20 protein-coding genes and 2 pseudogenes are annotated in these 42,584 nt (G+C 40.6%); 5 read left to right on the top strand and 17 right to left on the bottom strand.

Going from position 1 to position 42,584, the window contains the following annotated elements; all coding sequences use genetic code 11:
• Positions 1-461: 461 nt before the first annotated feature.
• The 10 genes from RMX98_RS29160 to RMX98_RS29205 all read right to left on the bottom strand — a co-directional run bounded on the left by RMX98_RS29160 (position 462) and on the right by RMX98_RS29205 (position 31,657).
• Positions 462-2,489: an ABC transporter ATP-binding protein/permease gene (locus RMX98_RS29160; RefSeq protein WP_322679553.1), complete on the bottom strand. Its 2,028-nt coding sequence runs from the start codon at positions 2,487-2,489 to the stop codon at positions 462-464.
• A 128-nt stretch (positions 2,490-2,617) separates the two neighbouring features.
• On the bottom strand, positions 2,618-3,796 hold the full coding sequence (gene hphA / locus RMX98_RS29165; protein WP_322679552.1) for a 2-benzylmalate synthase HphA: 1,179 nt from the start codon (positions 3,794-3,796) through the stop codon (positions 2,618-2,620).
• Positions 3,797-3,880: 84 nt separating this feature from the next.
• Positions 3,881-8,119: an amino acid adenylation domain-containing protein gene (locus tag RMX98_RS29170; protein ID WP_322679551.1), complete on the bottom strand. Its 4,239-nt coding sequence runs from the start codon at positions 8,117-8,119 to the stop codon at positions 3,881-3,883.
• The gene (locus RMX98_RS29175; protein ID WP_322679550.1) at positions 8,116-15,828 is read right to left on the bottom strand and encodes a non-ribosomal peptide synthetase; all 7,713 of its coding nucleotides are present in this window, start codon (positions 15,826-15,828) and stop codon (positions 8,116-8,118) included. The genes RMX98_RS29170 and RMX98_RS29175 overlap by 4 nt, the downstream gene beginning before the upstream one ends.
• A gap of 158 nt (positions 15,829-15,986) precedes the next feature.
• Complete coding sequence (locus tag RMX98_RS29180; protein WP_322679549.1) at positions 15,987-19,253, bottom strand: amino acid adenylation domain-containing protein; 3,267 nt, start codon at positions 19,251-19,253, stop codon at positions 15,987-15,989.
• Between the two features lie 13 nt (positions 19,254-19,266).
• A complete protein-coding gene (locus RMX98_RS29185; protein ID WP_322679548.1) occupies positions 19,267-25,839 on the bottom strand; it encodes a non-ribosomal peptide synthetase in 6,573 nt (2,190 codons plus the stop codon).
• A 263-nt stretch (positions 25,840-26,102) separates the two neighbouring features.
• The gene (locus RMX98_RS29190) at positions 26,103-26,498 is read right to left on the bottom strand and encodes a hypothetical protein (protein ID WP_322679547.1); all 396 of its coding nucleotides are present in this window, start codon (positions 26,496-26,498) and stop codon (positions 26,103-26,105) included.
• Between the two features lie 196 nt (positions 26,499-26,694).
• Complete coding sequence (locus RMX98_RS29195) at positions 26,695-28,404, bottom strand: aconitase/3-isopropylmalate dehydratase large subunit family protein (protein ID WP_322679546.1); 1,710 nt, start codon at positions 28,402-28,404, stop codon at positions 26,695-26,697.
• Positions 28,401-29,483 carry a 3-isopropylmalate dehydrogenase gene (locus tag RMX98_RS29200; RefSeq protein ID WP_322679545.1) on the bottom strand — a complete coding sequence of 361 codons (1,083 nt, stop codon included), beginning with the start codon at positions 29,481-29,483 and terminating at the stop codon, positions 28,401-28,403. The genes RMX98_RS29195 and RMX98_RS29200 overlap by 4 nt, the downstream gene beginning before the upstream one ends.
• Positions 29,484-29,521: 38 nt before the next feature.
• The gene (locus tag RMX98_RS29205) at positions 29,522-31,657 is read right to left on the bottom strand and encodes a patatin-like phospholipase family protein (RefSeq protein ID WP_322679544.1); all 2,136 of its coding nucleotides are present in this window, start codon (positions 31,655-31,657) and stop codon (positions 29,522-29,524) included.
• A gap of 1,190 nt (positions 31,658-32,847) precedes the next feature.
• On the opposite strand from RMX98_RS29205, the gene RMX98_RS29210 reads away from it, so the two are divergent.
• A complete protein-coding gene (locus RMX98_RS29210; protein ID WP_322679543.1) occupies positions 32,848-32,994 on the top strand; it encodes a hypothetical protein in 147 nt (48 codons plus the stop codon).
• A 52-nt stretch (positions 32,995-33,046) separates the two neighbouring features.
• Entirely contained in the window at positions 33,047-33,202 is a 156-nt protein-coding gene (locus RMX98_RS29215; protein ID WP_409881028.1) for a hypothetical protein, read from the top strand.
• Between the two features lie 96 nt (positions 33,203-33,298).
• On the opposite strand, the pseudogene RMX98_RS29220 reads toward RMX98_RS29215, so the two are convergent.
• The 3 genes and pseudogenes from RMX98_RS29220 to RMX98_RS29230 all read right to left on the bottom strand — a co-directional run.
• Positions 33,299-34,165, bottom strand: a pseudogene (locus RMX98_RS29220) (alpha-hydroxy acid oxidase); the annotation flags it as partial.
• 24 nt (positions 34,166-34,189) lie between these two features.
• Positions 34,190-34,444 (bottom strand): annotated as a pseudogene (locus RMX98_RS29225) (IS1 family transposase); the annotation flags it as partial.
• Between the two features lie 242 nt (positions 34,445-34,686).
• Positions 34,687-36,198: a hypothetical protein gene (locus tag RMX98_RS29230; protein ID WP_322679542.1), complete on the bottom strand. Its 1,512-nt coding sequence runs from the start codon at positions 36,196-36,198 to the stop codon at positions 34,687-34,689.
• 916 nt (positions 36,199-37,114) lie between these two features.
• Here RMX98_RS29230 and RMX98_RS29235 point away from each other — a divergent pair.
• On the top strand, positions 37,115-37,825 hold the full coding sequence (locus tag RMX98_RS29235; protein ID WP_322679541.1) for a cadmium resistance transporter: 711 nt from the start codon (positions 37,115-37,117) through the stop codon (positions 37,823-37,825).
• A gap of 69 nt (positions 37,826-37,894) precedes the next feature.
• On the opposite strand, the gene cysK is transcribed toward RMX98_RS29235, so the two are convergent.
• Positions 37,895-38,857, bottom strand: a complete 963-nt coding sequence (cysK, locus tag RMX98_RS29240) for a cysteine synthase A (protein ID WP_322679540.1) — start codon at positions 38,855-38,857, stop codon at positions 37,895-37,897.
• 18 nt (positions 38,858-38,875) lie between these two features.
• On the bottom strand, positions 38,876-39,343 hold the full coding sequence (locus RMX98_RS29245) for an RrF2 family transcriptional regulator (RefSeq protein ID WP_179063874.1): 468 nt from the start codon (positions 39,341-39,343) through the stop codon (positions 38,876-38,878).
• Positions 39,344-39,571: 228 nt separating this feature from the next.
• On the opposite strand from RMX98_RS29245, the gene cysE reads away from it, so the two are divergent.
• Positions 39,572-40,297, top strand: a complete 726-nt coding sequence (cysE, locus tag RMX98_RS29250; RefSeq protein WP_322679539.1) for a serine O-acetyltransferase — start codon at positions 39,572-39,574, stop codon at positions 40,295-40,297.
• 288 nt (positions 40,298-40,585) lie between these two features.
• A complete protein-coding gene (locus tag RMX98_RS29255) occupies positions 40,586-41,176 on the top strand; it encodes a Crp/Fnr family transcriptional regulator (RefSeq protein ID WP_322679538.1) in 591 nt (196 codons plus the stop codon).
• A 255-nt stretch (positions 41,177-41,431) separates the two neighbouring features.
• Here RMX98_RS29255 and RMX98_RS29260 read toward each other — a convergent pair whose 3' ends face one another.
• Together RMX98_RS29260 and RMX98_RS29265 are read right to left on the bottom strand one after the other, a co-directional pair.
• Positions 41,432-41,770 carry an NIL domain-containing protein gene (locus RMX98_RS29260; protein ID WP_322679537.1) on the bottom strand — a complete coding sequence of 113 codons (339 nt, stop codon included), beginning with the start codon at positions 41,768-41,770 and terminating at the stop codon, positions 41,432-41,434.
• An 18-nt stretch (positions 41,771-41,788) separates the two neighbouring features.
• Positions 41,789-42,418, bottom strand: coding sequence for an NIL domain-containing protein (locus tag RMX98_RS29265; RefSeq protein WP_322679536.1), 630 nt, complete (start codon positions 42,416-42,418; stop codon positions 41,789-41,791).
• Positions 42,419-42,584 lie beyond the last annotated feature (166 nt).

Here is a 42,584-nt window from a genome sequence, read left to right on the forward strand (position 1 = left end):
GACCAACGCGGAAATCGAGCGACTTGCACTGAGCGGCGTCGAAGTGAGTCGAGATTCAGTGACCGGGGGCAGGGGGAGAAAGGGTTTTCAGGTTTTTGCACAGATGCGGAAATTATCACTAATCAGCCGGACATGATATTACTTAATACAGCAGATTTCAAGGAAAGTGAGGTACACAAACTCGCGTCTGTTACCCAGGTAAAAAGCGTGTATTAACGTGAGTTCGATGAACCTCTCCCGGACAACCTCCCACTCCCACGGGGAAAGGGAGCAACGAGAAATTAGAGTTTTGGTTCGCCTCTGTGTGTCCAAGAAGGGTTGGGGGAGAGGTCAAAAAAGGACTTGTCGAACTCACGTTGTATTACTACTGAATTCTGAATTCTGAATTCTGCTGTATTTATCTTCAATCCGGCTTGAACTCCATTTTTTTTTACTCTGAATTGACAAAGTATGAGCGATCGCTAAACTCTTACCCATTTCAATACCTTCGGGTCTTTGTCATAGCGGTAGGTAAAGCCATCATTGGTAGTAATAGACTTTCCAAGGCTAGCCTTGCTTCTAATGGTGTTAATGCTAGAGTCTGTTAATGTCTGCATTTCCTTATGAGAAAGACCTACAATTGTGCCAATCTCTGGCGATATTTCTACTTGACTTTGGGATTGATTATTGGGTAAAACATCTATTGTCATTCCAGGATTTTCAGAGGGATTAATCACAATCTCTTTTGCTTTTTGTCGCCGATAATCTTGCACACTAATCAATTGCCAACTTGAATCATGTGATAGTTCTAAAACCCATTGATGATAATTAGACAAACTTTCTCTATGTCCTACACTGATAAATGTTGTTTTTGTCTCTTGTAACTGTTGATATAAATTTCCTTCATTATTCAAATCTAAAGCACTAGTTGCTTCATCTAAGATAGTGAATCTAGGATGAGTAATTAATAGTCGTGCAAAAGCAAGGCGTTGTTGTTCTCCTAGCGATAATATGTTCTCCCAAGGAACTTCAGTATCAAAGCCATCCACTCGACTCACCAAGTTTTGCAAGTTGACTTGTTGTAAAACTTTTTTGAGTTCTGCGTCGCTCATTTGACGAGTTGTATTAGGGTAGAGTAACTGTTCGCGCAAAGTTCCTAAGATTATATAAGGGCGTTGGGGCAAAAACAACACTTCTTCTAAGGGAGGTCGCACCAGACGACCAGTTCCCGCATTCCACAAGCCTGCGATCGCTCTCAACAGAGAACTTTTACCTCGACCACTGGGGCCAACAATCAATAAACCTTCTCCTGCTTTGACAGAAAGGGACAAATTTTCAACAATCACCTGCTCATAGTTTGGCGTTTGTAAGGTGACATTTTCAAAAGCAAGATAGTTTTCTTCTCTTGTTTTAATAGTACTTACTTTCTCTGGTTCTTTGGTAACAAACTCTAACGCATTAGACAACTCAGATAAACGCTCGACATAACTAGAAAATCGTCCTGATGTTGCAAATTCTCTAATTAATTCTGCCATAGCAGTAGCAAACAAATTACATGCCAAACTAGCTTGGCTAATTTGTCCAAAATCAATTTCACCTTTAATCTGTAAAGGCCCAAATACTATGAATGGAAATATTTGGATAATCGCTTGATATCCTCTGTTAAAAATATCTTGGCTTATCTCCCAATTAATCTTGCGGTTAGCACTTTTAATAATATTATTAAATCTTCGCTGAATTATATTTGATTCTTGCTTCTCTCCCTGAAAAAAAGCTATTGATTCAGCATGATTACGAACATGGGTCAAACTGTAAGTATAGTCCGCTTCAAATTCGAGTTCTTCTTGTTTAATATTATTCAATTGTTGAGCTAAGTAAATTGCAATTAAATTCCCTAGTATGGTATAAACAACCAATGAAACTGCAATCAATTTAGAAAGAAACCAGAGAATTATTAAAAAAACGCTCATTTCCAGTACTTTTTCTAAGAAAGTAGCTGAAAAACTGAGAGCATTTCTGGGAATCGGTTCAATTTCTTGAGATAGACGTTGGTCTGGGTTATCAATATTAGATTTAAAATTTATTTTATAATAAGCCCGCCTACTTAAATATTTTTCTATAACTTGTTTATTTAGCCATTGATACCAATCAAGAGCGATTTTTTTTCTGACAAATTTAGAAACCCCTACCAAAAATGTTACTAATAGGAGAGCTCCACCATAAAGCCATAAAGTATCATAAAACTTAGAAAGATCGTTTTCCTTAGTGATGATATCGAGTAAATCGCGAGTAACGAAGCTATTAAAAACAGTTACGCCCACGAGGGCGATGATTAATAAGATTAAGAGAATCAGCATTCCCCATGTGCGAATCACATCTGAAAATGCTCTTCCTTCTGACTCTGTGGGATACCAGTAAGGGCCAGCGATCGCTTTGACATCTTCCCAAAATTGAGTAAAACCTGAAGTAGTATTCTTGATGGTTTGATTAGGTACAGTTTGAGATTGCATGTTGTAAAAATCAGTTGACGCTCTTGAGGCTGACTGAATAACTTTGGTATCTTACTATATTGAGCAGACAAAACAAAACAAATATTTAATTCCTCTTTTTGGGAATTTGTAATATCCAAAAAGAGCGATTATTTAAAGGTTCCATTCCGCCATAATTCCAATACCTCCTTGGCTGAAAAATAGCGTTCTTGCTCAACAGCAAGAGATTTAATCACTGAGCACATTTTTTCATATTGCTTCCTTGGTTGAGGATTTTGCAGTTGTTTTTCAAATAGATATTGAAAATTACTAACTCCACTCCATTTGCCGAAGAGAATCTCTATGGTATTGTAAGGGAAAGCAGCATAGCTTTGAGGGTCGCTAAATAAAGAATTGACATGAATACCTGATTCGTGCCGTTGAGCAGTTTGAGAGTAAGGTGCAGCTGGACGAACTCCTAATTGCTCAATGTAATCAGTCACGGCAGTAAGCGCATCATAATTAATCCCCTTAACTTCAATTCCAAAACGGACTCGCAACCCGTTTAACACCTGCTCAATGGCAACATTTCCGGCTCGTTCCCCAATCCCGCAAAACGTACCCGATACTAAAGTTGCTCCAGCGATGACGGACTGGAGAGTATTTTCGAGAGCCAAGCCCATATCATTGTGGTAATGTACCCCGAAAGCAACCCCAGTTGTACGCTGGAGCAAGTCGTTAATCCAGACGTAACTCTTTTCTGGACTGAGGACTCCGACTGTATCACAAAGCATAAAATGATCGAGATAAGGGCTAAAAGAGCGGATACATTGCACTAAAAAGTCAAAATCGGCTCTTGAGGCATCCTCGGCGGCAAAGTCTACGGTGAGTCCAGCAACTGTAGTGGCATAGTGTAAATTTTCGACAATCAAATCAATGGCGTTTTGGCGAATTCTCTCGATTACTTTTTTTGGGATATCGTCATCAATGGTTTTTCCTTTAAACTCGTTCAACAAACGGATCTGAGGATCTCGCAGAAATAGCAGGCGATCGGAAAGGCCGTAGAAAAGGATGATGCGCTTAACTCCGTACAGTTTGGCTTGATCAATGTACTGCTTTCCCGTCATGGTAGCAGCAGCGATCAGGCTATCAAATCCCTCCGATATTAATGATTTGACTAGCTCTTCTTCTTGCTCATGAACACGGGGCATCATAGATAATCTATGTACTCCAGTTTGGGCAATTAAATGGGCTAGTTTTCGTTTAGTTGGATAGGAGAAGAAAATGCCTGCTTGTTGTTCTCCATCCCGGAGAGTTTCATCACAAATTATGATAGGAAGAGTTTCCATTATTTTAGACCAATTCAAAATTTAAAATTAAGAAAACCAAACTAATTTAAAAAAGTCAATGATTGTAAAATCCGCTTTTTTTGTTCATTTATGCTCTGCTTCCTCTAGCATCAACCTCTGGAATTGTATCGCTAATAGTTTGACGTTAGGTTCATAAAGCATTTGACCGTGGTTTCCAGGTACAGAAATCACCTTTACAGGCTTTTGAGTATAGTTTTGCCATCCCCAATCTGGTAGATCGTAATCAGAAAAAGCTTGGAGTTCTTGCAAAACAATCTCCTTAACTTCTTGAGCGCAAAATAAAGCAATGGGGGCAGCAATTGAATGAGTAGGACGATAATTTGCGTAATTGAGCGTTAGAACTTTCATCACTTTCATATTGGTTTTGAGTAAAGAAAGGGTGGAGTGTTCCGGTAAAACATTATTTCGGTACAAATACTCTGCCGCCAGTTCCCACCTGGCTTGGTCATTGGGTTGAGCAGCTAAATTGTCGTATTGCAGTCCTAAAGAAACTCCCTTTAAGGCTTCAATCCGTCGAATCAACTGCCAAATCCAATCAAGCTCTGTTCTATCAGTAAAATACTCAGGCTTAGAAACTAGTCCAGCGTCCAAGATAGCTAGTAAACTCACCGTTTCACCTTGCTGTTCTAGCTGAGAAACCATTTCAAAAGCAACGGAACAACCTGAAGAGTATCCTGCTAGTATGTATGGGCCTTGAGCTTGCTGTTGACGTAATACATCAATCAGTTGACTCGCATGGGCTGCTACTGAGTTAGGGAGTGGCTTAAGTCCGTCTCTTCCTGGAGTTTCCAGTCCATATACTGGATGTTCAGTTCCTAAATTGATTGCTAAATCTCGAAAATAGAACCCGTATCCGTTTGCGCCAGGAAGAAAAAATAGAGGGGTTGCATCTCCTTGAGGTTGGAGTGAAAGTAAATCGGAATTTGAGTGTTGAACCTCACTATTACAAAGTTGTTTTGCTAGTTGAGCAATAGTAGGATTTTGAAATAAACTACTTAAAGAAAGTTGTTGCTCAAAGACTTGTTGAATATTATTGAGCAGTTTGATTGCTAATAAAGAATGACCGCCCAAATCGAAAAAATTATCATGAATCCCAATGTCTTGATGTTCGAGGATAGCAGACCAAATTTGCGCCAATTCCTGTTCGACTTCGTTGCGTGGGGGTTCATATAAGCCCTCAATTACAGCATTTGGAGCAGGTAAAGATTTGCGGTCAACTTTGCCATTGGGAGTTAAAGGGAACTCATTTAATACGATGATCTGAGCAGGGATCATATAATCGGGCAGACGGGATTTAAGATGATTTTTCAATTGGGTAGACAAATCAGTTGTGATTCCGGTTACATAAGCAATTAAACTCTGGTTGTTCTCAGTTTTATATAAGATGACAATTGCTTCTTTAACTGACGGATGTTGCAACAAAATCGATTCAATTTCACCAAGTTCAACTCTAAAACCCCGTAGTTTAATCTGCTCGTCTATGCGACCCAGATATTCAAGGTTTCCATCAGATCCCCATTTTGCTAAATCACCGGTTTTATAAATTCGCTCAATTTTACCGAATAACTCAATTTTGATAAATTTCTCGGCGGTTAAATCAGGACGGTTGAGATAGCCTCTTGCCAAACCCACACCAGCAATGCATAATTCTCCAGGTATTCCTGGGGGTAAGGGCTGATTTTGAGCATCTAATATATAGATACGGATATTGAATAATGGTTGACCAATAGGTGGTTTTTTTCGATTAGGATGACAGAGTGCTAACACAGCAGTAACCGTAGATTCCGTGGGGCCGTAGCAATTAAAGAAACACCGTCCCATTCCCCACTGAGTAACTAATTCGCCTGGACAAGCCTCACCACCAACTGCTATGGTTTTTAAATCGGGTAAGCTCGCTTGAGGTAAGATAGATAAGGCCGAAGGAGGTAAAAAGCTATGGGAAATTTTGTGATGAGTTAAGAAGTCAACTAAGATTTGACTGGGTAACAAGGTTTCTTTTTTAGCAAGATACAAGCAAGCACCAGTGACGAAGGTAGTTGCAATTTCACCAATAGATAGATCAAAACTAAAAGAACCAAACTGAAGTAAACGGCTGTGGTGTTGAACTTGAAAAGCTTTACCCCAGGACAAGCCTAGATTAACAATTGCTTGATGCTCAATCATCACCCCTTTGGGCCGTCCCGTCGAACCAGAAGTATAGATTACATAAGCCAAATCATGAGGCGTACTTTGAGGTCTGGGATTTTCTTTTAATGCTTCGGGAAAAGTTTCTTCATCCAAACAAATTACCTGACAGGATTTTTCAAGATTTGCTAGGGGTAATTGTTCTAATAAAAAACTTTGGGTCAGCAATACCGATGTTCCAGAATCTTCTAACATGAACCCAATCCGTTCTTGAGGATAATTGGGATCAATTGGCACATAAGCCGCACCTGCTTTCAGGATACCGAGTACACCAATAATCATTTCCAAAGACCGTTCGACGCAGATACCGATTAAAGTGTCTGGCTTAATTTGGTGATTTTGAATTAAATAATGAGCAATTTGATTAGCTTTTTGATTAAGTTGTTCATAAGTTAACTGTTGAGATTCAAATACTAAAGCGATATTATGAGGATTTTTATCAACTTGTTTTTCAAATAAGTCAACTAAAGTTTTATCGTGGGGATAATCAGTTTGAGTTTGATTCCAGCGTTGTAATTGTAGAAGTTCGGGCGCTGTCATCAAAGGCAGAGTATTGATAGGTTGCTGAGGGCAATCAACAATTCCTTTGAGCAAAACTTCAAACTGTTCCGCCATCCTTTGTATAGTATTCTTCTCAAAGAGATCGGTGGCGTATTCCCAATTGAGATTTAACTGGTTATCAGATTCTATGACTAGAAGTGCTAGGTCAAATTTAGCAAACGGATAGGTTAATGGGAGCCATTCAATATCTAGTCCTGGTAAACTCAGGTCGGGACTTTCATTATTTTCCAGTGCTAACATGACCTGGAATAAAGGGTTATGACTCATACTGCGTTCTGGTTGCAACTGTTCTACCAGATACTCAAAGGGAATGTCTTGATGAGAGTATGCATCTAAACAAGTTTGGCGAGTTTGTTGCAGGAAATCGATAAAGCTTTGTTCTGGCTTAATTTGGTTACGCAGGATCAAGGTATTGACAAAAAAGCCGATTAACCCTTCTGTTTGGCGGTGGGTGCGGTTAGCGATTGGAGAACCAATACATAAGTCTTCTTGGCGACTGTAACGAGAAAGCAGAATACTGAAAGCTGCCAACAAAGTCATAAACAAACTTGCCCCTTGCTGTTGGCTGAAAGTTTTGATGGCAAGAGTTAAGTCAGGCGATAGAGAGTAGCGATCGCGATCGCCTCGGTAGCTTTGCAATGCTGGGCGCGGATAATCGGTAGGCAACTCTAGTAATGGGGGAGCATTGCTGAGTTGATTTTTCCAGTAGTTGATCTGGGTTTCTAATACTTGCCCTTGTAACCAATTTCGTTGCCAGTTTGCGTAATCACTATATTGAATAGGTAATGGTGCAAGGTTTGGGGTTTCTCCTTGGGCAAAGGCGGTATAAACTTGTCTTAACTCACGCACAAACACCCCCATTGACCAGCCGTCGCTAATAATGTGGTGCATATTGATCAGTAGCACGTATTTCTGATCCTTGAGTTGCAGCAGTTTTGCTTTAAACAAAGGGCCAGTATTTAAGTCAAACGGTTCTTGAATATAACCATCGATAAAACGCTGGAGGTTTGGGGAGTGGGGAGATGAAGGAAATATTGATACTATTTCTTCTCCCCCTGCCTCCTGTTCTTGCCAGTTTTGTACAGTTAAAACTTCGATGTCGTCTAAATTACAGAGTGCAACCTGGGGTTGTCCCGCCACTGTGGGAAAATACATTCTCAGACTGTCATGCCGATTAAGCAGATAAGCCAAACTAGAATGCAAAGCATCAATATTGAGGTTTCCATCCAGTTGTAAAGCGATCGGCATATTATAACTAGCTGATGGCCCTTGAAGTTGCGCTAACAGCCAGAGGCGTTGTTGAGCAAAGGAAAGCGGTTTGGGGACATCATCTGGTAAAGTTGGAATTTCCTCTGCCATCACAGATCCGGCTTTGGCAGAATTTAAGAACGCCAATATATCTGCTTTGTTGGCTTGAATTTCTTGCTTGAGTTCAGAAGTTAAGGCGTTTTTACTAGTACGAAGCCGTAACTTATCATCTTCAGCCCAAATTTTGCAGCCTATGTTCTGCAAACGAAGCATTAAAGAAACTATTTGCTGATTTTGTGTCATAGTCATAGTTCAATTTCCTCTTCGTCTGAGTTTAAAGGTTGTATATCTGCTGTAGAGAAATTAATCCAAATGCAGCTATCTATATAATTTGCCAATTCGCTGAGGATAGGAGACTCAAATACTTGACGCAGTGGCAGTTCTACTTTAAAAGTGTCGCGGATGCTGTAGCACATTTGGGTGGCTAATAGAGAATGTCCTCCCAACTTGAAGAAGTTATCATGACGAGCAATCGCTTCAAATTTAAGCAGCTTCGCCCACAATTCGGCAAGCAATTTTTCGGTCGCTGTTACAGGCAATTCAATCTCTGTTGATGAAACGGTTGAATTTGGTGCAGGTAAAGCTTTACGGTATACTTTTCCATTTGGTGTTAGTGGTAGTTTTTCTAAAACAATAAAATGGCTAGGAATCATATAATCTGGAAGAGTTTTTTCCAGACTATCTCGCCATTCTTCTAATAACGCTGGATCAACTTGATTGGTGCGATATTGTAACGGTTGGTTGGCATAATGCTGCCAAGGTTTCAACCGCAAATTTTCCCCTTGATTAAATCGTGGTAGTGTTACCTGTCCAGGAATATTCCGTTGAAAAACAACATCGTAATCAGAAAATTCTGTGGGGTTATATTGGATAAAAGGCGTATAGGGCAAATCTCGTACTACATTTCGGAATTCTTCGGGTTCTATCCCTGATCTGACTTCGGCAACTGCGGCTTTTAAGTCTGAAATAGTACCATCCAATTGACTAATTTTTTCTAACAATAGCATTTCTGAAGTTAGACGTGCATTCGGAATATTCTTAATACCTAGAAAATCGGGTTGCTGAGTAGTTAAAATTCTCTCGATTGTTTTTAAATTGAGTTCCTCAGTTTGCCAATCTAACCATTCAGGTTCCTCGACGGGAGTATCTGTTTGATCCAAATGTAAAACAACGTCATAACGAAAACGGTTCATTTCCGTCTGACCATAGCCTCGTTTTAATTGAATTTGTACATGACTAATCCGAGGAAATCGTTGTTTTAAAGCGATAAATAAATTAGGATCAATCAGTAATTCTCCTTCGGTGCGGATACTTTTTTGAATCTGTTGACGCAAGTCTTTAATTAATAATTCATTAGGGGCGCTATAAAACTCTACTGCGGTGTGGAAAGCTTCTAAGAAATGGAGATTTCGCACATCCCCAATGAATATTTTTCCTTGATTACTCACAGCACTAACAGCACCACCGATAACTTCTAACAAGTAATCTAAAGAAGGAAAATATTGAATAACAGAATTGAGCATTACTAGGTCATAATTATTTCTCTCAATGCTGTTAAATTGGTTAGCTGCACTTTGTTTTAAAGTAACTTTTTCTTTGAGAGATTGCTGTTGAAGATGTTGTTCAATATAATGCAAGCCTGCTGCTGCAATATCTGTACCCAGGTACTTTTGACAATGGGGAGCAATTTTCAACAATAACATCCCTGCTCCACAACCGATTTCCCAGACGCGTTTTGGTGCAAGTTCTAAAATTTGGTCAACAGTTTTATCTCGCCATTCTTGCATCACAAGTTTGGCATAAGGTTTTCCTGTATAGCTATCATTCCAACTAGCCAAATTCAGGGTTGGGTCATCTTCTGGATCTTGTGATTGATGGTAAGCATCATTGAAAACTTGTTGCCATAATTCCACCTGTTCACCTTGAAGGTCTTTATCTTCTGTTCCTGTTGGGACAATGTATGCTACTAGACGTTGATCGAAATCACTGTCCTCTCGGATAATGACAACTGCTTCTTGAATTTTTGGGTGTTTGAGTAATGATGCTTCAATCTCACCTAATTCAATGCGGAAACCACGAAGTTTGACCTGGCGATCGATGCGACCTAAATATTGCAAATTGCCGTCAGGTAGCCAACGAGCTAAATCGCCAGTTTTATAAATCCGCTCAGTTTGGTTGAAGAGATTGAGGTCAATGAATTTTTCAGCACTCAAATCGGGACGATTCAAATAACCCTGTGCTAAACCCGCACCTGCAATGCAGAGTTCCCCAGGAATACCAGGAGGAAGGGGTTGGTTATAACTGTCTAGAATATAAATCCGGGTGTTAGCAATGGGCTTCCCGATAGATACCACAGCACCTTGAAAATAGTTTTTTCTCTCAAAATTATTTATCTGATAAATATCTGACCAAATAGTGGTTTCTGTCGGGCCATAAAGATTCCATAGTTCAGCACTTCTTTCTAGTAGTTGATTAGCAAGTTCCCAGGTTAAAGCCTCACCGCCGCAGAGGATTTTTAGTTGTGTTGAACCTTTCCATCCGGCGGCTAATAATATGCGCCAAGTCGCTGGAGTCGCTTGCAGGAAAGTGATACCATTAAGCAATTGTTCTGATAACTGTATACTGTCAGAAGCAATTTCACGACTGACTAGAACAATTTTGGCTCCTACTATTAGAGGTAAATAAATTTCTAGTGCAGCAATATCAAAGGATATAGTGGTGATAGCCAGAAGAGTATCGGATGCAGCTATTCCAGGCTTTTCCTTCATTGAATATAAGAAATTCGTTAGTGAAGAGTGACAAACTGCTACACCTTTTGGCCTTCCTGTAGAACCAGAAGTATAAATTACATAAGCTAAATCATCAGGGCTACTTTGTAAGTTGAGATTATTTGTTGGCTGATTAGCCCATGTTTCTTTCTCTAGAAATACTACTTGACAGGGGTTTTTTAGTTTTTCTAGCGGAAGTTGCTTTTTGATGGGGTTTGTTGTTAGTAATACACAAGCATTACTATCTTCGAGCATTAAATGAATGCGTTCTTGAGGATAACTCGGATCAATCGGCACATAAGCACCACCCGCTTTGAGAATAGCAAAAATACCAATGAGCATTGATTGCGATCGCTCCACGCAAATCGCAATTAAGGGATTATCTGGTAATTGTTGCTCTTTTTTGAGTTCCAATAAATAATGCGCTAGCTGATTGGCTTTTTGGTTGAGTTCTTGATAACTCAGGCTTTGATCTTCAAATACCACCGCAATGTTATCGGGTGTTTTTGCTACCTGTTCTTCAAACAGACTCACCAAAGTCTGGTTTTTGGGATAATTAATATCGGTTTGATTCCAAACTTGCAGTTGTTGAATTTCTGCGGTTGTGATTAAAGGTAGTTTACCGATCGCCTGTTGGGGATTTTGAGCGATCGCTTCCAGCAAGACTTCCAAATGTCCCGCCATCCGTTGAATTGTTTCTGCTGCAAATAAATCTGTGGCATACTCCCACATACAATGGAGTTGGTCGCCCCTTTCGCAAAAATCCAGTGTTAGGTCAAACTTGGAAAATGGTAAACTTTGATCTAAATATTGAATATCAAGACCTGGTAAACTAACCTTTTTCCCCGCTTCTTGAGTATTTTGCAACACCATCATCACTTGAAATAAGGGATTATGGCTCAGACTGCGTTCTGGTTGTAACTGTTCTACCAAATACTCAAAGGGAATATCTTGATGGGCGTAGGCATCTAAGCAAGTTTGGCGGGTTTGTGGGAGTAACTCACTAAAACTTTTCTCTGGTTTGATTTTGCTCCGCAATACTAAGGTATTGACAAAAAAGCCGATTAATGGTTCTGTGTTGCTATGGGTACGGTTTGCGATCGCAGAACCAATACATAAATCCTCTTGACGGCTGTAACGCGATAGCAAAATACTAAAAGCTGTCAACAGCGTCATAAACAAACTAACGCCGTGTTTTTGACTCAAGATTTTAAGTTTCTGAGTTAGTTCCAGGCTCAAACAACATTCTTCACGCCCACCTTGATAACTTTGTTGCGCTGGACGGGGATAATCGGTAGGCAAATCTAGCAATCGGGGAGCATCGCCTAGTTGTTGTTTCCAGTAATTTTCCTGAGTTTCTAAAATCTCCCCTTGTAACCAACTGCGCTGCCAAGCTGCATAATCGCTATACTGAATCGGCAACGGTGACAAGTTCGGAGTATACCCCGCAGCAAAAGCAGAATAAGCCTGTTCCCATTCGCGTTTAAATACTCCCATTGACCAGCCATCACTAATAATGTGGTGCATATTAATCAGCAACACATTTTTTTGTTCGCTAAGTTGCAGCAGTTTTACTTTGAATAGTGGGCCAGTATTTAAGTCAAAGGGTTCTTGGGCATGGGTATCTGATAACCGTTGTACGGTTTCTGCTTGGATTTGAGGATCGAGTGACTGTAAATCTGCAATTGTCAGTACTTCTATATCCTCTGGGTTTTGGATAACTACTTGCGCTTCTCCTTCGAGTGCGGGGAAATAAGTACGTAGAATGGTATGGCGATCGAGGAGATAATTAAAACTTGCACGCAACGCTTCTAGATTCAACTTGCCTTCAAGTTGTAGTGCCGTTGACATATTGTAAGTACCGGAAGTTCCAGTGCCTTCAAGTTCGGCTAAAAACCAGAGTCTTGATTGAGCAAAGGACAAAGTTTTAGGAGCATTTTCAGCTTGTGGTGTGATGGCAGGTAAAGCAACACTTGCAGATGCTTTGTCAATTTCTGTTGCCAACTCCGACAAAATGCTCTGCTCAAATATTTTGCGGACAGGTATTTCTACGCCAAAAGTATCACGAATACGGGCAACTAATTGGGTTGCTAATAATGAATGTCCGCCCAATTCAAAGAAGTTATCAAGACGACCAACAGACTTTACTTTCAGGAGGGTTTGCCATAAGGTAGTCAACAATTCTTCAGTTGGTGTTACTGGCATTTCCAAGTTACTAGAAGTGGCTGTATTTGGTGCTGGTAATGCTCTACGATCTAGTTTACCGTTAGGGGTAAGGGGCAACCGATCTAATACCATAATTTGGCTAGGAAGCATATAATTCGGCAAGCGAATTTTCAGGTAATCTTTGAGTTTACCACCTAAGTTTACAGATTTTTCTGCTGCCGTGAGATATGCTACTAACCTGGAATTATTATCAGTTTCATCTAAAATAAGAACCGCTTCTTTAACTAAAGGGTGTTGTAATAATAGCGATTCAATTTCACCAAGTTCAATCCGAAAGCCCCGTAATTTAACTTGAGCATCAATGCGGTTTAGATACTCAAGGTTGCCATCATCTTTCCATCTTGCCAGGTCGCCAGTTTTGTAAATTCGCTCAGTTTTGCCAAATAATTCAACTTCAATGAATCTTTCGGCAGTAGTTTCAGGACGATTCAAATAGCCTCGTGCCAAACCGACTCCCGCAATGCACAATTCTCCAGGAATGCCAGGGGGTAACGGTTGATTGTGACTATCTAATATGTAAATGCGGATATTAGATAACGGTTGACCAATAGAGGGTTTTTTCCCATTGGGTTCACAACTAGAGATACTGGCGATAACCGTCGATTCCGTCGGGCCATAGCAGTTGAAAAAACGTCGTTTTGTTCCCCACTGTGCCACCAACTCGGCTGCACAAGCTTCACCACCAACGATTACGGCTTGCAAATCAGGTAATGAGGCTGGAGGTAATACAGATAAGGCGGAAGGAGGTAGCGTCAAATGGGAAATTTTGCGATCGCACAATAAGTCAACTAAAGTTTGACTAGGTAATAAAGTTTCTTTCTTGGCTAAATACAAACAAGCACCTGCGGATAAAGCAGTGGCAATTTCACCAATAGACAAATCGAAACTAAAAGACCCAAACTGAAGCCAACGACTGTAGTGTTTAACTTGGAAAGTTTCAGCCCAGGCTAAACTCAAGTTGACAATTGCGCGATGCTCAATCATCACCCCTTTAGGTTGTCCTGTTGAACCAGAAGTATAAATTATATAAGCTAAATTATCAGGGTTACTTTGAAGATTGGGATTATCTGTTAATGCCGAAGCAAAAGTTTCTCCATCTAAACAAATGAGCTGAGGTTTGAGTTGAGCTAAAGGTAATTGCTCTAATAAAAAACTTTGGGTCAGCAATATCGATGTCCCAGAATCTTCTAGCATGAACTCAATCCGTTCTTTGGGATAATTGGGATCAATCGGCACATAAGCTCCACCAGCTTTGAGGATACCGAGTACACCAATAATCATTTCTAAAGACCGTTCAACGCAGATCCCAATTAAGGTATCTGGCTGAATTTGGTAATTTTGAATTAAATAATGAGCGAGTTGGTTAGCTTTTTGATTAAGTTGTTGATAAGTTAGGGTTTGGGATTCAAACACCAAAGCAAGATTATTAGGGTTTTTGGCTACTTGAGTTTCAAACAGTTCAACCAAAGTTTGATTGAGGGGATAATCAGTTTGAGTTTGATTCCAAATTTGCAATTGCTGACGTTCGTTTTCTGCAATCAATGGCAAATTATTAATGTTTTGTTGAGGATGATCAACAATTCCTTTAAGTAAAACTGCAAAATGCCCCGCCATCTTTTGGATAGTTTTCGCTGCAAACAAATCGCTTGCATATTCCCATTCTCCTGTTAGTCCTTGGGACGTTTCTCGAAAAATCAGCGACAAATCAAACAGAGTTGTAGTATTTTCCCATGTGAAACGGGTAAAGGTTAATCCATTGGTTTCTAGTTGCTGCTGGGTTTCATTTTGTAACCCAAACGCCACTTGAAATAGGGGATGATGAGAAAGCGATCGCTCTAAGCCGAGTTCCTCAACCAGTTTCTCAAAGGGTAAATCTTGATGATCATAGGCATCTAGAGTTACTTGCTTGACTCGTTCAAGTAATTCTAAGAAAGTTGGATTCCCTTGCAGATTGGTACGTAAAGCTAAGGTATTGACAAAAAAACCAATTAATGGTTCTGTTTCCCGACGATTGCGATTAGCGATCGCAGAACCAACAACAATATCCTCTTGACCACTGTAGCGCGAAAGTAACAGCGTAAATGCTGCAAGTAAAGTCATAAACAGAGTAGTTCCTGACTCCTGACTCAAACGCTTTAACTTCTGTGTTAAATCCTGATTGAGTTCCAAAAACTCGCTACGCCCTCTGAAACTTTGAATTGATGGGCGGGTTTTATCTGTGGGCAATTCTAACAGAGGCGGGGCTGCGGCTAATTGTTTTTGCCAGTAATTGAGTTGGGTTTCGAGTACCTTTCCTTGTAGCCATTGTCTTTGCCAATGGGCGAAATCGGCATACTGTAGCGGTAATTCAGTTAAGGGAGAAGATTTTCCGGCGCAAAATGCGGTATAAAGGCTGAACAATTCACGGCGAAATATGTCCATTGACCAGCCATCACAAACGATATGATGAATGACGAGCAACAGTAAATAAGATTGGTCACTCAATTGCAACAACTTTACTCGCAGTAGAGGTGCTTTTGATAAATCAAAGGGCTGTTGCAATTCTGCTGTCGCTAACTGCGTGGCTTTACTTAACTGATTTTCTTCAGTCAATTGTCGCCAATCTAACACTTCCATTGTCAGTTGAAAATGAGCATGAATTACTTGTATCGGTGACTCATCGACAACAGAGAAAGTGGTACGTAGCACTTCATGACGTTGGACAACTTCTTTAATAGCTTGTTCTAAAGCAGTTAGATTAATAAATCCATTAATCTGCCAGAAAAACGGGACATTATAAACACAATTTTCGCCTTCTAGTTTGTCGATAAACCAGAGTCTTTTTTGAGCAAACGACAGAGGAAGAGGTTGCTCCCTTGATACGGGTTTTATAAGTGGAGATTGCTGTTGCTTTTTCAGTTTCTGGAGGACTAATTCTCGCTTTTCTGGGGCAAGGGCTTCTAGACGTTTTAGTATATCGCTCATAATAATTATTTTTGAAAATTAGTTTTTATCGAACCACAGAGACACAGAGAACACAGAGAGAGAAAAAAATAAAACATTCCATTAATTTATAAGTAATTTTCTCTAAAAACACTCTGCGTAACTTTGCGTTTACTCCGCGTTCCTTTGCGTTTCAAAACTTATAAAAGTAATTGCTGCCTCAACTCTTCCTCTCCTAACAGATCCACTTCCCCTAAAATCTGTTCTATGGCATCATTATCTGCTTGTTCAATCTGTTGAGTAATCACTTTTTCAGCAAGTTCAGCAATAGTCGGATTCTCAAACAAATAACGCAGAGAAAAATCTAAACAAAAAGCTTCTCTTAACCGAGAAATCACTTGTGTAGCCAATAAAGAATGTCCCCCCAAATCGAAAAAATTATCGTGAATTCCAACCTGTTTGACTTTGAGAACTTCAACCCAAATCGTGACTAATTCTTGTTCCGTGGGCGTGCGAGGAGCAACGAAATCAACCTCTAGATTTCTTTGCTCAACATTTGGAGTGGGCAAAGCACGGCGATTGATTTTACCATTAGGCGTGAGGGGGAATACCTCTAGAAACACGAAAGCAGCAGGAATCATGTAGTCAGGTAACTTTGTTTTGAGGAAATTTCGCAAACTGCTAGGATTTGGTGGATTATCTTTGGCAACGAGATAGGCAACTAAATACTTGTTTCCAGTTTCATTTTCTCGTGCCATAACTACAACTTGTTTGATCTCAGGGTGTTGAATTAGAACTACCTCAATTTCTCCTAATTCAATGCGGAAACCGCGAATTTTCACCTGTGTATCAATTCGACCAATAAATTCCAGATTTCCATCAGGAAGACGGCGGATTAAATCTCCGGTTTTGTAAAGCGTATCTCCCTCAACAAAAGGGTTAGGAATAAATTTTTCACTGGTTAATGTAGGTTGATTTAAGTAACCTCTAGCAACACTTGCCCCACCCACATAAAGTTCTCCAGGAACGCCAAGTGGAACTCTATGTAAATCTTTATCTAGTAGGTAAACTTGTCTATCACCGATGGGTTTTCCAATAGGAATTGAATGGTGTTCTTGTTGAGGAATTGGGTAACAACAGGTAAAAACTGTACATTCTGAAGGGCCATAGCCATTAATTAATTGCGTTCTCGGTAGTAGTTTTAAAGCGCGATGAACATGAGGTACAGAAACAGATTCTCCCCCAAACAGCAGTTGTTTCACCCCTGACAACCCTTGTGGCATTGTATCAATCATGAGATTGAATAGGGCTGTAGTCAGAAATAGGGTGTTAACTCCTTGTTCTTGGATAATGTGGTTTAATTTTTCAGGTGTGGGAATTTTGTCTGGGTAAAGCACACAACGCCCACCATAAAGCAAGGGTGTCCAAAGTTCTAGGGTTAGTGCATCCCAAGAAATAGATGAATGTTGTAGCCAAATTTGTTTTGCATCAAGGTGAATATAATCAACCCCAAACATAAAACCAATAATGCTACGATGGGTAACTTCTGTTCCCTTTGGTATTCCCGTTGAGCCAGAGGTATAAATGATATAAGCTAAGTTTTCTGGATTAACTTTACTGAGCAAATTTTCTTTTTTGTGTTGAGCAATTATTTCCCAATCTGAGTCAAGATTCACTACAGTTTGATTATGGATTGGGATGCGATCGCACAAATGAGTTTGCGTTAGTAAAATCGATGTCTGTACATCTTCTAGCATAAACGCCAGCCGATCTGTTGGATAAGCTGGATCTAGCGGAATGTATGCCCCACCCGCTTTGAGGATAGCCAGCATTCCTATTACCATTAAAAGCGATCGCTCTACACAAATTCCCACGCGTACTTCGGGTTTAACTCCCAAAGCTTGTAAATAATGGGCTAATTGATTGGCCCGGTTATTCAACTCCCGATAAGTTAAATGTTGTTTTTCATATACAAGTGCTACTGCATCAGGAGTTTTTTCTACCTGTTCTTCAAATAAACTATGAATACATTTGTAATGAATATAATTTATATTTTGACTATTTTCTTGAAGAATTAATTCTTCCTGTTCGGCGGCACTGAGCAGAGATAATTGGGAAATATATTGTTGTAAATTAGTTGCCATTCCTGTCAGCAATGTTTGGAAATGTCCAATCATTCGGACAATTGTCTCTTGATCAAAACGATTGGTATCATAGACAATCCTTCCAGACAATTGGGATGCAGGATTAACCACCACCGTTAGCGGATAATTCGTGCGTTCAAAACAACGAAGATGACTAATTTCTAAAGTTTTTTGGCTTTTCTGTTCGGCAGAATCTAGCGGATAATTTTCAAACACTAAAAGACTCTCGAACAAAGGCATTCCTGGGGGAATATCACTCAATTGCTGAATTTCTGCTAGAGAATAATAAGCATACTGTTCCTGTTCAAATGCTTGCTTTTGTAATTGCTTGAGCCAGGGTAATAATTCCGCTTTTCCACTAACTTGTACCCGTATGGGAAGCGTATTTATTAGTAATCCCACCATCGAATCCACTCCCGCAAGCGTTGGTGGACGACCGGATACGGTTGCACCAAAGACCACATCACTTTCCCCACTGTTTATAGTGAGCGAAGTCGAACTATAGCGGTAAAGCAGCAGCGCATAAGCTCCTTGCACCAAATTATTCAGAGTTAAATGATGCTGTCGAGCTACATATTGCAATTTCTCAGTTACCGTTTGAGATAATTGAAAAGTTTGTTCATGATATATTCCTTGTTCTTGTTCCCTGTTCCCGATTAAAGATGTAGGATTTTCAAATCCCTGGAGGGTTTGTTGCCAAAAGTTTTTTGCTTGAGTAAGCTCCTGTTGCTGTAACCAATTAATATATTCAGAGTAAGGACGAGAAGGTATCAGGCGTAAATGTTCGCCTCGCTGATGTGCTTCATAAAAAGCTAAAACTTCTTTGAGGATAATCTGCATTGACCAACCATCAAAGAGAATATGATGATGGCTCCAAATAAATTGGTAAATATAATCCTCTAGGCGGATGACGGTGAAGCGCATCAGAGGAGCTTGAGATAGATCAAATGGTTTTTGGCGATCGCATTTCAAAAAATCCTCTAGATGCTGTTGTTGTTCATCCGGTGTGAAATTCCGCCAGTCCAATTCCTCCCACGGCAGATCCACTTGCTTACTCACCATTTGTAAGGGCTTTTCTATCTCTTCCCAATAAAAAGAACTGCGTAAAACTGGGTGTCGTGCCACAACTTGCTGCCAAGCTTGCTCAAAGGCAGAAAAATTTAATTCTCCTTGGAGAATGCAAAGCAACTGCTCAAAATAAACTTCCGATTCTGGTGTATAAAGGGTATGAAAAAGCATCCCCTGCTGCATGGGCGAAAGTTCATAAAGATCATCAATATTGTTCATAACAATGGGATTAGGAATTGGGGATTGGGCATTCACAAATGACAAATGACTATTTATTTTTTTTGATTTTGCTTAGGAATTTGTCAAGCTGTTTTTGGCTGAGTCTGGCTGCTGAGAAGTCTGAAGGTGTATAAGCGATCGCATCAGGGGATTGACAGTGAGCAATCAAGGTTCTTAATGCTTCCATGAACCCAAAGGCCAAATGCTCAATGGTGTCTCGTTTATGAATTTTCTCGCTGTAAATCCAAGTCATTTCCAGCTTTCCTGCACGAATAAATCCGCTTACTCCTAATAGATGGCTGCGCCTATTCAGTAAACTCTGTTCAGCTTTGAATTCTTCAGCCAAACCCAATACGGCAGATGCCTGAAGCACCTGATCGAACTGGCCAAGATAGTTAAAACTTACTTGTGCTTGGGGCAAATCCTGAAATTTCGCGCGAATTGTGTCATCTTTGTGCAAATATCGCAAAATGCCATAGCCGATGCCTCGGTTGGGAATGCGCCGCAGTTGTTCTTTAACTAACTTTAAAACCTCTCCTGGATGGTCAACTTCTTCTACCTGTAAATGAATGGGGAATAAGGTGGTAAACCAGCCCACAGTCCGCGACAAATCCACATCCTCAAATAAGTTTTCTCGTCCGTGTCCCTCTAAATCAACCAGTAGAGAACGCTGTCCCGTCCATTGGGCAAAGCTTTGCATTAGGGCAGTCAACAGCACATCATTAATTTGAGTGTTGTATGCAGAGGGTACATCTTGCAATAGGGCGCGGGTGTGTTCTTCAGTTAAAGAAAGCGATACAGAATTACTTGAGGCTAAGGTGTTATTTTCTTGATCTGAAGGCTTGTACTGAGCATCGAAGTGATAGTCTACTGGCAAGGCGGTAACTTTCAAACTAGATTCACTAAGCCAGTAATTCAACTCATCTGATATCGCCTTTGATTGTGCATATTCTGTTAGGCGATCGCTCCAATATTGCCAAGAAGTTGTCTTCGATGGTAGTTTAATAGCTTCGCCACGACTGATTTGCTGATAAGCAGTAGCCAAGTCTTCGAGCAAAATCCGCCACGAAATGCCATCTACTACTAAGTGATGAATAACGATCAGTAACCGACCAGGTTGAGCATTGCCCAACTTAAACAGCACCACTCGCACTATCTCCCCAGTAGATAAATTCAAACTAGCTTGGAGTTCAGCATCCGCCGCTTTCATTGCTGTTTGTTGTTCTTCTGCTGACAGCTGCGACAAATTGATAACGCTAAATAATTCGTAATTCGTAATTCCTAATTCGTAATTAAACTGCTGCCAGTTTTCGCCTTCCTGGACAAATCGCAGACGCAAAGCATCGTGATGCAGTAACAATTTTTCCACAACTTGCTGTAATTGCTCTGGTTGCAAATCTGGCGGCACTTCCAGCAGGACTGATTGGTTAAAGTAATCAGGTTCTGACAATTTCTGCTCGAAAAACCAATGTTGAATGGGTGTCAGCGCCACTGAGCCAATTACTAAACCTTGTTCAGCTTTGACGGAGCGAGTAATTCCGGCTACGGCGGCTAACTCAGCAATGGTTTGGTACTGAAATAGCTGTTTAGGGGCAATTTGGATACCTGCTTGATTGGCTCTTGAAATTACCTGAATGCTGAGGATGGAATCTCCGCCCAATTCAAAGAAGTTATCGTGAATGCCGACTTGTTTTAATCTTAAGATTTCCGACCAAATCGCCGCTAATTTCTCTTCTGTAGGAGTTTGGGGCGTAACAAAGTTATCTACACTACGGGAGAGGTCGGGGGCTGGTAAGGCACGGTAATCTATTTTCTGGTTTGGAGTCATCGGCAGCGCCTCTAACAGCATGAACGCCGAGGGAACCATATAATTAGGCAACTTTGCTTTTAGGAAATGGCGTAGTTCATCGGTAGTCGGTTGCAACTCTTTAGGCACAAAATAAGCCACGAGTCGCTTTTGTCCAGGAATATCTTCACGAGCAACGACGACAGCTTGAAACACCTGTGGGTGTTGTCTCAGCACCGTCTCGATTTCTCCCAACTCGATGCGGAAGCCGCGAATCTTCACCTGATTGTCAACTCGACCGAGATATTCCAAGTTGCCATCTGCGCGAAATCGTGCCAAGTCCCCTGTTTTGTAGAGGCGATCAGATTCGGAATTCTTAATAAATTTTTCCGCCGTAAGTTCAGGACGTTGCCAATATCCTCTAGCTAATCCGGCTCCGCCAATGTGCAGTTCTCCGGGAACTCCTATAGGAACAGGTTGCAGATATTGATCCAGAATATAAACCTGAGCATTGCTGATGGGTCGTCCAATGCTAACAAATTTAGCTGCTGGGGTTAACCGATTTAAGGTGGTTATAACCGTTGCTTCCGTTGGCCCGTAACTATTAACTAATTGGGGTGGATGGGAGAGGTGAGCAATACTACTATGCCAGCGCTTCACTTTTTCGAGTTGAGCTTCTTCCCCACCAATAATCACCATTCTCAGACTTTCGGAAATTCGGGAATCTTCAGAGGAAAGTTCTGCTACTAACTGATGCCAGTAAGCTGTGGGAAGATCCAAAACAGTTAACTGCCATTCTCGGCAACACCGCCAAAATTCCTCGCTGGAGTGCAACATTTGCTCGGTTCGCAACACTAATGTCGCACCAACTGCAAGACAAGGTAAGATTTCTTCAACAGATGTATCAAAACAGATAGATGCAAATTGCAGAATCTTATCGCTTGCATTAATTCCATATTCATGCGTTGCAGTCATGACAAAATTTGTCAATGACTGATGCTCAATCATCACGCCTTTGGGTTTGCCTGTGGAACCAGAGGTGTAAATAATGTAGGCGAGGTTATGAAGTTGAACCTCACTAATAGGATTAGCTGTACTATTTTGAGCAATTATTTCCCAGTCTGCATCTAAACAGATCGTTTTCCCGGCATAATCTGGTAATTTGGCTTGTAATTTTGCTTGCGTCAGCAGAATGCCCAGTTGTGTATCTTCGAGAATATCAGCTAGTCGCTCTTTTGGATAAGCTGGATCGAGAGGAATGTATGCACCCCCCGCTTTGAGAATAGCGAGTAAGCCGACAATCTTATATAAGGAACACTCAACACAGATACCAACTAGAGTTTCTGGTTTGACTCCCAAACTTTGTAGATAGTGGGCTAATTGATTGGCGCGATCGCTCAATTCGCGATAAGTTAACTGTTGACCTTCTTGCTCAATAGCTACAGCATCGGGTGTTAACTCCACCTGAGCCGCAAATAAATCATGAATACACCCTTTAGCGGCATACTCCCTGTGAGTCTGATTCCAGGACTTTAGTAATTGCTGTTGCGTTGCTGTAATTAGCGGTAATTGGGAAACTCGTTGCTCTGGATTGGCGACAATTCCCTCTAGTAAAGTTTGATATTGCTCTGCCATTTGCTGGATTGTGGCAGCATCGAATAAGTCGGTGTTGTATTCCCAAATAACAGTAATTCCCTTCTCCCCACCACGTTGCGGGATCAGAACGACATCAAGATCAAACTTTGTTGATTTGTTGCTGAGGGCTACATTTGTTTTGATGTTCAAGTCTGGGAGAGTTAAGTCTGGCTGGGGAGAATCATGGAAGCTGAACATCACTTGAAACAGGGGATTATAACTTAGGTTCCGTATTGGCTTGAGAACCTCTACGACCTTATCGAAGGGTAAATCCTCATTAGCAAAGGCTTCCAGACTGACTTGGCGAACTCGACCCAGTAACTCCCGAAATGTGGGATTTCCAGACAAATCGGTGCGTAAAACCAAATTATTAACAATCATGCCAATTAATTTTTCTGTTTCGCGCATCCGCCGATTGGCAACAGCTGTCCCCACACAGAGATCGTCCTGTCCGGTGTAGCGGCGCAACATTACTAAAAAAGTTGCCAGCGTCGCCATGAATAAGGTGATTCCTTCTTGACGGCTGAGGACTCTCAAAGATTCGCATAAGCTAATGGGCAACTCTACCCTGACTTGAGCGCCGTTGTAAGTTTGTTCTACTGGGCGCGGGCGGTCATAGGGTAATTCCAGTAGAGGTGAACTGCCGGATAACTTTTGCTGCCAATAGGCTAATTGAGCTTCGGCTTCCTGGCTTTTTACCCACTCTCGCTGCCAATGGGCATAATCTGCAAACTGGAATGTTAATTCCGGTAGTGGTGAATGATTACCCAAACAAAAGGCTTGATAAAGTTCCACGAACTCATTCAAGAACACATTATTGAAAGACCAGCCATCATGAACCATGTGATGTTCAATGTGGATCAAAAGATGGTCTTGGTCGCTCAACTTCAACAATAACCATCTGACTAATGGCAGTTGATCTAAGTAGAAGGGCTTTTGCACCTCTGCGTCAAATAGGCGCTGACTTTCTGCTTCTTGCTCAGACTCAGGAAATGTCTGGAGGTCTACTACTGTTAACTTAAGTGGTGAAGCTGGGTGGATTACTTGAAATAACCGTCCATCTCTTGCCGGAAAAGTCGTGCGGAAGATTTCATGCCGTCGAACAATCTCACTGAGGCACTGTTCTAATGCTGCCACATCTAGTTTACCGGTGAATCGCAGAGTTACCTGAGCTTGATAGGCAGTACTTTCAGGAGCTACTTCTTGAATGAAATATACTCGCTCTTGAGCAAAGGAAGCAGGCAAGTATCCTTCTCGTGAAATTGGTTGCATAGCAGGACGTTGCAACTGGTGTTTGAGCTGGCTGTGCTGTTCAATCAGCCCAGCTAGACCCGCTATGGTAGGATTGGCAAAAATGTGGTGAAAAAATAATTCGACTTGGAAACTCTCGCGGATGCGGGAAAGCATTTGAGCTGCTATTAAAGAATGACCGCCCAAATTGAAAAAATTGTCATCGATTCCGATTTGCTCAAGTCCGAGTAAGTTAGTCCAGATGCTAAAGAGTGTTTCTTCAGTAAAGTTACGAGGTGCGACAAAGGTTTCTTCAAGATCCGGGCGTGTGCGATCGCAAGCTGGAAGATTTTGACGATCGACTTTACCATTGGGAGTCAGAGGTAAGGAGTCTAGGATTACAAAAACTGCTGGAACCATGTAGTTAGGCAGTTTTTCTTGGAGAAAGCGTTTGAGAATAGTGACGCTCACATCAAGTTTTTGGTTAGGGACAATATAGGCAACAAGACGCTTATCACCAGGGATGTCTTCACGGGCAATTACTACTGCTTGCTGTACATCCGGGTGTTGACTCAAAAGTGCCTCAATTTCTCCCAGTTCAATACGGAAGCCGCGAATCTTCACCTGATGATCGACTCGCCCCAAAAATTCAATGTTGCCATCTGGTAAGAAGCGGGCTAAATCCCCAGTCTTGTAGAGACGTTCCAAATTTGAGGATTGGTCTTTTTTCTCTCCCCTGCTCCCCTGCTCCCCTGCTCCTCTGCTTCTTTGGAAGCGATTAGCGATGAATCTCTCCTTAGTTAACTCTGGGCGGTTCAAATAACCTCTAGCCAAGCCATCGCCACCAATATACAATTCGCCAGGAGTACCAATAGGAACTGGTTGCTGATCTTGATCGAGAATATATATCTGAGTGTTGGCGATCGCTTTACCAATCGTCAGTTGAGTGTTGCCAGTATATTCTGCTACTGTGGCACAGACTGTTGATTCCGTTGGCCCGTAAGCATTAAAAAAGCGCCGTCCTTTTGACCATTCAGCTATCAGCTTCGGATTACAGGCTTCTCCGGCGACGATCAGGGTTTGCAAATTGGGCAATTCCGCTATTGGTAACGCTGCTAGCGCTGTGGGTGGTAGTGTTACCTGAGTTATTGATTGCTCGCGCAAAAATTGCATTAAATCTGTTCCTGGGCGCAAGGAGTCTTGAGTTCCAATGTAAAGGCTAGCTCCTGAACACAGAGCCAAGAAAATTTCCCAAACTGAAGCATCAAAGCTGAAAGAAGCAAACTGAAGAATACGGCTATTTTGCTGTACATTAAACAGCTTTATTTGTGCTTGGATTAAATTACACACACCTTGATGCTGAATCAGCACGCCTTTGGGTGTTCCTGTTGACCCTGATGTATAAATTACATAAGCTAAATTTGCTGGCGCAACTCCACTACTAGGATTCTCGTTGCTCTGCGAATGACAAGATTTCTGATCGTCCAGACAAACCAACTTCGCCCCGCTTGCAGTCAAATCTTCAACGAATTTTTCTTGAGTTAACACCACCTGCACTTGCGAATCTGAGAGCATAAAGCTTAGACGCTCTTTGGGATACGTTGGATCTAGTGGCACATAAGCTCCACCCGCCTTAAGGATGCCCAACATTCCTACAATCATTTCTAGCGATCGCTCAACGCAAATTCCTACCAATACTTCTGGTTTTACACCCAAACTTTGTAGATAATGTGCAATTTTGTTGGCTTGGTAGTTCAATTCTTGATAAGTTAATTGTTGCTCTTTGAAGACAACAGCGATACTGTCTGGGGTTTTTTCTACTTGCGCTTCAAATAGCTGATGTATACATAGATGCTGGGGATAATCTACCTTTGTATCATTCCATTCAAATAATATTTTATACCGCTCTTGTTCGGTGAAAGCAGAAGAATTATCAATAGATTGAGTAGAGTTAATTACAATTTCTTTCATGAATCAAATTAGTACCAATGTAATTCGTAATTAAATAATTCAGATTGAGCTATATTTTTAGAATTTAATCGTTTGCGGAGGTTTAAATTGACTTTCAAACATAGGCTATCATTTCTATGAACTTTAATGATGGCCTTTGAGTATTTATTCCGATAACATCGGACTCAGAGGCCATTTATATTTTTTGAGATAAATTAATTAAGTGCGAGCGCACTTAATTTAGTATTATTTTGCCAGAAATTTCAACGAATCTAATAGTGAAATTATTCCTCGACAATTTCAATCGTTTTTGGAATCTGAACATCTTCCGGATCAATAATAACCTCTGGTGGACTAAGTTCATTTTTCAGTTTGAGTTTTAGCTCTTCTGAAATCGGTAAATCTTTAATTTCTTTGAGGAGGAATCTCACGGATTCGGTCTTACTACGTTCATTATAGATAGCCTTGAGAACAGCTTCAATTCCATATCCCGCTACAGTATCGCCTACAACCGTTATCAGACCAAGCAATCCTATACCTCCAACAATGCCAAGGGGGCCTCCCAAGGCTGTGAGGGTAGCAACAATAGCAGCATTACTACCGGCTGATGTGACTGTTAAAATCACGAGAATTATACCGGGAAGACCCAGACCAGCAAGTTTTTTAACGATTTCGTCCATTGGAATTACCTAAAATCCTTTGTTGGTTCAAACATTAGTAAGAGTACGATAATGGAGTCTTTCTAAATAAAGAAACCGCTCTTAAAACCAGACTAAACTAAATAAGAGTCATTCGCGCTCAGATTAGATTAATATTTTTTATTTCCCCTAATCTGATAGTTCAATTTGCTTGGGATAGCAATCACTATTCTCCAATTCAATCGAGGCGATCGCTAATTTTTCCATTTACAGCAGAAATAGCTACTGTTCTTGGTGAGGCCAAATAATTTTTGCCCGTTGGATCGCCACTGCGTCCTTTAAAATTGCGATTGGTTGCATAAATCCCTGTTTCTTCTTTTGCCAAAACCCCAAGTCCAGAATTAATACAAGCCCCACAACCTGTCTTGAGAATCTGTGCCCCGGCTTGTTCAAAAATGTCGAGATAACCCAAGAATTGGGCTTGTTCTCTAATTTCAATGGTTGCAGGTACAATAAATAAGTTTACACCGTCTGCCAGTTGGCGACCTTTCAAAACTTCGGCTGCTTGAGCTAAATCGTAGAGTTTACCCCCAGTACAAGAGCCAATAAAAGCTTTGGTAATCGGAATTTCTTCTAGCTGACTAACGGCAATTACTTGATCTGGTTTCGGAGGACGTGCAACTTGTGGTTCCAAATCACTGAGGTCAAATTGATAAATCCTTTCGTACTCAGCATCAGCATCACCGATAATCTCTTCAAATTCTTGTAAGCTCCGGTTTTTTACATACTCACGAGTCATCTCATCAGCAACAATCAAACCACAGATTGCACCACACTCCACAGCCATATTGGCTAGAGTCAACCGTTCATCAAAAGGCAGTTGTGCCAGGATTGATCCTCTAAACTCCATTACCTTGCTGGTAGCACCAGCACAGCCGATTTTTCCTAGGATAAATAGGATAATATCTTTGGCACTGATTTTAGGTGGCAAGGTTCCAGACAACTCAAATACTATAGTTGGAGGAACACGAATCCACATATCTCCAGTGGCATAAATATTAGCCATATCGGTGGTTCCTACCCCCGTAGAAAAAGCTCCCAATGCCCCATAAGTGCAGGTGTGAGAATCAGTACCAGCAATTACCATTCCGGGCCGGACAAACCCTTTTTCGGGGAGTAAAACATGACAGATGCCTGCTGCTTCACCTGGGGAAACCATATCAAATAAGTGGCATCCTTGGACTTTGGCAAATTCAACCATCTGTTCGTACATGACATTAGCTTTGTCATCAGCACGGATGTCATTGACTTGGATAAAGTGATCGGCTACCAAAACCACCTTTTGGGAGTCCCACAACTTTGCTCCTTCTCCATAGTGTTTATAAAATGTCTTGGCCACAGGCCCGGCCACAGCATCATGGGATAATGCTAAATCGACCTGGGCAAAAACCACTTCTCCCGGCTGGACGTAGGAATTTCCAGAGGCTTTGGCCAGAAGTTTTTCTACTAAAGTCATGGATCGGGTCGAGGTTAGGCTGCGAGGAATGGTGATTTGACCTTGACGACGCAGCTGATTAAAAGACATTAACCCACCGGCTGCTGCGATCGCATCAACTACAGGATTCTCCTGTTTCTCTCCCAGAATTTCTAGAGATAGTCCAATATTGATGCTATTACGATAAAAAATTTCCGCAAATGATCGCGCCCGAATTTTTTTAATTCCGGCAGCTTGCAGGGCAATGGGGGCAACTTCTCGACTCGAACCACAACCGAAATTTTCTCCTGCTTCAATCACATCATATTTTAGTAGTTCCCCTGCTCCAATCACATGTTCTAAAGCATAGTGTTTTAAGCGATCGGGATGATCATTGGTCGCTCGATTTGCAGGAATAATATCATCGGTATTGATATCATCTCCCAGGTGCAAAACGTTATTTGCCTTACTCATGGATGAAGCACTCCTAATTGAGAATGTTGTACCACTGAAAGTTCTTCAAGCAAAAGATCAATTAAGGTTGCAGTATTGACTAAAATTTCTTCTCCTTGAGTAAACAAATCAGTTGTTCGGTATCCCTTAGCTAAAATTCGGTCTTGCGCTGCAATAATCCGTTGGGCAGCCTGCACTTCTCCCCATTGCTGAAGCATTAAAATACAAGCTCCAAGAGTGCCAAGAGGATTAGCAATTCCCTTGCCTGCAATGTCTGGGGCTGTACCATGAATCGCTTCATACAAACCAAATCCATTAGCGTTAAGACTTGCCGATCCTAACAAGCCAATTGAGCCAACTAATGCACCACCAATATCGCTGAGAATATCTCCAAACAAATTCCCCGCCAAAATTACATCAAATTGCTGTGGATTGAGAACCATTTGCATAGCTAAGTTATCTACTAGCATCGGCTCGACAACAACGCCAGGAAACTGTGTAGCTTCTTCTTGAACTAGACGAGTCCAAGGCAAATGAGGCAAAGCGTTTTCCTTGTGGGCTACGGTAAGCAATCCTCGGCGGTATTGGGCTTGCTCTAAGGCTTTGCGAGCGATCCGACGAATTTCTTCATCGTAGTAGCGCATCGTATGATAGCCATAATCTCCTCGCTCGTCTGAGCCTCTTCCAGATGGGCCAAAATAGATTCCACTTACCAGTTCTCGAACGATGAGAATATCAAGTCCTTGAATTTTCTCTGGTCGAAGGCTAGATTTATCCAGAAGACTTTTAACGCTACGGATTGGGCGAAGATTGCAAAAAAAATCGAAGTGCTTTCGGAGTTCTAAAAGTCCCCCTTGAGTAACTGCACCAAATACAATTCCATCGGCTCCATCGCATAGTTCGGCGGTGGCTTGAGGGAAGTAACTACCCAGTTGTTCAAAGGCAGTTGTACCAAGCCAGCCATAGTCTACCTGCAAGGTAAACCCTTCAATTTTAGCGATGTGTTGCAGAATTTTTAAGCAAGCTTCCACAACTTCTGGCCCAATCCCTTCCCCAGGAATGGCGACAATCCGATAAGATGGCTTACTTAAAGACCCCATTTTGCTATGACTCCAATATCTTGTTGGCTTACCCAGATTTAGGTTGTTAAAATACTACACAACTCATCGATTTCTTTACTTTTCTCTTGAATTAGTGTATTAGCTAAAATTTGTAACTGTCGCAGATTTTCTGGTTTGGCATTATCTATTGATTCGAGTTCAGTTTTTAAGAATGTTTGGAATCGATAATAAGGATTTTTCTTGCCTTTACTATTAGCCTCAAACAACCTTTCTAATTCTCCAGCTACTACTTCACTCCCACCATCAAGCACAATATTTAAGAGCGGTTTTGCCCATTGCAATAATCCCCATTTTTTAACTTCGTCATAAGAGTAAGTACTCGTCAAAGAACCAGTACCTAAGGATACTAACAAAATATCCTCTGTATTTAATACTTGTTGGTTTTCTTGTCTACTAATTTGCGCTTCTAAAATAGCTAAATTAGCGGGATTATTAGCGACTACTCCGCCATCGACTAAAGTATAGAAGCCGTTACTATTATGAGAACTTGCAACGCGATAGGGAGCAAAATAAGTTGGAGTTGCACTAGTTGCCAATGCCGCATCTGTAAGCGTAAAACCTCCGCATAACTTGCGAAACTTTTTAGATTCTGTCTGTTGTCTTTCTAGTTTGTTTGTAAAGAATATCGGGATTCGCTGCTCGATATCGTAGCTAGTTACAAAAACTTCTTTGAGATTATTTTCTAAAGGAGTATCACCAAAATATTGTCTGATAATTTCCTCTCTGCCTTCAGAAGAATATTTTGGTTGGACGAATATATCCTCTAGTTGACCGAGTACTTGTTCCCAAAATGGCTCGTAAAATATCTCTGCTCCATATTCAAGATATATTTGGACGAGATCCTCAGCACTATATTGGGCGGCTGGTAAGCTATCAACGATCTCTAAATCTAATCGGGGTTTAGTTAATCCCAGTGCTAAAATTCCGCCACTGGAAGTGCCAGAAATTAAATCGAATAAATTAAAAATCTGCTTTTGTGTCCGCTTTTCAATTTCTGCTAGTAGCAGGGCTGGGATAATGCCCCGAATACCACCGCCATCAATAGCAAGTATTTTATATTTGGGATTGGCTTTTGCATTCATAGTTTTTTGCGATCGCTCCTGAGTTGATGTTTGCGGTTGTTCTTGCTGTTGGATATCGACTGCGACTGTTTCGGATTTTTCGGCTTTTGGCTCAGTAGTTTGAATTTTTGCAGATTTTTCACTCTGTCTCTTTGTCCCTTTTTTAGCTTTTGGATTTACAGTTGTCGGTTCGATTGGGATGCCAGTTTCTACGATTGAGACAACCTCAACAGCATCTTGCTGCAATTCGGTTTCACTGGCTGCAATTACTTCGGCTGCGAGAACACCTGCAATCAAGCTCTCTTCTTGCAGCACCACAGTTTCCGTAAGGTTTCCTTCCTCAGAACTACTCGCTAGCTGATCTTGTCTCTCACTTTCGTCCGATGATTGTGTAATTCCAAATGGAATTTGTGCTAAATCCCAATTAGGTTTGCCACGTAAGTTTCCATTATGGCCATTTACAGTCTGGTCTTTTACAGTCGTTCCTTGCCCTTCGTTTAATGCCCAATAAGCGACTAATCCTTGTTCATTTCCAACTAGAGGCTGAGAGCGATGCCTCTCGATTTCCACTGGGGGACAAGGATAATTCCAAACACTAATGTTAGCTAATTGACCTGTGAAAAATACGTTGTTGTGTAAAGTCGCGCCCAGGGTAACAGAACTAGTTGCTTTGTTTAAAGAGTCACCTGTAAAATAGCCAAAATATTCATGATCATCAAGATATATACTTAACTGACCTTTGTTAAAAACAATGGCTAAGAAGTGCCATTGTCCGACAGTTAATTCTCCATTGCCAAAACTTTTAATTTTCTTCTCATTAGTCTCATCAATGAATACATCTAAATTTCCTGATTCACTGATGCCGAACTCAAAATTATCACTATATCGATCTGAAGAACGAGCGAAAAAAACATTGCGCGTTCCATAAGTAGTTGCTTTATCTGTTAGCTGATGAGGATTCACCCATCCAGAAATCGTAAAGGCTGAACTTCCTTGAGCAAAAACACCACCAAAATCGTTTTTGCCAAAATCTATGTAATCATCTTGACCATCAAATGTTATAACTGATTGGCTATATACCTGGTTTGTCACAATATTTTAATCTCCAAAATAAGATAATTCGTAATGACGTTCTTTATGAGATGCTCTTGCTAGCTTGCTTCTATATAAGAGTAAGCGGACTCGCTCTTTGTGGAACTAACGTAATTCGTAATTATTCAAGAGGCAGTCTGGCTTGAGTAACCCACGCGCAACATATTATTTTTAAACTGGGTATACCCATAACTAAAGTTTTCATTCCATTCATACTTCTTTGTTTTTGCAATAACTGTCCTCTGCCTCCTGCCTTCTTTTATAAATGCAATAAATAGATAAGTTATTTGTAAATCCTAGAAACTATAGCAAATTTTAGTAAATTTTAGTAAATTAGAATGTATTGATAACCAAATGATTTAATTTTTTCATTAATTAAACTAGCTTTTTTAAAACCAACGTGCATCAATACTTTTTCTTTAAGGGGAAAGAAAAATCTTTAACCTTTACTCTTTAACCTTGAAGACGAATCCAATTCTGATCTGAAAATGCACAAACACAGTAGTATTGCAACGTACTTAATCTAGACTCTCAAATAATCTCAGCTTTATCAAGAAAATGCAATAGCACTTAAGAGAATTTGAGTGGACAGTTAAGACGGTCTAACTGGACAGTTAAGACAGTTAAGACAATTTGAGTGGACAGTTAAGACAGTTAAGACAGTTAAGACAGCTAAAATTAAAATATTTTTAAATTTAAAGTTTAAAGAAAAAAGAATTATCAAATATAATTGACTTAAGTTTTTTATAATGTACTATTGACAGAGTACCAGAGTTAGCTTGTATTGTATTATGAGCTAACATGGGTATTTGGTGCTTATTAATAAGCAAGAATTCAAATCAGTCGAAAAGTTATAAGATCTGATTCGTAAAGAACATCTTAAGAGTACTTAACTTATTACTAGGTTTGAGTTTCAGCAAATCAATACTTTATTGCCTTAAATTCCTAAGACCCTTACTAAACAAGTACTTTACTTGAGTTTGCAAATCAGCCCTAACTATCCTTTATCCAGAAGATAGTAAATGTATATTGAGTTTTTTAAACAGACTATTGATTTATACGATGAATACTTTACTGCTATATTTTTAAATCTAGAAATATTCAATTTTTTACATAAAATATTATTTTCTATTTTTGGATTTGAATAAATCTATAGAAGCTGAATTTAAGCATAATTAAGGAGCGAAACTATGGAAATACCTGCAAATACAACTTTACCGACCCATAAAATATTAAAACAAGAAATTATTGAAAAAAATAAAGGTTATGTCTCACAGAATGCACAATTAGCAGTTGAATTAAAATCTAAGGCTTGGTCATGCGATTCCAGAGATTAAAACATTTCAAGAATTAAATATACTTGTAGATAAAGACCAGACTGGATACCTCATGCAAGCCTTCACTAAACCAATACAGAGTCGTCCAACTTTCTTTTTGGAGATTATTGAAAGAAAGGGAGCAGAAAGCTTTGGTAGTGGTAATATCAAAGCTCTTTTTGAAGCAGTTGAATCCGAACAAAGACGACGCGGAAACTTGAAAATTTAAGTGTTTTCAAAATTCAAACATTCTGTCGCCGGAGGCTGAAGGCTTCCGGCTGGGTTCGTAAATTATTTCTTGTTAAACGCTATCAGATAACAAAGCTTAAATTTGCTTTATTAAACTTGCGTCTATCTCTTGTATCGTTCTACAGCCACTTAATGCCATTGCAATACTTAACTCATCGCGTAATATTTCTAGGACTTGCCTAACACCAGTTTCTCCAGCAACAGATAATCCCCACAATACAGGACGGCCAACCAAGACAGCTTTTGCACCTAATGCTAGAGCTTTCAAAACATCAGTACCCCGCCGAAAATCACTATCTACTAGCACATCTACACGATCGCCAACCGCAGCCACAACATCACTTAAAGCGTCGATTGTGGCGATCGCACCATCTAGTTGCCGACCTCCATGATTAGATACAATCACTCCTTGGACTCCATATTCTACAGCCCGCACTGCATCATCTGGGCGTAAAATGCCTTTAACCACCAGAGGTAGATTAGTTTGCGATCGCAGCCAATCAATATCTTTCCAAGTTAATGCTGGATCGAATTGTTGAGCAACATAGGCAAATACCCCTGATTCTCCAACTGTTTCGGGAATTTTGCGTCCAGATAAATTTGCTAATTCCAACCCAGATGGCAAAGTAAAGTTATTTTGCCGATCCCTTTCTCTGCGTCCCAGCACAGGTACGTCTACTGTCAGGCATAAGGCATTGAAACCAGCAGCTTCCGCTCTTTGAATCAAATCGCGCGTTAAAGAGCGATCGCGATGAATATATAGTTGAAACCACAAATGTTGAAAATTTTCACTTTTAACTGTAATAGCCACCTCCTCTAAACTTTTGGTTGACATGGTGCTAAGAACCATACCTGCACCGAATGCAGATGCAGCCCTAACAGTTGCTAGTTCCCCTTCCGCATCTGCTAAACACTGAAATGCCATAGGTGCAATCAATATTGGGGCGTTGCATAAATGCGGGATGAATCAGTTAAATACAGGTATTTCTCTATACCTTAAATAGTGAAGTAATAATCGAATTGAGTATTTAAGCATATCTACTGACTTGGAGTAACATAATGTTTTTCGATGTAGTCGTGCTAAATAATGCCTTAACCTTGTATTTTCACCCTCTAGCCTAGTCATATAGGTTTTACTGACAATATGGTCTCCTGACTCTATAAAACAGGGATAAACTTTCCACCCATCTGTAACATAGAAGTAACATTGCCAACAGGAAACAATGTCCTGGTTAATGCCGCAATCAAACAAAAAAGCCATATTCTTGGTCGTGTGCCAGCCCACGTTAAGTTCGAGGTCGTTGAAACTTTTGATGATGGTTCTTATAAGTCATGGATCGCCAAAGAAAGCTATGCTTTGTCTCCCCTCCCTGCAAGCGGGGAGGGGTTGGGGGTGGGGTGCAATGACTGTGGGAATCATAACTATTTATCCAGACATCCTCTTATTAACTGATAACAATTTTTCTACAAAATCATATACCAAATACCGTTATTGTTTTGATGTACAATACGGTATCTTTCTTCCACAAATTCTAACATTTTTGGAAAACTTTCTTTGATGATAGGCTGCTGAATATAATCAATAAAGATATAAGGAGGCTTTGATGAATCTAACTGCTCTAGAAGTTTTGTCCATTGCTCAGGTAGAAAATATTCAAGTGCCCATCCACGTAATGATATTGCCTGAGTACGATTAGAGAAGTAGTAAATACATGGATCGCCAGCTACATATATCTCACCCGGAAGACTTCCTGGTTGGGAGATAAAATCAGCCTCCAAACGAAGAGATGGATATATTTCTCTAAAAACACTTTGATATTGAAATCGTGTATCTTCAGTTAAAGCAAAGTTATGCTCGGCGAGAATCGCGCTTTTTTTGATAAAAGCGTGCGATAAAGGTAAGAAAAATAAAAAGATCAGCAAAATTGTAGTCAGTCGGGAACTCAATTTATTTAAAGACTCCCATAAAACATCTAATCCTTTGGTTGCTAAAATACCAATAGGTACAAATAATAATAAATAATGGTACTCCCAAAATGCCCCACGTTGTAGAAGAATAACACCCCAACCAAAAATACACCAAACAACAAGTAACAAAGTCAATATATTTTTAGACTTCCGCAATGATACGTCAACTGCAACAGTAGCCGCTAAAAGTAGAGGATAAAAACCATTTAAGAACCATTTCATTCCTGAAAAAAACTTAATTGGCTCAAATTTTGAATTCGCAATAATCTTAGGTGGATATAAAAAGAAGGTCTGATACAAAATTGGTAAACTATTAAAATAGGCAAAATAGCTAACAACACATAGAAGAGGAAATAAAATCCCTAGAAAAATTGGCCAAAACATTTCTAGAAAAATTTTTGAAATATTCTGTCGATTTAGGAGCACAGTATATATCAAGAGTGTTAGCCAAAATGAAAGTAATATTAGCAAAAACATTAATTTAAATATGAGGACAATTCCCCCAATCAAGCCTGAGAGTGAAAGGAGAAAAAATCTTTGCTTTCCTTTATATTTAAAAGATTGATGAGTTAGCCAAAGACAAATGAATAGAGGAAAACCAACCAGTGCCTCCACTTGAGTAAGATGCCAAGGTTCTGAAACTGTATAATAAACGCCAACCGTTAATAGAGGTACTAGACTTGCGATTCTCTGATGCCGAAAATAGCTTTTGAGACTCAGTAACAATACTATAGAAAAAAATACCATGTAAATAAGTTCAAAGAGATGGATGCCAATCTCATTAAAACCAAATAAAGTTCCAGCCAAAAAGTAAAAGTAAAAAATCCCCGGTTGTTTGACATCCCAAAAATCACGATAGAGTACCTTTCCTTGTTGCATCTCCAAAGCACCGAGCCTAAAAAATGCTTGATCCCCGTCAAATGGAAAAGGTAAATGTATAAGACCAATAATGACAATCCCAATTAAAACTAGTAAGTCAATTTTATTAAATTTAGTAAGATTAATCATCAAACAATATAATCAAAACTTAAACGGCTATCCAACACTGATTAATATCCTAACAGGGTAAAGAGCAAGACAATTTAGTAATATCAACTTAAAGTTTAAAGTTTCTGCGATCGCGTCAGCGCTAACTTGTTAATTTGTTAATAATTAGCTTAATTACCAACAGATATTTAAGTTAAGTGGGTGTGAATAAAATAAAGTATATTAAGTAATGTAAAAATAATAGAAATTAGCTCGTAGTGAAGGCTAAAGCAGGGAAAGCTTCACAAATAGCTCTTAAATTAAGGCTATATCTGCTTAATACAAACCTTTAATTATTAACGCCGTTCTACTTTTTACAACAGAAAACAGTTCTTGCTGGAGGTACAGAAGTTATGAATAAAAACTTTCCTTCTCTACAAGAAGCTACTTCGGCTTCGCTCAGTACAAGTGCGCTAACGACAAGTTCAGGAACCATACTTGTAGGTGTCAACTAACATACAAATTCATCTCATGCTGAGATGAATTGCTGTTTTAGCTAAATACTGGCAAAAAGAGAAGACACACTCATCGGCACTGATACTGCATATAAGCAGCAACAAAACGGCGAGAAAAGCAGCATCGGTATCCAGAACATTAAAAAAGCTATTATAGGAATCCGGTTTGATTACTGAAATCACTTGGCTTAGTAGGCAATAGGGAATAGGGAATAGGCAATAGGGAATAGGGAATAGGCACTCTTGCAAGAGGATTTCAGAAGATTAAGGTATACTGGATTTTTTTCAAAAATCAAATATGAGTCCTATATCACTACTGGTGAGAACAAGGACAAGATTACGGGTTCTGCAAACAGCTTGGAAACAAATACCCTAGCCTACGGTATCTTCAATGACGCGATCGCTGATACTGGTAATGGCCATGACAATGTTTCTCTTAAAATATGAACGAGTTAGTTACTGCAATTACTACAGGGGCAATTACGTTCATTGCCACTAACATTGATGATATTGTTATTCTATTATTGTTTTTTTCGCAAATAAACTCTAATTTTCGCCCCCAGCATATAGTTACTGGTCAATTTCTAGGTTTTACAGTTCTGTTAATCTTTAGTCTTTCTGGTTTATTTGGTGGGTTAGTTTTATCAAAAAACTGGATTGGATTACTCGGTTTATTACCAATGTCCATAGGTATTAGTAGCTTGGTGAATCGGCAAGAAGATTCATCAAAAGAAGTTGTAGCTACCACAGAAAAAGCTGAAGCATCAACAATTACTAGTTTTTTTCCTCCGCAAGTTTATAGTGTGGCAGCCGTTACAATTGCCAATGGTAGCGATAATATTAGTGTCTACGTGCCTTTATTTGCTAGCTGCAACTTAGAGAATTTTTTGGTAATTATCGGATTATTTTTTCTCTTGTTAGGAGTTTGGTGCTACGTCGCATACAAATTAACTAATAACAAAGTTATCGCTGATGTATTGACTCGCTATGTTAATAATATTGTGCCTTTTGTTCTTATCGGATTAGGCGCTTTTATTGTATTAAAAAGTGAAGCTTTAAGTCCAATAAAGCTAGCTGCTAGTGGTGTCTGTTTGGTGATTTTAGTGAGAAATAATGAAAGTGGTGATGAAATTGGCGAAAATTCTAGTAGATAACTAAGCCAATTTGAGATTTTGGATCTAAATTAAAATCTCAAATCCAAAATCTCAAATCGGTATATGGCATCAAACTTTACTTAACCACTCATTCTCCTCTGGGTCTTTGAATAGTGAGGTACTGAGGTAGCGTTCGCCGAAGCTAGGCTGGATCATGACGATTAGGCGACCTGCATTTTCTGGTCGTTGTGCCACTTGAATAGCAGCGTATAAAGCAGCGCCAGTAGAAATCCCCGATAGCAATCCTTCTTCTTTTGCGAGGCGACGGCTATAAGCGATCGCCTCCTCATCCGCTACCTGAATCACTTCATCCACCACTTCTGGACGGTAAATTGCTGGGACAAATCCCGCGCCGATACCCTGAATCTTGTGAGGCCCTGATTTACCACCTGCTAATACCGGACTGCTGCTTGGTTCAACTGCGATCGTTTGAAAACTCGGCTTCCGTTTTTTAATAACTTCTCCAACTCCCGTAATCGTCCCACCAGTACCCACTCCCGCCACCAGAATATCTACCTCTCCATCAGTATCATTCCAAATTTCTTCGGCTGTGGTTTCGGCGTGAACTTTTGGGTTAGCAGGGTTACGGAACTGCTGCAACATATAAGCATTGGGCGTTTGAGCTAAAATTTGCTCTGCACGACCAATCGCTCCTCGCATCCCTTCTACCCCTGGCGTTAACTCTAATTGAGCGCCATAAGCTTTGAGCATAGATCGTCTTTCGTGGCTCATTGTGTCAGGCATCGTTAGAATGAGATGGTAGCCCTTAGCGGCCGCCACCATCGCCAGCGCAATTCCTGTATTTCCAGAAGTCGGCTCTACTAAAACAGTTTTTCCGGGGTGAATCAAGCCTGCTTCTTCTGCCGCTTCCACCATACTCGCGCCAATCCGGTCTTTTACAGAAGATGCTGGATTCATGCTTTCTAGCTTCACCACAATCCGAGCAACCGCTCCTGAAGCTTGGGGAATCTTGTTTAATTGAACTAAAGGAGTTCGACCGATTAACTCTGTGATATCTTTCGCTATCCGCATGGGGGTACTCCGTCGTGTCTAAATATAATACATTGGACTCTGCTGGGCGCGAGTTTCTCTTTCGTCGCACAAGTTTTGGAGTGTATAACGACCCAAAACTTCAATTGAAGCAGCGTTAGCTTGCTCCCAAACTTCATAAACCAGAGTCTTTTCCAGAGTCGGAGAGTCAGAGGTATCTTTCTCTTTCCGCTCACCTTCTACCAAAGTGACAATTTCAAGTATTGTAATCTGCCAAGGTTCACGAACTAAAACAAAACCTCCTTTAGAGCCGCGTTGACTCTGCACCACACCAGCACGCCGGAGGTTGGTCAAAATTTGTTCCAGATAGCGCTCAGGTATGGGTTGCTTGGCAGTGATCTCGCTCATGGTTAAAGGAAGTTTTTTTCCGTGGTGGCTTGCCAGCTCTAAGAGTGCCAGCAATGCGTATTCCACTTTGGAAGACAGATCCAAGAGAGCGTAGTTTTGGCTATTCAAGACTGTACTCAATATACTACGGTGATTTGAGGGACTTATCGCAGTTTATGCGAAATTAATTTTTTTCAATTGTGGAATGTGATAGCATCCCACTTATTACCCACAAAAACACTATACTCTATCGACTTACCGTAGATTATTAACTTAGACAATTCCCATAAATAACTTGAATCTTTTTGTGGGAATCATCCTGAGTTTCTGTTTTCAGAGCCTCACCTACCAACAAAATTTCAACAGAGTATGCTACTAACTGATTTGCGAACCATTTTTGAGCGTGACCCAGCAGCCCGTAGCTGGCTAGAAGTATTGTTCTGTTACCCTGGACTTCAGGCGCTAATATGCCATCGATTGGCACACTGGCTGTATAAAATTGGCATTCCCTTCATACCAAGATTCATCTCTAATATTAGTAGGTTTTTAACCGGAATTGAAATCCATCCTGGGGCATTAATTGGCCAGGGAGTGTTTATTGACCACGGTATGGGAGTAGTGATTGGTGAGACTGCGATCGTGGGGGATTATGCTCTGATTTATCAAGGTGTCACCCTTGGCGGCACTGGGAAAGAAAGCGGTAAACGCCATCCAACTTTAGGCTCTCATGTAGTTGTGGGAGCGGGTGCGAAAGTATTGGGAAATATTCAAATTGGCGATCGCGTCCGTATTGGAGCCGGTTCTGTGGTGCTGCGAGATGTCCCCAGTAACACTACTGTAGTGGGGATTCCAGGGCGCGTGACTCGTCAGAACAACTCATCTACCAATGTTCTGGATCATGATAAAGTCCGCGACGTAGAAGCTGAAGTAATCCGCGCTTTATTTGAACGTGTCAAGTCTCTGGAGAAACAGTTCGAGGAGTTAGAACAATCAAGTTTGCCCCCAACTGAACTTGGTGACGAACCAACCAGCAAACCTAAGAGCAAAAATTCTGATGGGATGATTGAAGATTTTCTGGATGGTGCAGGAATTTAATTTTGGGAATGAGGCACTTGTACTGAGCGTAGTCGAAGTATTGGGCATTGGGCATGGGGAAAGGGAAAGGGAAAGGGAAAGGGGTAAGGGGAAAAGGGTAAGGGGAAAAGGGGAAAGATTAAATTTATTCCTTTTCCCTTTAACCTGGTTGGTGAGCTTGCCGAACCATAACCTTTTCCCCTACTCCCCCTGCTCCCTCATCTCCTTCTTTAAAATGCCCAGATGCTCTTAGAACCTGATATAAATATAATACTACGGTTAGTTTATCGGAGAATAGCTTTATATAATATGGTGTCTTTGTACACAAGCTTATCTAGCTCAAGCAGTAATAATACTAAGCAGCTTTTTGCCCGTAGGTCATTTCTGCCAGAGCATCATAACGGCCTTTGGAAGATTGAAACGGGTTTTGTCAGGACTTTTACCTATCTGGAAGATGGTACAACCGTCGCTCTAGGATTGTGGGGCCCTGGCGATGTCGTTGGTAGAACTTTGTCAAAATTAGAACCTTATCAGATGGAATGTCTAACTAAAGTCGAGGCGACAGTCTTACCTCTAGAAGAGTGGACTGAACTAACGGAAACTCTACTTACCCATATCCAACAGGCTCAAGAATTGATGGTTATTCGTAGCCATAAAAAAGTGGATACTATGCTCATCAAGCTGTTGGCATGGTTATCCAAAAAGTTTGGTTCGGAAGTTGAGAAGGGACGTTTAATAGATATGCGTCTGACTCATGAAGACCTGGCAGAAATGCTCGGTTCGACTCGTGTGACTATCACTCGTGTTCTTGGGCAGTTTGAACAAGAGGGCTTGATTAATCGTCTCTCCTTACATCGAATTGTCCTAAAAGAAGAAGAAATTTGGTACTACGAAATTTAAATTACAGCAGATTTCAAGAAAAGTGAGATACACAAGTTTGCGTCTGTTACCCAGGTATAACACCAATTCACAATGGGCTTCGCCCCGCTACGCTAACGCAATTCGCAATAACGCTCCTACGTCGCTAACACTATGAAAAAACTTACATCTAGCAAAGCTTTCAGGGTTTAAATCTGTTTCATTCTTTTAGTGAATTGGTATAAAACGTGTTTTACTTCTGAGTTCTGAATTCTGAATTCTGAATTCTCCTGTATTTCAGTAAAACCAGCTATCACCGTCAGCATTCGGCTTGCCCACAATTCTAAGATTCAGGGATTCTAGGTAAGCTAAACCGCTAGAAATTTGTGGCACTGTTCCCCGTAGTTCAATGTCAAAGCATCCTTCGCCATCTGTATTTGGTTGTAGCATAGCCTTGGTAATATTAACTACCAAGCCGTAAGCAGAAATTAACTGCGAAATCACGGGCGCTTGCAGATAGCTTATGGGAATATGTATCCGCAGACGAATCTGAGTGACTTGGCTTTTTTCATAAACTGAAGAAACCAGTGATAATCTGGTTTGAGAATTGGTTTTTTGGTTATTTAGTGCTGCCATTGGATAGTGATGATTTTATTAATTAGACAAATCCAGCCAAATCGGTAGCCCCAGTTTTTCTAAATAACTTAGGCTAGAGTAAAGTTGCTTTGTTCTCCCCCACAAATCCAAGTCAAACCAGCCGTCATCTTCCGTATCGGGTTGAAGTACTGCACTGGTAATATTGACTGTTAATCCATAACGAGAAACTAATTCAGAAATCACTGGTTCTTCGTAATAAGATTTTAAGACGCACAGTTGCAAGCGCAATCGATTGGTTTGACCCAGAGAAATCCATTGCTGGAATTGTTCTTGCCATTGATTTGTCAGCCATGTAGAGTCTTTGAGATTCAGTTTACTAGCTGGTTTTGGGAAAGGTAGAGAGTGCTGGTTGGGTTGAATTTGGTTAGCGATCGCTAGTTGCAGCAAATTCACTCCCAATCCTTGCAAGTAAGATAAGCTATTTGTCAGTTTTTGGGGATTTCCTGAAAGTTCCAAATCAAACCACCCATCGCTGTCACTATCTGATGTCAAGGATGCAGCTTTGATATTGACAGTTAAACCATAACGAGACACCAGCCGAGAAATTACAGGTTGCCTGTTATACCGTTGAGGTACGAGAATTCGACTGTGAACTGAAGCGGATTCTACAGATTTACTCTGAGACATCAGATTAATTCCCCATCGCGATGGTTTTGGGGCAAAGGGAAAAGGTTAAAGGGGAAAAAACCTTGCCCTTACAACTCAGCTGTGTCTGGTTCAGGACTTACGCAACTGTCACAAGCAATGGCGCGGTGTAGCCGCGCCGCGCGCCAAGCAACTACACGATAAACAT

It is taken from the genome of Nostoc sp. DedQUE02 (genome assembly GCF_034531035.1).
In the GTDB taxonomy this organism is placed as follows: Bacteria; Cyanobacteriota; Cyanobacteriia; order Cyanobacteriales; family Nostocaceae; genus Nostoc.

Excerpts from the sequence above, each read along its gene's own strand:
- RMX98_RS29160 (WP_322679553.1), bottom strand. The coding sequence starts at position 2,489 with ATGCAATCTCAAACTGTACCTAATCAAACCATCAAGAATACTACTTCA.
- hphA (WP_322679552.1), bottom strand. The coding sequence starts at position 3,796 with ATGGAAACTCTTCCTATCATAATTTGTGATGAAACTCTCCGGGATGGA.
- RMX98_RS29170 (WP_322679551.1), bottom strand. The coding sequence starts at position 8,119 with ATGACTATGACACAAAATCAGCAAATAGTTTCTTTAATGCTTCGTTTG.
- RMX98_RS29175 (WP_322679550.1), bottom strand. The coding sequence starts at position 15,828 with ATGAGCGATATACTAAAACGTCTAGAAGCCCTTGCCCCAGAAAAGCGA.
- RMX98_RS29185 (WP_322679548.1), bottom strand. The coding sequence starts at position 25,839 with ATGAAAGAAATTGTAATTAACTCTACTCAATCTATTGATAATTCTTCT.
- RMX98_RS29190 (WP_322679547.1), bottom strand. The coding sequence starts at position 26,498 with ATGGACGAAATCGTTAAAAAACTTGCTGGTCTGGGTCTTCCCGGTATA.
- RMX98_RS29195 (WP_322679546.1), bottom strand. The coding sequence starts at position 28,404 with ATGAGTAAGGCAAATAACGTTTTGCACCTGGGAGATGATATCAATACC.
- RMX98_RS29200 (WP_322679545.1), bottom strand. The coding sequence starts at position 29,483 with ATGGGGTCTTTAAGTAAGCCATCTTATCGGATTGTCGCCATTCCTGGG.
- RMX98_RS29210 (WP_322679543.1), top strand. The coding sequence starts at position 32,848 with ATGGAAATACCTGCAAATACAACTTTACCGACCCATAAAATATTAAAA.
- RMX98_RS29215 (WP_409881028.1), top strand. The coding sequence starts at position 33,047 with ATGCAAGCCTTCACTAAACCAATACAGAGTCGTCCAACTTTCTTTTTG.
- RMX98_RS29230 (WP_322679542.1), bottom strand. The coding sequence starts at position 36,198 with ATGATTAATCTTACTAAATTTAATAAAATTGACTTACTAGTTTTAATT.
- RMX98_RS29235 (WP_322679541.1), top strand. The coding sequence starts at position 37,115 with ATGAACGAGTTAGTTACTGCAATTACTACAGGGGCAATTACGTTCATT.
- cysK (WP_322679540.1), bottom strand. The coding sequence starts at position 38,857 with ATGCGGATAGCGAAAGATATCACAGAGTTAATCGGTCGAACTCCTTTA.
- cysE (WP_322679539.1), top strand. The coding sequence starts at position 39,572 with ATGCTACTAACTGATTTGCGAACCATTTTTGAGCGTGACCCAGCAGCC.
- RMX98_RS29255 (WP_322679538.1), top strand. The coding sequence starts at position 40,586 with ATGGTGTCTTTGTACACAAGCTTATCTAGCTCAAGCAGTAATAATACT.
- RMX98_RS29260 (WP_322679537.1), bottom strand. The coding sequence starts at position 41,770 with ATGGCAGCACTAAATAACCAAAAAACCAATTCTCAAACCAGATTATCA.
- RMX98_RS29265 (WP_322679536.1), bottom strand. The coding sequence starts at position 42,418 with ATGTCTCAGAGTAAATCTGTAGAATCCGCTTCAGTTCACAGTCGAATT.